The organism is Streptomyces siamensis, from assembly GCF_039543605.1.
Classification (GTDB): Bacteria; Actinomycetota; Actinomycetes; order Streptomycetales; family Streptomycetaceae; genus Streptomyces; species Streptomyces siamensis.
On record NZ_BAABKB010000039.1, the window covers coordinates 1 to 55,865 of the forward strand.

General features: G+C 68.2%; 55 protein-coding genes and 5 pseudogenes (1 of these 60 running past the window's edge). 27 read left to right on the forward strand and 33 right to left on the reverse strand.

The window, feature by feature from the left end; all coding sequences use genetic code 11:
* Window positions 1–375: 375 nt before the first annotated feature.
* Together ABEB03_RS36885 and ABEB03_RS36890 are read right to left on the reverse strand one after the other, a co-directional pair.
* Window positions 376–855, reverse strand: a complete 480-nt coding sequence (locus ABEB03_RS36885) for a MarR family winged helix-turn-helix transcriptional regulator (RefSeq protein WP_345657353.1) — start codon at window positions 853–855, stop codon at window positions 376–378.
* A gap of 896 nt (window positions 856–1,751) precedes the next feature.
* A complete protein-coding gene (locus tag ABEB03_RS36890) occupies window positions 1,752–2,405 on the reverse strand; it encodes a hypothetical protein (RefSeq protein ID WP_345657279.1) in 654 nt (217 codons plus the stop codon).
* A gap of 533 nt (window positions 2,406–2,938) precedes the next feature.
* Here ABEB03_RS36890 and ABEB03_RS36895 point away from each other — a divergent pair.
* From ABEB03_RS36895 to ABEB03_RS36905, 3 genes are all read left to right on the forward strand, one after another.
* Complete coding sequence (locus tag ABEB03_RS36895; protein ID WP_345657280.1) at window positions 2,939–3,736, forward strand: hypothetical protein; 798 nt, start codon at window positions 2,939–2,941, stop codon at window positions 3,734–3,736.
* A 20-nt stretch (window positions 3,737–3,756) separates the two neighbouring features.
* On the forward strand, window positions 3,757–3,972 hold the full coding sequence (locus ABEB03_RS36900) for a hypothetical protein (protein WP_345657281.1): 216 nt from the start codon (window positions 3,757–3,759) through the stop codon (window positions 3,970–3,972).
* 122 nt (window positions 3,973–4,094) lie between these two features.
* Complete coding sequence (locus ABEB03_RS36905) at window positions 4,095–4,445, forward strand: hypothetical protein (protein ID WP_345657282.1); 351 nt, start codon at window positions 4,095–4,097, stop codon at window positions 4,443–4,445.
* A gap of 128 nt (window positions 4,446–4,573) precedes the next feature.
* On the opposite strand, the gene ABEB03_RS36910 is transcribed toward ABEB03_RS36905, so the two are convergent.
* Both ABEB03_RS36910 and ABEB03_RS36915 read right to left on the reverse strand, forming a co-directional pair.
* On the reverse strand, window positions 4,574–4,927 hold the full coding sequence (locus ABEB03_RS36910) for a hypothetical protein (RefSeq protein ID WP_345657283.1): 354 nt from the start codon (window positions 4,925–4,927) through the stop codon (window positions 4,574–4,576).
* A gap of 1,010 nt (window positions 4,928–5,937) precedes the next feature.
* Window positions 5,938–6,132: pseudogene (locus tag ABEB03_RS36915) on the reverse strand (cold-shock protein); the annotation flags it as partial.
* 659 nt (window positions 6,133–6,791) lie between these two features.
* Here ABEB03_RS36915 and ABEB03_RS36920 point away from each other — a divergent pair.
* Window positions 6,792–7,664 carry a hypothetical protein gene (locus ABEB03_RS36920; protein ID WP_345657284.1) on the forward strand — a complete coding sequence of 291 codons (873 nt, stop codon included), beginning with the start codon at window positions 6,792–6,794 and terminating at the stop codon, window positions 7,662–7,664.
* A 558-nt stretch (window positions 7,665–8,222) separates the two neighbouring features.
* Here ABEB03_RS36920 and ABEB03_RS36925 read toward each other — a convergent pair.
* The gene (locus tag ABEB03_RS36925) at window positions 8,223–8,717 is read right to left on the reverse strand and encodes a DUF6415 family natural product biosynthesis protein (protein ID WP_345657285.1); all 495 of its coding nucleotides are present in this window, start codon (window positions 8,715–8,717) and stop codon (window positions 8,223–8,225) included.
* 376 nt (window positions 8,718–9,093) lie between these two features.
* On the opposite strand from ABEB03_RS36925, the gene ABEB03_RS36930 reads away from it, so the two are divergent.
* On the forward strand, window positions 9,094–10,317 hold the full coding sequence (locus tag ABEB03_RS36930; protein ID WP_345657354.1) for a helix-turn-helix transcriptional regulator: 1,224 nt from the start codon (window positions 9,094–9,096) through the stop codon (window positions 10,315–10,317).
* On the opposite strand, the gene ABEB03_RS36935 is transcribed toward ABEB03_RS36930, so the two are convergent.
* The 5 genes from ABEB03_RS36935 to ABEB03_RS36955 all read right to left on the reverse strand — a co-directional run bounded on the left by ABEB03_RS36935 (window position 10,298) and on the right by ABEB03_RS36955 (window position 13,615).
* Complete coding sequence (locus ABEB03_RS36935) at window positions 10,298–10,960, reverse strand: HAD family hydrolase (protein WP_345657355.1); 663 nt, start codon at window positions 10,958–10,960, stop codon at window positions 10,298–10,300. The two genes, ABEB03_RS36930 and ABEB03_RS36935, sit on opposite strands and share 20 nt — an antisense overlap.
* A 69-nt stretch (window positions 10,961–11,029) precedes the next feature.
* Window positions 11,030–11,254 (reverse strand): hypothetical protein, encoded by a 225-nt coding sequence (locus tag ABEB03_RS36940; protein WP_345657359.1) that lies wholly within the window; start codon window positions 11,252–11,254, stop codon window positions 11,030–11,032.
* A gap of 38 nt (window positions 11,255–11,292) precedes the next feature.
* The gene (locus tag ABEB03_RS36945) at window positions 11,293–11,601 is read right to left on the reverse strand and encodes a hypothetical protein (RefSeq protein WP_345657286.1); all 309 of its coding nucleotides are present in this window, start codon (window positions 11,599–11,601) and stop codon (window positions 11,293–11,295) included.
* A gap of 452 nt (window positions 11,602–12,053) precedes the next feature.
* A complete protein-coding gene (locus tag ABEB03_RS36950) occupies window positions 12,054–12,983 on the reverse strand; it encodes a metallophosphoesterase family protein (protein WP_345657287.1) in 930 nt (309 codons plus the stop codon).
* A gap of 71 nt (window positions 12,984–13,054) precedes the next feature.
* Window positions 13,055–13,615, reverse strand: coding sequence for a plastocyanin/azurin family copper-binding protein (locus ABEB03_RS36955; protein ID WP_345657288.1), 561 nt, complete (start codon window positions 13,613–13,615; stop codon window positions 13,055–13,057).
* Window positions 13,616–14,393: 778 nt separating this feature from the next.
* Here ABEB03_RS36955 and ABEB03_RS36960 point away from each other — a divergent pair.
* From ABEB03_RS36960 to ABEB03_RS36990, 7 genes are all read left to right on the forward strand, one after another.
* Window positions 14,394–14,996 carry a sigma-70 family RNA polymerase sigma factor gene (locus ABEB03_RS36960; protein WP_345657289.1) on the forward strand — a complete coding sequence of 201 codons (603 nt, stop codon included), beginning with the start codon at window positions 14,394–14,396 and terminating at the stop codon, window positions 14,994–14,996.
* Between the two features lie 25 nt (window positions 14,997–15,021).
* Window positions 15,022–15,819 carry an anti-sigma factor family protein gene (locus ABEB03_RS36965; RefSeq protein ID WP_345657290.1) on the forward strand — a complete coding sequence of 266 codons (798 nt, stop codon included), beginning with the start codon at window positions 15,022–15,024 and terminating at the stop codon, window positions 15,817–15,819.
* A gap of 935 nt (window positions 15,820–16,754) precedes the next feature.
* On the forward strand, window positions 16,755–17,183 hold the full coding sequence (locus ABEB03_RS36970; RefSeq protein WP_345657292.1) for an ATP-binding protein: 429 nt from the start codon (window positions 16,755–16,757) through the stop codon (window positions 17,181–17,183).
* Between the two features lie 7 nt (window positions 17,184–17,190).
* A complete protein-coding gene (locus ABEB03_RS36975) occupies window positions 17,191–17,496 on the forward strand; it encodes an HAD family hydrolase (protein ID WP_345657293.1) in 306 nt (101 codons plus the stop codon).
* A gap of 2,333 nt (window positions 17,497–19,829) precedes the next feature.
* On the forward strand, window positions 19,830–20,411 hold the full coding sequence (locus ABEB03_RS36980; protein ID WP_345657294.1) for a class I SAM-dependent methyltransferase: 582 nt from the start codon (window positions 19,830–19,832) through the stop codon (window positions 20,409–20,411).
* Complete coding sequence (locus ABEB03_RS36985; RefSeq protein ID WP_345657296.1) at window positions 20,396–21,604, forward strand: RNA-guided endonuclease InsQ/TnpB family protein; 1,209 nt, start codon at window positions 20,396–20,398, stop codon at window positions 21,602–21,604. Before ABEB03_RS36980 ends, ABEB03_RS36985 begins: the two co-directional genes overlap by 16 nt.
* A 78-nt stretch (window positions 21,605–21,682) precedes the next feature.
* Entirely contained in the window at window positions 21,683–21,838 is a 156-nt protein-coding gene (locus ABEB03_RS36990) for a hypothetical protein (protein WP_345657297.1), read from the forward strand.
* Window positions 21,839–22,305: 467 nt separating this feature from the next.
* Here ABEB03_RS36990 and ABEB03_RS36995 read toward each other — a convergent pair whose 3' ends face one another.
* The gene (locus tag ABEB03_RS36995) at window positions 22,306–23,295 is read right to left on the reverse strand and encodes a replication-relaxation family protein (RefSeq protein WP_345657298.1); all 990 of its coding nucleotides are present in this window, start codon (window positions 23,293–23,295) and stop codon (window positions 22,306–22,308) included.
* A gap of 438 nt (window positions 23,296–23,733) precedes the next feature.
* The gene (locus tag ABEB03_RS37000) at window positions 23,734–23,955 is read right to left on the reverse strand and encodes a hypothetical protein (RefSeq protein WP_345657300.1); all 222 of its coding nucleotides are present in this window, start codon (window positions 23,953–23,955) and stop codon (window positions 23,734–23,736) included.
* 180 nt (window positions 23,956–24,135) lie between these two features.
* On the opposite strand from ABEB03_RS37000, the gene ABEB03_RS37005 reads away from it, so the two are divergent.
* Entirely contained in the window at window positions 24,136–24,477 is a 342-nt protein-coding gene (locus tag ABEB03_RS37005) for an effector-associated constant component EACC1 (protein WP_345657301.1), read from the forward strand.
* Complete coding sequence (locus tag ABEB03_RS37010; RefSeq protein ID WP_345657302.1) at window positions 24,474–26,819, forward strand: caspase family protein; 2,346 nt, start codon at window positions 24,474–24,476, stop codon at window positions 26,817–26,819. The genes ABEB03_RS37005 and ABEB03_RS37010 overlap by 4 nt, the downstream gene beginning before the upstream one ends.
* Before the next feature lie 56 nt (window positions 26,820–26,875).
* Here the strand turns inward: ABEB03_RS37010 and ABEB03_RS37015 are convergent.
* A pseudogene (locus ABEB03_RS37015) lies at window positions 26,876–27,061 on the reverse strand (transcriptional regulator); the annotation flags it as partial.
* Between the two features lie 245 nt (window positions 27,062–27,306).
* Between ABEB03_RS37015 and ABEB03_RS37020 the strand changes: the two are divergent.
* Entirely contained in the window at window positions 27,307–27,702 is a 396-nt protein-coding gene (locus ABEB03_RS37020) for a hypothetical protein (RefSeq protein WP_345657303.1), read from the forward strand.
* Between the two features lie 688 nt (window positions 27,703–28,390).
* Here ABEB03_RS37020 and ABEB03_RS37025 read toward each other — a convergent pair.
* Together ABEB03_RS37025 and ABEB03_RS37030 are read right to left on the reverse strand one after the other, a co-directional pair.
* Window positions 28,391–28,936 (reverse strand): hypothetical protein, encoded by a 546-nt coding sequence (locus tag ABEB03_RS37025; RefSeq protein WP_345657304.1) that lies wholly within the window; start codon window positions 28,934–28,936, stop codon window positions 28,391–28,393.
* Between the two features lie 170 nt (window positions 28,937–29,106).
* On the reverse strand, window positions 29,107–29,301 hold the full coding sequence (locus ABEB03_RS37030) for a hypothetical protein (protein WP_345657305.1): 195 nt from the start codon (window positions 29,299–29,301) through the stop codon (window positions 29,107–29,109).
* A gap of 369 nt (window positions 29,302–29,670) precedes the next feature.
* Between ABEB03_RS37030 and ABEB03_RS37035 the strand changes: the two genes are divergently transcribed.
* Window positions 29,671–30,123: a DUF1062 domain-containing protein gene (locus tag ABEB03_RS37035; RefSeq protein ID WP_345657306.1), complete on the forward strand. Its 453-nt coding sequence runs from the start codon at window positions 29,671–29,673 to the stop codon at window positions 30,121–30,123.
* 154 nt (window positions 30,124–30,277) lie between these two features.
* On the opposite strand, the pseudogene ABEB03_RS37040 reads toward ABEB03_RS37035, so the two are convergent.
* Together ABEB03_RS37040 and ABEB03_RS37045 are read right to left on the reverse strand one after the other, a co-directional pair.
* Window positions 30,278–30,490: pseudogene (locus tag ABEB03_RS37040) on the reverse strand (replication-relaxation family protein); the annotation flags it as partial.
* A 322-nt stretch (window positions 30,491–30,812) separates the two neighbouring features.
* Complete coding sequence (locus ABEB03_RS37045) at window positions 30,813–30,983, reverse strand: hypothetical protein (RefSeq protein WP_345657307.1); 171 nt, start codon at window positions 30,981–30,983, stop codon at window positions 30,813–30,815.
* Between the two features lie 156 nt (window positions 30,984–31,139).
* On the opposite strand from ABEB03_RS37045, the gene ABEB03_RS37050 reads away from it, so the two are divergent.
* A complete protein-coding gene (locus tag ABEB03_RS37050; RefSeq protein WP_425589355.1) occupies window positions 31,140–32,693 on the forward strand; it encodes an alpha/beta hydrolase in 1,554 nt (517 codons plus the stop codon).
* Here ABEB03_RS37050 and ABEB03_RS45495 read toward each other — a convergent pair.
* On the reverse strand, window positions 32,614–33,111 hold the full coding sequence (locus tag ABEB03_RS45495) for a DUF6207 family protein (protein WP_425589356.1): 498 nt from the start codon (window positions 33,109–33,111) through the stop codon (window positions 32,614–32,616). The two genes, ABEB03_RS37050 and ABEB03_RS45495, sit on opposite strands and share 80 nt — an antisense overlap.
* 49 nt (window positions 33,112–33,160) lie before the next feature.
* Between ABEB03_RS45495 and ABEB03_RS37055 the strand changes: the two genes are divergently transcribed.
* Both ABEB03_RS37055 and ABEB03_RS37060 read left to right on the forward strand, forming a co-directional pair.
* Window positions 33,161–33,478: a hypothetical protein gene (locus ABEB03_RS37055; RefSeq protein WP_345657308.1), complete on the forward strand. Its 318-nt coding sequence runs from the start codon at window positions 33,161–33,163 to the stop codon at window positions 33,476–33,478.
* 2 nt (window positions 33,479–33,480) lie between these two features.
* On the forward strand, window positions 33,481–33,948 hold the full coding sequence (locus tag ABEB03_RS37060) for a hypothetical protein (RefSeq protein WP_345657309.1): 468 nt from the start codon (window positions 33,481–33,483) through the stop codon (window positions 33,946–33,948).
* 7 nt (window positions 33,949–33,955) lie between these two features.
* On the opposite strand, the pseudogene ABEB03_RS37065 reads toward ABEB03_RS37060, so the two are convergent.
* The 7 genes and pseudogenes from ABEB03_RS37065 to ABEB03_RS37095 all read right to left on the reverse strand — a co-directional run.
* Window positions 33,956–34,339: pseudogene (locus tag ABEB03_RS37065) on the reverse strand (transposase); the annotation flags it as partial.
* Between the two features lie 575 nt (window positions 34,340–34,914).
* The gene (locus ABEB03_RS37070; RefSeq protein WP_345657310.1) at window positions 34,915–36,279 is read right to left on the reverse strand and encodes a hypothetical protein; all 1,365 of its coding nucleotides are present in this window, start codon (window positions 36,277–36,279) and stop codon (window positions 34,915–34,917) included.
* A 16-nt stretch (window positions 36,280–36,295) separates the two neighbouring features.
* A complete protein-coding gene (locus tag ABEB03_RS37075; protein WP_345657311.1) occupies window positions 36,296–37,891 on the reverse strand; it encodes a S8 family peptidase in 1,596 nt (531 codons plus the stop codon).
* 156 nt (window positions 37,892–38,047) lie between these two features.
* Window positions 38,048–39,130, reverse strand: a complete 1,083-nt coding sequence (locus tag ABEB03_RS37080; RefSeq protein ID WP_345657312.1) for a M14 family metallopeptidase — start codon at window positions 39,128–39,130, stop codon at window positions 38,048–38,050.
* A gap of 2 nt (window positions 39,131–39,132) precedes the next feature.
* A complete protein-coding gene (locus ABEB03_RS37085; protein WP_345657313.1) occupies window positions 39,133–39,453 on the reverse strand; it encodes a hypothetical protein in 321 nt (106 codons plus the stop codon).
* Window positions 39,450–40,994 (reverse strand): S8 family serine peptidase, encoded by a 1,545-nt coding sequence (locus ABEB03_RS37090; RefSeq protein WP_345657314.1) that lies wholly within the window; start codon window positions 40,992–40,994, stop codon window positions 39,450–39,452. Before ABEB03_RS37090 ends, ABEB03_RS37085 begins: the two co-directional genes overlap by 4 nt.
* 380 nt (window positions 40,995–41,374) lie before the next feature.
* Complete coding sequence (locus ABEB03_RS37095; protein WP_345657315.1) at window positions 41,375–41,797, reverse strand: PLP-dependent aminotransferase family protein; 423 nt, start codon at window positions 41,795–41,797, stop codon at window positions 41,375–41,377.
* 639 nt (window positions 41,798–42,436) lie between these two features.
* Between ABEB03_RS37095 and ABEB03_RS37100 the strand changes: the two genes are divergently transcribed.
* On the forward strand, window positions 42,437–43,036 hold the full coding sequence (locus tag ABEB03_RS37100) for an AfsR/SARP family transcriptional regulator (RefSeq protein WP_345657316.1): 600 nt from the start codon (window positions 42,437–42,439) through the stop codon (window positions 43,034–43,036).
* Between the two features lie 1,294 nt (window positions 43,037–44,330).
* Here the strand turns inward: ABEB03_RS37100 and ABEB03_RS37105 are convergent.
* The 4 genes from ABEB03_RS37105 to ABEB03_RS37120 all read right to left on the reverse strand — a co-directional run bounded on the left by ABEB03_RS37105 (window position 44,331) and on the right by ABEB03_RS37120 (window position 46,960).
* Window positions 44,331–44,555, reverse strand: coding sequence for a hypothetical protein (locus ABEB03_RS37105; protein ID WP_345657317.1), 225 nt, complete (start codon window positions 44,553–44,555; stop codon window positions 44,331–44,333).
* Window positions 44,556–45,467: 912 nt separating this feature from the next.
* Window positions 45,468–46,211, reverse strand: a complete 744-nt coding sequence (locus ABEB03_RS37110; RefSeq protein ID WP_345657318.1) for a vWA domain-containing protein — start codon at window positions 46,209–46,211, stop codon at window positions 45,468–45,470.
* Between the two features lie 339 nt (window positions 46,212–46,550).
* Window positions 46,551–46,766, reverse strand: a complete 216-nt coding sequence (locus tag ABEB03_RS37115) for a hypothetical protein (RefSeq protein WP_345657319.1) — start codon at window positions 46,764–46,766, stop codon at window positions 46,551–46,553.
* Complete coding sequence (locus ABEB03_RS37120; protein ID WP_345657320.1) at window positions 46,763–46,960, reverse strand: hypothetical protein; 198 nt, start codon at window positions 46,958–46,960, stop codon at window positions 46,763–46,765. Before ABEB03_RS37120 ends, ABEB03_RS37115 begins: the two co-directional genes overlap by 4 nt.
* Window positions 46,961–47,205: 245 nt before the next feature.
* On the opposite strand from ABEB03_RS37120, the gene ABEB03_RS37125 reads away from it, so the two are divergent.
* The 5 genes from ABEB03_RS37125 to ABEB03_RS37145 all read left to right on the forward strand — a co-directional run bounded on the left by ABEB03_RS37125 (window position 47,206) and on the right by ABEB03_RS37145 (window position 52,089).
* Entirely contained in the window at window positions 47,206–47,457 is a 252-nt protein-coding gene (locus tag ABEB03_RS37125; RefSeq protein WP_345657321.1) for a hypothetical protein, read from the forward strand.
* Entirely contained in the window at window positions 47,432–47,947 is a 516-nt protein-coding gene (locus ABEB03_RS37130) for a DUF6879 family protein (RefSeq protein ID WP_345657322.1), read from the forward strand. The genes ABEB03_RS37125 and ABEB03_RS37130 overlap by 26 nt, the downstream gene beginning before the upstream one ends.
* Before the next feature lie 6 nt (window positions 47,948–47,953).
* Window positions 47,954–48,808: a helix-turn-helix domain-containing protein gene (locus tag ABEB03_RS37135; RefSeq protein WP_345657324.1), complete on the forward strand. Its 855-nt coding sequence runs from the start codon at window positions 47,954–47,956 to the stop codon at window positions 48,806–48,808.
* 120 nt (window positions 48,809–48,928) lie between these two features.
* Complete coding sequence (locus tag ABEB03_RS37140) at window positions 48,929–50,845, forward strand: serine/threonine-protein kinase (protein WP_345657325.1); 1,917 nt, start codon at window positions 48,929–48,931, stop codon at window positions 50,843–50,845.
* 461 nt (window positions 50,846–51,306) lie between these two features.
* Window positions 51,307–52,089: a hypothetical protein gene (locus ABEB03_RS37145; RefSeq protein WP_345657326.1), complete on the forward strand. Its 783-nt coding sequence runs from the start codon at window positions 51,307–51,309 to the stop codon at window positions 52,087–52,089.
* Window positions 52,090–52,174: 85 nt separating this feature from the next.
* Here ABEB03_RS37145 and ABEB03_RS37150 read toward each other — a convergent pair whose 3' ends face one another.
* On the reverse strand, window positions 52,175–52,600 hold the full coding sequence (locus tag ABEB03_RS37150) for a helicase associated domain-containing protein (RefSeq protein ID WP_345657327.1): 426 nt from the start codon (window positions 52,598–52,600) through the stop codon (window positions 52,175–52,177).
* Between the two features lie 265 nt (window positions 52,601–52,865).
* On the opposite strand from ABEB03_RS37150, the gene ABEB03_RS37155 reads away from it, so the two are divergent.
* Window positions 52,866–53,780 (forward strand): tyrosine-type recombinase/integrase, encoded by a 915-nt coding sequence (locus ABEB03_RS37155; protein ID WP_345657328.1) that lies wholly within the window; start codon window positions 52,866–52,868, stop codon window positions 53,778–53,780.
* The gene (locus tag ABEB03_RS37160) at window positions 53,771–53,929 is read left to right on the forward strand and encodes a hypothetical protein (protein WP_345657329.1); all 159 of its coding nucleotides are present in this window, start codon (window positions 53,771–53,773) and stop codon (window positions 53,927–53,929) included. Before ABEB03_RS37155 ends, ABEB03_RS37160 begins: the two co-directional genes overlap by 10 nt.
* A gap of 714 nt (window positions 53,930–54,643) precedes the next feature.
* Here the strand turns inward: ABEB03_RS37160 and ABEB03_RS37170 are convergent.
* The 3 genes and pseudogenes from ABEB03_RS37170 to ABEB03_RS37180 all read right to left on the reverse strand — a co-directional run.
* Window positions 54,644–55,219: an IS630 family transposase gene (locus ABEB03_RS37170; RefSeq protein ID WP_345657357.1), complete on the reverse strand. Its 576-nt coding sequence runs from the start codon at window positions 55,217–55,219 to the stop codon at window positions 54,644–54,646.
* A complete protein-coding gene (locus ABEB03_RS37175; protein ID WP_345657330.1) occupies window positions 55,153–55,542 on the reverse strand; it encodes a helix-turn-helix domain-containing protein in 390 nt (129 codons plus the stop codon). The genes ABEB03_RS37170 and ABEB03_RS37175 overlap by 67 nt, the downstream gene beginning before the upstream one ends.
* A 136-nt stretch (window positions 55,543–55,678) precedes the next feature.
* Window positions 55,679–55,865 (reverse strand): annotated as a pseudogene (locus ABEB03_RS37180) (maleylpyruvate isomerase N-terminal domain-containing protein) (its annotated part continues 69 nt past the right edge of the window); the annotation flags it as partial.

Consider the following 55,865-nt stretch of genomic DNA (forward strand, 5'->3'; position numbering starts at 1 on the left):
TTGTGCTGAGCCGCGGGCAGGGTGGCTGCCGAGGCGGTGCCGGTGACGGCGACGCCGGTCATGGTCACGGTGGCGGCTGCGAGAGCGACGCGGGTCATCAGCTTCTTCATGGTTCTGTCTCCTTGCTTCGCCCGCTCTGTGGTGCGGGCGGTGAACGATCGACGCGTCGGGCCGAGGGGCTCGTGGCCGGTACGGCCGACCAACGTCATGCATTGACGCTAACAGATCGTTGAGTGGCGTCAATGAATGAGCGGGTGTGACTGTCGACTCACCGAAACGAAGCTGCCCGGGCTGCCGCAGATCCCCGCAAGGGGGTGGGCACGGCAAAGGGCCACGGGAATGCCCGTGGCCCCGAGTTGCCTGGTGGCGGGTCGGTCAGGTGCAGACGGAGTCGCTCTTGGACGTCCTGACCCGGACGAGGAGGTTGCTCAGGGTCGAGAGCTCCTCGGGGGTGAAGTCGGCGAAGAGCTCCTTCTCCACGGCGGTGATGGCGTCCTGGGCCTCGTCCAGGACGCGGCTGCCCTCGTCGGTGAGCGCCACGATGTGGCGGCGCCGGTCGGCCGGATCACGCCGGCGCTCGACGAGGTGGGTGTTCTCGAGGTCGTTGAGGATCCCGCACAGAATGCTGGGATCCACCTCCAGGACCTCGGCCATGCCCTTCTGGCTCAGGTGTCCCGACTTGCCCAGCAGGACCAGCGTCGCGCCCTGGCGGGGGGTCAGTCCGCACAGCTTGAAGGCGTGCTCAATCCGGGTGAAGGCGATGGCGCCGTGCCGGGCGAGCAGGAAGCCGAGCCGGTCGAGGGGTTCTGCCTCGACGTGGTCGGCCTCGAGGGTGTCGGTCAGGTCCGCACTCATGGTCACCCCACTTACCGTATCAGTCCGTAAACCGTTACTCGATTATGATCATTTATTTCTTTCAATGATAGCGGAGAATCAATGATGGGGGAGGGTTCGGCGCGAACCCGCTTCCCCACCGCAGTCCAGTGCAAGACCGTCCGCGCGGTGGCCTACGCGGTCGCCGGCCACCGCTGTACCCGGCCGCCCGGACTGGACTGCCGTTCGGGCCGCTCGCCGGCTGAGCCGCTTGATTCGGCTGCGGTACCGCGGCGGGCAGGGCGCCTGGGTTGCCGGTGCCGCGTGGGCCCGGGTCCGCTGTAGAGGCCGACGAGCGTGGTGGGTGTTGTCTGGGAGTGGTTGAAGCGGGCGAGGTGGCGCAGGATGCAGCGCTCGGTGGAGCGGTGGCGGGCGGTGCCGTCGCTGATGCGCAGGATGGAGCAGGTCGCGGGCGCCGTCTTGTATGTCCTTGGCGATCTCGGCGCAGAACTCATCGCCGACCGACTGCCGCAGACGGGGAGGCAGGGCCGGCCCGGGGTGCGAGCCGCGTTTGCGTCGCGGCCTCGGCCAGGTCGGAACTGGCAGCAGGCGGCACGGTGAGGGCTTCGTGCTGGCGGCGCAGGGGGGCCGCCTGACGGGGCCGCCGGAGTACTTCCCTGGATTGCGGAGGTCAGTGGCGTGCCAGTCGCTGTGCCTGTCGCGTCGCTGGCGGCAGTGGTCCTTGGCTCTGGGCGACGCGGTCAGTGCGGCGAAGGCACAGAGACACCAGCGTGGTTGAGGCGGTCGTTCTTCACACGTCGGCGGTCAGGTGGCGGGCCGTGGTGATCAGGCCGTGTCACCTTCGTTGTGCAGGATGCGTGTTGAGTGATTGTTGCTCTGTCGTGGTGGGAGTTTGTCTGGACGCCCTGACGCTCTGGCTATGGAGTCTTGCTGTACCGGGCGAGGGCGGTGCCCAGCAGCTTCCTTGCTTGGGGCAGAAGGTCTGAGGTGTTCGGCAGGGAGTGTCGGACGACCTGCACCGTGAGCAGCCAGGAGTCTTCTGTGTAGACGACGGTCTCCAGGTTCAAAGTGTCGTTGGCTGTGAGCATGGCACCAGTGGGCGGTCCGAGGCTCTCTACCTTCAGCGCCCGGTCCCCGGCGGCGGTCGTCCGTGGCTCATACAACGACTGAAACTCGGAAGAGGTGGGGGTGTGCGCCGTGTCCTGGTCTACGGCGACCTCGACGAGGTCGTCCCCGTGCCTGAAGTCGCAGTGATTGACGTGCCCGTAGCCGCTGACGTCCTTTTGGAACCGGGATGCTTTGTCCGGACTGCTGCCCAGGAGCGATTGCACGTCCGCCTGCTTCACGAGCGCGCACGGGTTGACGGCGGCTGGGTCCGCCGGCCACTCGTACTGTTTCTGCGGGGTGGGCGTCGTGCGGTGTGCCGGGCTCGCGGCCTTGGCACCCGCCTCATCTCGGTTCGTCCGGTCGTGGGTTTCGCTGGCGCAGGCCGCCAGCAGTGCAGCCGCGCCCGCCGCGGCCACCAGGGCGCGGATGTTTCTGCGCAGGATCGGCCACGACGCTCTACTCACGGCTACCCCCCCCGTTCCCGCCACGTCCGTTGTAGCACCCGGGCCCGGGGGCGTCAGGCGTTCGGCCTCACATCTCTCGAGCCCTGGTCGCGAGTGCTGCTGGTGGCGTCGTCCGACCGTCATTGCCTTCCCCCTGGGCGCTGTTGTCCTGGCCGTGATCACCAATCGGACGGGCACGCCCGATCAACTGGCCGACCCATCAAAGAGACACGCACTACGGGTTGTGGGCTGACCATGCATGCTTCCGACACCGGCGGTCGTGAACCAGGGAGCCCGTCATCATGGTGGTAAGAGGCGAACCGCCCGACCCAGATGAGAAGCCACGGCCGTTCTCTCAATGCCTCATGACCCTGATGTCTGCCTCGCCGAGCCACGCACTTTCGTCGTCGCTGCTGCCGAGGTTGTGGCGGCCAGCCTCCCAAGGCGGCCTTGGGAGGAAGACATGGACAGGAAAGTCTCCAAGATTTATTGCCGGTGACCCCAAAGCCCGGGACCGAGAGGTGAACGTCCCACTTCGCTAAGGGAGCAACGCTGTGTTCGACGCCTACACGATCCCGGAGCCCACCGACCCGGTCGGAGACTTCGGCCTCGAAATCAACGTCACCAAGGACGGAGTCCAGGCAGTCGACAGGCTCGCCCGCCCACCGATGCACGGAACCCGATTTCCCCGGCCAGAGCTCGTCGAAGCACTGCTCTGCCGCGGGAGCACGCACTGGCCGAACGAGACCATCGATACCTTCGGCTGCAAGGTACTGACGGTTCCTCGCAGCACACGGTGGCGCGAAGCCGTCTCCACGGCCCTGGACGGCGATTGGTGCGCCCCCCTTGTGCAGACCGGTTACCTGCCCTCCACTGCCCTCGGAGCCCTACGGGCAGAAGCCCGGACCCTGCACCGGCAGCTGGTACCGCTGTGGCGCCGCCGAACCCGCCATGGCCGACTCCTCTCCCTGGATGCCGCACTGGGCGACGGGCTTTCACTGCACGACCTGGTCGCCGCCGACGTCGACCTACTGCACAGGGAGCCGGACGGAGTCTACGAGGACGAGCGGCTCAACGCAGTCCTGCGTGCTCTGAGGCCGACCGAGCGGCAGGTTGTGTTCGCCTACGCCGAGGGCGAGGGCACCACCTGGACGGAGGCTGCGGCCGCCGTCGGTGCCACCGACCCGAACGCGTTTGGTGAACGTGTCCGCCGCAAGACGAAACGCCTCGCGGCTGAACAAGTCCGCCGAACCATTCAACAACGCAACAGGCACCGCGGCCCTGCGCCGGCCGTACCTGCCCCCACCGCCACGGCGGGTACGCACAGGGCGACGGGGGAGTGCCCGGAGTGACGGTGAGGGGGTATTCGACAATGATTTTGGAACTCGGCCTGATGGTGGCGATCGTCACCAAAACCGACGACGGCATTCGACTGGGGCACGACGGGCCGGAGGGCCTGTATGTCAACTTCGCGGACCGGTCCTCGCAGCCCGACTTGGTGAAAGCGATGTCGGGCGGCGTCTGGGCAGCTCGCCATGCCGGACGGCGTAGGAGACGCCGGTCTGCTGGGGATGAAGCCCTTTGCTGACGTCACCCGTGACGTCCTCGCGCTGCCGCTCAGCGTGCGATGGGCAGAGGCAACGGCGACAGAGCTTCTGGGGGACTGGTGAGACCCGCTGCTTCGCACTGGGCGCCTGTCTCCACCATGCCTTGGGCGCTTTGCGGGCGAAGGCCCGCACGCTGCACCGGCAGCTTGTGCCGGTGTGGCGGCGGCGCACGCGCCACGGCCGCGTGCTGTCCCTGGACGCCCAGCTGGGCGAGGAGCTGTCGCTGTACGACCTGATCGCCGCCGACGTCGACCTGCTCGCCCACACCACGGGCGGAGTTTTCGAGGACGAGGGTCTCAACACCGTGCTGCGAGGCCTGAATCCGGCCGAGCGGGAAGTCGTGTTCGCCTACGCCGAAGGCGACAGGGGCGCGACCTCCCGTACGAGACCAGGCAGCACTGCAGGCCACCACCCTGATCACCCCGACCACCCCCGCTGCGCACGGAAACCGTGAGGGCCCGAGCCGGGCAGGCGGCTCGGGCCCTCAAGACCGCGCAACTGCCGGGGGATGCTGTGCGCGCCGCCCCTTCAACGACGCCCGCGGCGGAGGGACACGCCGTACCGTCCAACCGGGGGCTGCCTTCACCGCCTACGTCGCGCAGATGCGGGCCGCTTGCCGGTGACGAAGATCGCGGCGGTCGAGACCATCCCGGCTCCGGCGAACGATGCTCCCGCGACGGGTTCCCCCACATCCGCGTAATGCCAGGCGACAACGACCATCGCGATCACCGTCCCGAAGCCGAGCAGCACGCTGACCACCTGGCGTGCCATCTCGATCCTGGCGATGCGGTGCCGGTGCAACTGCTCGTTGTTCACGAGCTGGATGATGCCTTTGGCGGTCTCGGGCGCCGCCTGCTCCCACTGGGCGGCGCGTTCCCAAGGAGCCATGGATTCGTAGACACCGATCCGGGCGGCGGCGGTCTCGTCCGTGGTCACAGCTCTGCCCCACTGGCCGGTGTCGCGGGCGGTGGCCCCATGCGCAGGAGCACCTTGTCCAGGTCGCGCTCCACCGCTTCCCAGTCCGTTTCCACTGTCTGCTCAGGGCCGGGGCCGTCGTCCCGCAACGGCTCCAGGCCCAGGACATGACCGAGCCAGCGCCTGAACGTGGCAATGGGCCGCCGTCCTTCCGCATGAGTAGGTGGCGTGGGCGTCGTGACGTCGGGTGGAGGATCACGATCCGGGAGTCGACGGAGCACGTCCTCCAGCGCGCTCGCGCGGCCGCGTTCGTCGGCGATGGCGCCCGCGGCCAACACGGCGTCGTGCAGCACTGAAGGGCGGTGTGTCTCAGGGGCTTTGTCGTGGAGCTGGAGCAGCATGCTGAAGCGGCTCGCGGGATCGTGGACGGTGCCCGCCGCGGCAGCGATGTCGTCGTAGAGGTCACCCCGTGGGACCGCCGGCATGACGGGCTTGGGCCGGTACTGCCCCGGCTGATGGGTCTGTTGACCGCGAACGGGAAGGGCGACGCCTTCGCCTGCCGTGGCCTGGACAGCGACGTGCAGCCAGTCGCCGTCCCCGACTCCCTGTTCGCCCAGCGACAGTTCGGGATCGAGCCGTCTCACTATGCCCTCGGGCCCGACATGGTCCACGACAGCAGGCCTGTCGGAGGGGGTGGAGTCGGTCGTTATGAGGTCCGCGATGCGTCCGACAGCCAGATCGGCCGAAAGATCGTTGATCTGGAGGACCAAGCCATCCGGCAGCCTGACGTACAGGTCGTGCAGCAGCCGTCCGGGCGCTTCGGACGGGACGCCGAGTTCGGTGTGTTCGAGCACGGTGGGGGAGCCACCTGCCGGATCCTGGACGTCGGATGGCCTGGATGCCGACTCGGCTGCACCAGCGCGGCGGCCGCCCAGGGATTCATCAGCGGATAACGGACGCCCCCGACGTGCATCACGCCCTGCCGGGCGGGATCGCGGCTCCAGTCTGGACGTCGTCGCCATGGAATCCACGAGGGCCAGCGACCGTGCCTGCGGCCCCTTCTGGCCTTGCGAGATCTCGAACTCAACCCGCTGGCCTTCCTCCAGGGCGGAGAAGCCCTCCATCTGAATCGCGCTGTAGTGCACGAAGACGTCGGGGCCGTCGTCGACGGCGATGAAGCCGAAGCCCTTTTCGGCGTTGAACCACTTGACCGTGCCGGTCGGCATCCAAGAGCCCCCTCCCCAGCTCGGATCTGTGCCGTGCATGCCCGGAAAGCTGGCACCGCAACCGCAGGCGGCCGCCTCCGCGAGCCGGGTCGTCGCCCCTGCGAACGACATCTCGTCGATCGGGGCGATGCGAAGCGGAGTGCCCAGGCGGGATTCCTGACCGCGGCGATCGTAGGACCGGCCCCGCGCGCGCACCGCAACGCTGCCGGCCCGGCCCCTGCACCGGGCGGCAGAGAGCAGGAACACATACAAGATCACCAGCCGTGCGTGACGATGACGACCCCGTGAGCCCGAGTGGCCGTACCGCAGACAGACTGTCGGGGCGCCCCGTTCGGCTGCACGGGCCGTTCCGTCGACCCCCATACCGGGTGCCTGCGACACCTCACCGACCAGCAGCTCGACGCCTATCGGGCCTCCCTGACCGCCGGCAGCGCAGTGGACCACCGCGGCACCACGCTGGACCAGCCGCTCCTGGAACAGCTCCTCCATGCACTGCGCGATCCGACCGCCGAGTTGGGTCTTCGGCAGGCCGCGCGGCTGCGGCTGGATTTCGGTCCTGCCGGGGTGGTCTGTCTGATTGTCCGCGGGCGGTGGTCGTTTTTTGGGGATGTTGGAGCTGTGGGGGGTTGGGGAGTGTCTGCGCAGGGGGAGGGGGATGCATGGCTGATGATCCAGAGCGTCGGGTGGTGCGGTTGCGGCTGGCGCGGCGGCGCACTGCGCCGGTGCGGGTGAGGGCGCGGGTTCGGGAGGAGGATGAGTCACCCGAGCCCGACGCGTCCGCGGACGCGGACCCGGAGCCGGACGCGGACGCGGATTTTGATTCGGGGGAGTCTTCGAGGCTGCGCAGGGGTTGGCTTCGGCTGCGAAGGGCCAAGTGGGCGCACATCATCACGGTCGTTGGTACGGCGCTTGGCGCTCTGGCGGCGGTGGGAGGCTTGTGGGCTCAGGCAGTTGCGACGTACTGGAGTCAGCAGGCCGCGAAGGATCAGCTTCAGCAGTCGCGAGAGGACGGTGAGAGAGAGAAGCGTGCGCAGGCGACGGCTGTGTCGTATTGGCCCGAGTACGACGGAGACCATTGGAAGCTGCATGTCCAGAACCGTTCTGCTGACCCAGCGCCGAACTTGCAGTTGGCGTTCGTCCACGTAGTGGTGGTGCGACGGTTCGCGGTTCCGCCGGGGCCCACTCGCATCTTGAATCCGGAGCCGGTCGTGTTCTTGCTGAATACACATCGACTTGGGCCGTGCACGGAACTCATCTACTCGTCGAAGCAGATTGAGAAGGATATTTTCCCTAAAGGAGATCTGGAGAACCAGCCTTCGTGGATATTTCAGCGATCCACGCGGTTCATCTATGTCATAGGTGCGGAGTTCTCTGATCGCGACGGTCAGTTCTGGTTGCGTACGCCCACGAAGCTTGAACTCTCGACGAGGCGCGGGATACCGATACCTGTGCGATATCGGCAGGACGCTGTGGGTGGTCTGGTGGACGAGCCGGAGGTGAAGAAGGTGGCACTGTGCGGGGACGGAGCCTGAGCCGGGGTCTGCTGCTGAAGACCTCGGTGCAGTGACAGGGTCCGGGAATGGGTGGTGGTCGATGGCACGGATTGTCGCGGGGGACAGCCTCGGGCAGCGGGGCGGGGTATCGGCCACCCGGGCTGCTGCATCGACGTTCCCGGACCAGCGGGCCACGGTGAGCCGAGTCCTCACCCGCAGGCGGGCGTTGGGACCCGCATGCGCACTCGCTGTGAGCCTGGTGCCCCACGTGTACCGAGGCTCATCGTCCAGTTGCGCGGCCAGGACAGGCACGGCGCCTCGGACCTGCTGCTCCTCGTCCTGTTGAGGTGGGAGGGCCACGGTCGTGCCGACAGGGTGCCCGTCGCCTAAGAACTCGTCGGGAGTGCCATCGGGGGGAACAGCCTTGCGTTTTGCTGCCGGGTTCACGGGAGAATCCCTGGTTCCTGTGCTCGGTTGTGCGCTTTCAAGTGGGGACCATTCAGCCGACGTCATCCAGGACACTGGCTGGACGGGAATGGGGGGCGAACGTGCCCCTGTTGCCTGTGTGAGGCCCGTGCGCCAGGGGCGGCCGTCCGGTCAACGGCGGGGGCGTGGCGCGTTGACGCAGTCGCTGTGCACGCGGCCGGTGAGTCCTCCGCCGGAGTTGCTCACCTGGTCGTAGGAGACGGCGCCGTCGGTGGTGTGGATCTCGCGGTCGCAGGCAAGGCACATCGCCTGCCCGGTGAGAGCGGCATAGTGATCGCACAGCGCGATCAGGGAACGAGCAAGCCTGCGCGCGTGTGCCGCGTCCCGGCCCGGGCCCGTGCCTGGCTGTGCGCGCAGTTTGCCCCGTGCTTCACCGACGCAGGCGAGAGCGCAGTACCGCGGCACATCGTCGCGGGGCAAGCCGGCGGCTGCTCGCTCGACCTCCGGGGCGAGGACCTCCATGTATGTGCGCAGCTGCAGGATCAGTTCGGCCGGGCTTTCGATACCGAGGGGGAGCTGTCCGCGCAGGGTGCCGGCGGCAGCCCGACGCATTGCGGTGATGTCGACAGCCTGTACGGCTCCCTCAGATGGAAGCAGTTCACTCACCGCTCCTCCCGCAACCGGTTCAAGGAGTCGCCGTAAGACACCAGTTGCACGTCCACCTTGGGCTCAGGTCCGTCATCGCCCCGTCGCAAGCCGTACTGCAGGGCACGGCGGATGGCATCCCGCCTCTGGCCGGATCCTCGGAGGCGGCGTCCTGCGCTGATCGGTAAGCGTGTCGGCGGCATCGTGTCCCCTTGGCATCGGTCGTGGAGTGATCAGGCGCCTACAAGAATGGGCCCTTGAAACCCTGTCAGCCGAGGACTTCAAGAGGTCTTCTTATGGACGCTAAGAGGACTTCTGTTGGCTTTTCCGGGTGATGTATGGCAAACATCAGGGCCTAAGTGTCACTGTTGGTAGCAGTCGATGCGGAGGTGTGGAAGTGGTACGGACCGCGGGTAACATCCGCCTCAAGTCCGCCCGGCTCGCAGCCGGTTACAACTCGCAACAGGCGCTTGCAGACGCGCTCGGCGTGGGCGTCAGGCAAGTACGGCGCTGGGAATCCGAGGCGCCCCCGTCGCCACAGCCCGAGGTGGCACAGACACTCATGCGCCTTCTCGGCCAGGATCTCGAATCACTCGGCTTCACACCGGCCGGCGGAGCATCCGACCGCGGACGGCGCAGCGTGCTCCCGGCTACCGCCGCCGTCGGCCTGTCCACCGTTCCCACGCAGGCTGCTGGTGCGATGCAACCGCCCAGCGTGGCCGAGGACTTCGAGGCGGTCACCCGCTCGCACCGGCGCCTGTACTGGTCCGTCGCTCCATCCACGCTGCACCCCTCGGCGCTCGCGCACGCCACACTCGGCTGTGCCCTCATGTCTGAGACGGTCGGCCAGACCAGGGCCCGCACCGCTGCCGCGCTCGCCGAGACATGGCTCCTCGCCGGGCGGATCGAGTTCTTCGACCTGCGGGAGGCAGACCGTGCCCAACAGACGCTGCTTCGCGCACTCCAGGCCGCGGGGGAGGCCGACGATGCGCTGCTCGGATCGGCGATTCTTGCCCATACGGCGTTCATCCCCGGATGGGCAGGGGACCGCGAGGCAGCTCTTGAGCGGATGGTCGCCGCCCGTACCTATGCGCGCCGTGGCCCGGCGTCGGCGCCGATGCTGGCATGGCTGGACGCGGTCGAGGCCGAATGCGAGACCCGGTGCGGCCAGACACGGACGGCACTGCATCTGATCGGACACGCGGAAGACTTGCTTGCAGCAGGCAGCGAGCACGGGACGCCACCGTGGTTCGACTGGTTCAGCAGTGTGCGACTCGCTGCGTTCAAGGGCAACACTCAGTTGACGGCGGGCCACCTGCCACAGGCTCGGGCAACTCTCCTCGGTGTGCTCGACGCCCTCGATGCGAGCGAGGAGAAGCAGTCCACCGTCCTCCTCGGCGATCTCGCCGCCATCGAGGCCAAGGCCGGTGACCCGGACGCCGCGTGCGGGTACGCGGTCCGTGCCCTCGATCAGCTTGAGCGGACCTGGTACGCCATGGGCATGGACCGCGTGCGAGAAGTGCGGCGGGCGCTGGCACCACACCAGCACGAGCGGTGTGTGCGCGAGCTCGACGACCGGCTGTACGGATGGTCGACGACGGTCAGTGCTCTCGCTCGTTGAACTGTGCAATAAGCGGTGACAGTTCGATGAGGCTCTCGATCCTGAACGTGGGGAGCTTCTCCGCTTCCTCGCTGGCCCACTGGATCGTGGCCCACGGGCCGCGGCGCACGAGCGCGGTGGGCATCCCAGCGGCGACTGCCGGGCGCAGGTCGTTGTCGACGCGGTCCCCGACATACAGGATCTCCTCGACGCCGAAGGGCACCGCCTGCGCCACCCGGTCGAAGAACTGACGGTCCGGCTTGCTCGCGCCCCAGTCGTCAGAGGTACCGATCAGATCCACCTCCGATGCGAACAGCTCGCGCAGGATCCGGCCGGCCCGAACCGTCTGGTTCCCCGCGATGCCCAGCCACAGGCCGTCCGCCCGCAGCTGGGCGAGCGCCGGACGCACGTCCGGGTACAGATCGTCCTCACCGAACGTCTCAGCCTTTCCCACCTTGGCCCGCCGCTCCCGCTCCTTGTAGAGGTCAAAGCCTGGCCTGAATTCCTGGAAGACGTCCCGGTAGTCCCGCCCCTGGGCGATGACAGCACCGAACATGGCATGGAAGGTATGACGGGGCACTCCGAGCCAGTCGGCCCATGCGCCGTACTCAGTGCTCTCATCGACCAGACACTCGCCGACGTCGAAGACCACTGCACGAATCATCATGGCGGGCAGGCTACCCAAGACACTGATCACCGCACCGATGCAGGCCCGCAGTCCGTGACTCGCAGCTCAGTGCCGCCTGTGCTGCGTCAGGTTGGTCCGGGCGGTGTTGCGGATGCGTGTGGTGCGACCGCCGTCGGCGAGGATTTCAAGGGCGGTAGTGTTCGAGGCTGTTTCGGCGAGGGGGACGCCGTAGCGGGCGAGGCGCAGGGGCATCAGGGATTCGACGGGTGCCTTGCGGCGCCAGGCGCGGCCGAAGCGGGAAGCCGTCCCAGCCGAACAGGGCACCGTCATGGTCGGTGATGCAGGCCTCGCCCGCGGAGCCCGGGCGATCAGCGCGGGAAGAGAGTCACGACGATGCTGCCGAGGGCTTCGCCGAGGCCTACCAGGCCTGGCTTGCCAGCTTCCGCACCGCGCCCACCGCCGCAGAATGCGGCCGCTGACTCAGCGACGAGTTCGGTATCTCCACCACGGCGAGCGGACCGCTCGCCGGGCTTGCTGACTTCCTGTGCCGGCAGGGGTTGGGTTGCTGCGACGAACCGGTACGGCCCTTCGCTGCGGGCGGAGACGTTGGCCGGCTTGGCCATCAGGGCACTACGGGTGTCCGTGTCGGGGATCTCGTCGAGTCCGTCGACCAGCACTTCAGTCGGCTGGTGTGCGGGTGGTGGCCCGGTTTTGGTTGGGGGGCCTGAGGGGTGGTCGGGCGGTGCGGTGTTGTCTGATCAGGGTCATCTGCCAGATCGCGAGGAGCAGCACCGTGCCGGTTTCGGCGAGGAGGCTGAGGAGGGCTTGTGGGGCAGGTTGCAGACCGTGCTCGGCGATTCCGAACACGCCTACGGTGCGCGAGGCGGTGAAGTCGCCGAGGGCGCCGAGCGCGATGCCTGCCGCGGCGGCCGTCAGTAGCAGGGGTGGTGTCCCCGTCAGCAGCAGGGTGGCGAGGGCGAAGGAAGCGGCGGCCTGGAGGAGGAACGGGGGGCCGATGATGTGGACGAAGCGGTACTCGTCGACGTAGAGCTGGGCGTGGATGTATTCGCCGGTGGCGAGGGTTGCGGCGGTCGCCGGCCGCAGGGCGGGGCGAGGAGTCTTCGGGCGTTCATGCCAGCCTCTGATCCGTGATGGCCAGTTCGCGGTCGCCTTGGCGGTAGCCGACGCTGCGGATGCCGAGTGCGCCTTTGAGCTGCCGGGCGGGGACGACCTGCGGGGTGGGGGCGGGGGCACGGCCCGGTTTGGGCAGGGGGTAGGCGGTGGTGGTGGCGGAGTGGAAGGTGATGTTGCCCTCTGTCTTGGTGAACAGCTGGTGGACGTGCCCGTTGAGGCAGGTGACGGAGGAAAAACGGCGCAGGAGGGCGATGACCTTGAGGGCGTCGTCGGTGCTCCAGCCCCACTGCGGATACATGGCGAACAGCGGGATGTGGCTGAAGACCACGATGGGGGTGTCCGACGACAGTGGGGCGATGTCCTTGCGAACGAAGTCGATCTGGTCGCCTCCGAGGTGGCCGAGCTTTTCCAGGCTCAGGGTGTTGACCAGGGCGATGAAGTGCACGCCGTGGGTGTCGAAGCTGTACCAGCCGTCGCCGAGCGTGCCCATGCCGAAGGTCCGCCGGTAGGCACGGCCCGCATCGCCGATGGAGTCGTGCTCGCCGGGGACGGTGAAGACTCGGTCCGTCTTCATTGCGGCCATCATCTGCTTGACCTGGTCGAACTGCCCGGGTGTGGACAGGTGGGTGAGGTCCCCGCTGTGCATGACGAAGTCCGGTCTGAATCCGAGTGAGTTGACCTGGTTGATCGCTTCGGTGAAGGAGCCGGCCACGTCCATGTTCGCCGGGCCCTGGAACCCGATATGGCTGTCGGAGACCTGCACGAACCGCAGCGCGCCGCTTCCCGCTGCGCCGGCCTGGGCGGTGGTTTCGGCATGGGTGTCCCGGGAGTCCGCGATGTGGCTGATCACCTCTCCGCTGGCCACGGTCAGCACCACCGCGCCGCCGAACCACCCTGCGTGCCGCAGCAGTTGACGCCTCGTCATGCCGTGTTCCGTAGGGGGCCGACCGGTGTCGTCGGCCGGTGCTGCGTCGTGACTGTCGTAGCAGTCGGTCATCAGGTCACCTCCACAGTGGCGGTCATGAACGGATGGATGGTGCAGAGGTAGGCGTAGGTGCCCGGCTTGGTGAACGTGTAGCGGTAGGTGGCATGGAGGGCCAGGGCGGCGGAATGCAGCGGGCCGCCCGATTTGGCACTGGTGACGGTGTGAGCGTCCGTGTCCTGATTGGTCCAGGTCACCGTCGTGCCCGCTTTGACCTTCAGCGTGGCCGGGGAGAATGCGAAGTTCCTGATCGCTACGGCGTTCTCGGCCACCGCGGAGGCCGGCGCGCCGGTGGCCGAGGGACTCATGGGCATGCTCATGCTGGGCATCGGCGAGGCGCCCGGAGCGGAGCCCGCCGTGTTCCCCGGCCCTGTGGCACCGGGCATCCCGGCCGTCCGGTGCTGACCCGGACCGGGTGTGATGACGGCGGCTGCGGTGGACGAGGAATGCGAGGAGGGGCCGGATGAGCTGACGAGGCCCAGCGCGCCGGCGGTGGCGGCGGTGGCGACGGTGGCGACGGCCAGCCCGGCCGTGGCCCGTGATCGCCGGCCGGCGGTACGAAAGTTCAGGTACATGGTTGTCCGTTCCTCACTGATCAGGCGGAGGCGGGGACTGCGCCGGGCAGGCGTAGGCAACCGCAGGGATGTGTGGTGGATGCCGTGTTCATGGCCGCAGGCCCCTCGCGGCCCCGGCGAACGGGCAGTGATACTGCATGCCGGCCGCTCGCCTCGACGTGCCCCGCGCTGCGCATCCGCCCTTGCGTGCCGCGAAGGTGCAGGCGGCGTACGGCAGTTCCCCATGCGGGGGAGGGGGCGCGAGTGACTCGTCCAAGGCCAGGCTGTGCCCGTACGGGTCGTGCGCACCCTGGGCCGGGTGGAGTTCTGCCCTGGTGGTTGCGCGGCTCTCGGCCGCTGTACACGTCGAGCGCTGCGCAGAGCGGTCGCCGTGGTGTGCGCTGGGCACGGGCCGGGGCTGCGCGGTGGCGCCGGCTTCGATGCGCGGGGGTGGGGCGAGCGTGGCCGGCGCCAGGAGCGCGTGCGTCGCGTGGTGTATCTCCGTCACCTCTGATCCGTCCTTTGTCGCGTGGGGAATCGATGCGCAAGTGCGCGTAGGTTGGCTCTCGTCTGGCTCCACGGGCGACAGGGCCCCCACGGTTCGACCTATATGCACTTTTTATGGGAGTTCTTGGCATCGCCCCCGGATCGCCCCGTCTCCCCCGGGCGCCGAGCGCGCACGATCCTGGCGGTGCCGTGAGGCCTGGCACGGAGTGCCGCCCGCGGCGCTCGCGGAGCGTCACCCGCATCGCGCCGTGCGTTAGAGGACAAAGCAGTACATATGCGCGATGATCGTCTTATGTCCTGGAGTCCCCGAAAACGTGGTCCAAGGACCGATCCGGATCGCTCCGCGCACCGTGTCTCTGGTAAAGGGACCCTTTCGACCGCGGATGAGGAGCTGCTGCGGACCCTTTACGCCGAGCACGCAGGGCCCCTGTTCCACTACGTGCTGCGACTGACCTCAGGAGATCGGCAATGGGCGGAGGATGTGGTGCAGGAGACGCTGCTGAGAGCGTGGCAGCATCCCGCCGCGTTCGACCCCGCACGCGGCCCGGCCCGGGCATGGCTGTGTACGGTCGCCCGGCATCTGGTCATCGACGCCCACCGGGCCCGGCAGGCCAGGCCGGCCGAGGTCGGCGGCGACGTGCTGGAGCGAGCCGCCGAGCAGACACCGGGCGAGGACGAGATCGAGCAGGCACTGCAGAGCTGGGCGGTTGCCGACGCCGTCCGGACACTGTCCCCGGACCACCGCGCGGTGCTGCTGGAGACCTACTACAGGGGCCGGACCATGGTGGAGGCCGCACAGGTGCTGGGCATCCCGCTGGGCACCGTGAAGTCACGCACGTACTACGCCCTCCACGCCCTGCGACTGGCGCTGCAGGAACGGGGAATCGAGCCATGACCGCGGCGTGCAGGAGGTGGCGACCATGAGTGCGGAGCACGACGCCCTCAGGCTGGCGCTGGGAGGATACGTCCTGGGGACGCTGCCCTCGGCGGAAATGGAACAGGTGCGCGTCCACCTCGCAAAATGCGATGAGTGCCGAGCCGAACACTCCCGGCTGGCGGGACTGCCCGCATTGCTGGCGACGGTGACCGCTGCCGAAGTCGCGGGCCGGACGGCGCCGACGGCGGACGGGGACCTGGCCGACCGGCTGGTGGCACGGGCAGCCGAGAGCGCGCAAGGCTCCTCGCCCCCACGGCCCGCCGTGCCTGTGGTACCGCAGGCACCACAGGCATCACGGGCCGGTGTGCTGGAGAGGCTGCTGCAGCAGGCCGCGGCCCGGCGCCGAAGGACCTGGCGTCTGCAACTGGCCGGTGCCGCCGCCTCCCTGACGTTCATCGCGGCAGCGGTCGGCGGCACATGGCTGGCGGCTGTCGGAACCGTGGGCAGTCAGGCGACGCCGCCCGGGCCGACCGCGCCGACCGCCTGGCGCACCTTCTCCGGAAGCGACCCCACCACCGGCGTCTCCGCCTCGGTGAAGGTCTCCCCCTCTGTCTGGGGCAGTGTCCTGCAGGTCTCCGCCAAGGGCGCGCCCGCTGGAATCACCTGCCGGCTGCAGGCGGTCGGGCCCGGCGGCGCCAGGACGGACGTCGCCACCTGGCGGGCAGGCGAGTACCCTCCCGGCACCACGATCCCAGGGGCGGTTGCCATGTCCCCGGGAGCCATCGAGCACTTTGAGATCCACGCAGGCGACGGTCAGAAGCTGGTCACCATCCGGGCGTAAGGCGTAACCGGCCGACGTCACCACGCCGTACGGCTCCGGGATCCGCGAGACCGCCCGACAAGAGCGCCCGGCAGACGAGGGCGGCGGCCCCGGAGGCCGACACCGGCGCCTCTGCGGCCGAGGGGCTGATCGACACCCCGTCCGCGCAGACGGCGGCTGGTCGCAGCGGCTGCCACCGGCCGGAAGGGCACCATCGCGGCCGGGCTGATCGAGGTGAAGGCCGTCCGGGTGTACGACCAGCGGTTCGAGGGGCGGGGGCAAGGGGCCATCCGCGCGATCCGGCCGCTGTGGAACCGCACGTCCCCGGGCCGGTCGAGTGCTGCGGCTGCTTCGTTAGAACAGCCTGTCATCAGGGGACCGGGTCGGCGCCGGGGCAGTTCTGCGGCTCGGTCGCGGGGCTGCCGCTCCCATCACGCGGCCTCGGCAGTGTCAGGCCGGCCACCCGGCGCCGGGATCCCTCGGGCGCCGACTGCGGACATGGGCGGGCGCGGCCATGCGGGGGCCGACGGTATCCACCTCAGCCTCCGCCTGGAGGAGCCCCAAGCCGGCGCCCAGGTCCTTATCGCGGCGCGCCGACGGTTTTGGGAGCTGGTCACCCTCGCCGCCGGCTCCCATGAACCGGCCTGTTCCTCAGCCGACTTGATGCGTGAGTGCGCCGACGATCGGGCGAGGGGACCGAGCTGCCGGCGCCCTGCCCGGCCGAGTACGGCATCGATCGAGCTCTGGCAGAGGCGAGTGGGCTGAGCCCGGCCGTCGGTATCGACGTGAGCCGAAAAAAGTCGGGCAAAAGGTGTGAATAACTCGAACCGTTCGGTATCCGTCGCCCGTGGAACTGAATGAGCGCGCCCACGCAGGATCCGGCCCACCAACCTCCCCGAGGTTGTTCGCGGCCCCCCGTTCCGGCCTCCGCACCTCCACAGAAGAGACAGAAGACCATGTTTGTGACCGATTCCCTCCGCCCGAGTTCACTGCTCGGCCAGTCCTGCCGCCACCAGGCGCTGCTCACCCTGCCCGCGCAGGAGGCGCACGTCTCCGCCGCCCGCCACTTCGCGGCCGATCTGCTGGAGACCTGGAACGTGCCCGCAAGCGAGCGGGACTCCGCCGTGCTCATCGTCGACGAACTCGCCGCCAACGCGGCCCAGTACGGGCGCGAGCGCATGACCCTGCTGCTCGTCCTCGACCACGGCACTCTGCACATCGTGGTCACTGACTCCGGCATGGCCGTGGAGCGCCGTCGCCCCGACATCGCCCCCGACGAACACGGCCGCGGCACCACCATCGTCCAGTACCTCGCCCAGTCGACCGAGGTCCACCAGACGCGCAGCGGCCGCGAAGTCCGCGCCTGCCTGAGGTGTTCGGCATGAGTGGAGCGTGGCGGAAGAATCCGGTGGGCAACCCGTCGAGCAGCCCGTCTTGCTGAAAGAAGGCGCCTACGCGGAAGACGGGGAGACACGGCCGGAACTCCTGCGCGCCGCCCTGACGCGCGCCGGCGCAGACCCGAAGAGCGTGGTCTTCATCGGGGACACGCCGGCCGATGTCGCTGGCGGTCTGGAGACAGGCGTTCGGGTGGTCGCCGTCGCGACGGGCCGCACCGCGGCCGACGAACTGCGGGACGCCGACGATGTACTGGCAGACCTGTCAGAAACAGACCGCGTGCTTGAGGCCCTCGGCACCTGACACCCAACACGAGCTGCTTGTTCCGCGGCCGGGCAACCATCGCTCCCTGAGGGGAATACCGCGCGCCCGGCCGGTGTCGGGGGCGATGGCACGGCCGCAGCCGGCGGTGCACGGCGGGGCACAATTCGATGGTGCGGTCCGTCTTCCGCCCGGCCGGCGCCTGACCCCGCGTGGAAGGCAGATGCGCACCGGGACGATCCGGTATGCGCAGGCTGCGCAGTGCGGCGGGTGCAGCCGGCTTCAGCCGGTGCGCAAGAGCCGTGCCGTTGTGCATGCTTCGGCCTGGTGAGATGCGCAATGCCGTGACCAGCAGTGGTGGGGGTCTTGGTGGTTGTGGTCCGGGGGGTGGTGGGGGCCGTGGTCCGGGGGGTGGTGGGGGCTGTGGTGCGTCGCGGCGCGCGCGATGGAGTCGGCTACACGAAGAGCGCGGTGCCTGGGCCACCCCTCGGAGCAGGGGTGTTGCAGCCCTGGCCACCAGCCGTACCACGAGCCGGACCACAGGCCGGACCATGCAGGTCACAGCATTGCGCAGGTCGCGGCATGGGCGATTCTGCAGGGCTTGAACCTGCGCAATGGGTTCTCTGGGCCCCACACCACTCACCGACCACGCCAAGGCTGCACGGCACCGGTGCCTGCACCGGCCGGGACCGGACCATGGTGGATGCGGCCCGAACCGCGATCCTTTGAGAGGCCCGACCACAGCAGGTCACAGCGGTGCGCAGCCGGGCTGGGGGAGGGGGACCATGCGGTCAGTCAGACGTTTGCGCACTGATCGCTGTCTGCCGCCAAAACCCACTGAGCAGACCTGCGCACCATCCCCTGACCAGGAGCGACCAGGGCGACCATGATGGATCGCAGGAGTGCGCAGGTGGTGGTTGGGCTGGCGGATAGAGGCTGGTCGCAGCCGACTGCGCATGCGCGCCCTGGGCTCATTGCGCATACCCATCGGGAAGTCTGTGGCTGTGCGCAATGGCGCGGGGATGCGCAGGGGGACCCAGTGGTCGGCTGCGCATGATGCGCAGTCAGCTCTCGCCGGTTGCGCAGGTTTCGGCCGGGTGGCTGCGCAATCCTGTGACCTGCTGCGGTGGGGGGGTGTGGTCGGGGCTCGGCCACCCGTGGTGCGGGTACACCAGGCTGTGGTCCGGTCCACCGATTGAGGCTGAGTTCCCTGGCAAAGGCCGTGGTCCGGTCCACCGGTTGAGGCTGAGTTTTCTGGCAGCCTTGAAGCGTCGACGCGGGAATGCGGGCTGTGGTCCGAGTGCCGCCGGCGCTCGGACCATCGCCGTGGGCGGAGCCGAGGCTGTCATCGGGCCGGCCCCCACCATTTTGTGCAGGGGGTGAGCGGTGGCCGTCCGGCGACCGCGCCGTCGTAGGCCGGCCAACCAGGCGTGGCGGCTGCCGGTTGCTCAACTTGGGCCACGGCGCAGTCATTTGTTCCCTGAACTGGGTGGCGAACCAGGCCAGGGTCCGCCCGGCCTGCGGCAGCGCGATCCGGTCTACCAGGCAGGCCCTCCTTCCGCGCCACGGCCGGCCTGCGCCGGGTGGGCTGGGTGCGCGTCTTGGGTGCGGTCACGGTATGCGTCTGCCCTGTCGTTGCCATCGCGCCCCGCCCCAGCCGGTGCCTGCTCCGCGCTGTCTGCATCGGCTGTCACCACGTTGGCCTTCCCATACGGGCAGGCCGGCCGGCACCCCCGAACTGTTCTGTCGGTCACCAGGCCGGACGGGCTCGCACAGCGGTAACCCGGCTCCGGACCGGGCCGGTACTCCCGCCGTAAACCCCTCCCACATCCCCGCCGGCATCTGTTCGCCCTCACCAGGCGTCCGTCCGCATGTCTGCAGCTCACCAGGCCTTCTCCGGGTGGCCGCGGTGCCCGACATCCCCCTCAGCACACCCCCGCACCCTGCTCCAGAAAGAGAAAGAGAAAGAGAAAGAAGAGAAAAGAAAGGGCAGGGCGGGGCGGGCGGGTGGTGGGTGCGCTGAGGGGGAGCGGCCGGCGTCGTCTCCCGTTGCGCGTCGGCGCCGCCTCCGCGCTCGAGCGCCGGGCAGGGCCGGCGCGCAACCGGGAACGCAGGGCGCCACGGCGCCGGGCCAGGGACGGCAGCTGTACGCCACCTTCGGCCCCCACCGCTGCCACGGGCCGGTCTGGCACCGCAGAGCGTGCCGTGCAGCGCCCCGCTCGCCGGGCCGGCGGCTGTGCGGGGCCTGCTCCGCTACCCGACAGGGCTTGTGGTGGGCGGTCAGGCGCCGGTTGGGGCAATGGGTCGGCCCGGTGGCGTATCCGGGCCGTGCGGCAGGGGCAGTACGCGTGCATGACCTGTCCAGGGAATGCAGCGTGAGCGTCGTCGGCACCACGACTGGCGCCACCACTGAAACGGATGACACGTCACCGGTGCCGGTGGCTCATTGGGAAGAGCTGTTTGCCGAGGGCCGTGGTTTCCGTCGTGCCGATGCCAGGGAGCTGACCCTGCTGGCCGGGCACGTCCGCCCCGTGTCGAGACAGCGAGCGCTGGACGTGGGGTGCGGTCTGGGCGGTTACGCGGCCGGCCTGGCTGGTCTGGGGTATCGGACGGTGGCCGTGGACTGGGCGCAGTCGTCCGTCGCCGCGGTCCGCGACCGCTACAGCGGCCTCGAGCCAGGCCTTACGGCTCATTGCGTGGACTTCGAGGACGACGAGGCCGTGCAGCGCACCCTGGCGCCCGGCTCGTTCGACTTGATCACGATGCGTCTGGTCCTGGCGTTCATCCGGATTCCTCTGTGGATACCCGGCCTTCAGGCCGGGGAGGAAACGGACTCCTGCGGAGCAGGACAGGGAAAGCCGAGTCGCCGGCAGGGCGATTCGGCGTTTGAAGCCGCCGATCAACACCCGCCGCTCACAACTGAATTGATAGATTGTGTGGCGTGGCGCAGCAGGTGAGGCGGGCGTTCAAGTACCGCTTCTATCCGACGGATGGGCAGGCGGCGGAGCTGTCGCGGACGTTCGGCTGTGTCCGTCTGGTCTACAACCGGGCGCTGGAGGAGCGCAGCCGTGCCTGGAACGTCGAGCAGCGCCGCATCTCCTACGTCCAGTCCTCTGCCGCGCTCACTGAGTGGAAGAAGAGCGAGGAGCTCGCTTTCCTGAACGAGGTGTCCTGCGTCCCGCTGCAGCAAGCGCTGCGTCACCTTCAGGCGGCGTTCGGGAACTTCTTCGCCAAACGGGCCCAGTACCCGCGGTTCAAGAGCCGGAAGAAGTCCCGGGCGAGCGCGGAGTACACCCGCTCCGCCTTCGCGTGGCGTGACGGGCGCCTGACGCTCGCGAAGATGACGGCGCCGCTGGACATCCGCTGGTCGCGCCCGCTCCCGATGGGGGCGGTGCCGAGCACGGTGACCGTCTCCCGAGACAGCGCTGGGCGCTGGTTCGTGTCGCTGCTGTGCGAGGACACCATCGCTCCCGCGTCGGCCACGGATGAGGCGGTCGGTATCGATGCCGGGATCACGTCGCTGGTGACCCTGTCCACCGGGGAGAAGGTCACCAATCCGCGGCATGAGCGCCGTGACCGGGCCCGGCTCGCCAAGGCTCAGCGGGCGCTGTCCCGCAAAACCAAGGGCTCGAACAACCGGGACAAGGCCCGCCGAAAGGTCGCCAAGGTCCACGCCCGGATCGCCGACCGCCGCCGGGACTTCCTCCACAAACTGTCGACTCGTCTCGTCCGTGAGAATCAAACGGTCGTGATCGAGGACCTCACCGTCCGCAACCTGCTCAAGAACCGCAAGCTCGCACGCGCCATCTCGGACGCCTCGTGGACGCAATTGCGCTCCATGCTGGAGTACAAGTGCGCCTGGTACGGTCGTCAACTCGTGGTGAGCGACCGCTGGTTCCCGTCCAGCAAGTTGTGCGGGGCTTGCGGCACGGTCCGTGAAAGGCTGCCGCTGAACGTCCGCGAGTGGCGTTGCGAGTGCGGCACCGTGCATGACCGCGACGTGAACGCGGCACGCAATATCCTGGCCGCCGGGCTGGCGGCGTCTGCCTGTGGAGACGGTGTAAGACCTCAACGGGACTCCTCCCGGACGGGGCGGTCGTCTGTGAAGCAGGAACCCCAACGGGCAACCGCTGGAACCCCGCACCTTTAGGTGGGGGAGGAAGTCAAGACGGACAAGGCTGCGGTTGCTCGGCGGGTGCGGCGCTTGCTGGTGCCGGGAGGAGTCTGGGTGGTGACGACACCGTTGGCGCAGCGTCAGTCGGCCGGCCACCGCAGTATCGCCGTGACGGCTGAGGACCTCGCGGTGGTCACCGGCCTTTTTGGGCGGGGCGGTTGGTACGACCTGGAGCAGCAAGGCCTGCGTTGCATCATCATGCGCAGCTGAGGCTTGTGGACTGCGGCTGCTGAGGCCGGACACGAGAAGCGGGACAACTTCCATCCGGCATGCACCGGAACCGGTGACTGCGCTCGGGACTTGCTCGAACCAGCAGCGCGCGTGATCCCTCTGGCCGGCCGTCATGGCCCCGCGTTGCGCGATACCGCCAGTTGTGGCGTCCTGCCGGCGGGGAGATGCGCTGAGCGGGTCTGGAGTCACCGCCAGGCAGGAGAGGACCGCTTGCGCAGATCGCCTTCACTGCCCGTGACTGCGGCCTCCACCTGAGCCTCTACCTGGCAGGCCCAGCAGCACGCGGCCGCCGACACGGGCAGCGGACCGAGGCGCGCCCCAGCGGCCGGAGCCAGTGCTGTCGGCGAAGGCCAGACCGTCAACTGCCCTGGATCCACCGCGCCCACCGTGCTGGCGGGGCGGTGAGCCGCGCGTTTGCGCACTGCTGTGACCTGTCGTGGTCGCGCTCACGCGCCGGATGGTGCCCCCCAACCTCTGGCACCGGCCGGTGCCGTGGGTGTTTCGGCCTCCTCGGCCTCCTCGGGGGCCGTTGGCGGGCGGTAGGAGTCCATCCAGCTCACCCGCCGGCCGGGGTCCTGCACGGGCCGCCACACGGGCGCGGACGGCCCGTGCTCGAGCAGGTCGGTCAGCGGGACGGCCAGGATGGTGACGTCCCGTATGAAGCCGGGCTGCGTCAGTTCCCCGTAGGCGGCACGTAAGGCGCGGATGCGGTTGTCGAGCCCGGCGGGTCCGGTGCCGTCCAGGACGAACAGCAGCCGCGGGAAGAGCGGGTAGCGGTCCCGCCAGTTCTCCCGCGCCGGTTCCTGGCCCAGGCCCTGCCGGGCCCGGCCGAACGGCACCGGCGTGTACTGGTAGAGCCGTTCATACGCACCGATCTTCGCACTCAGCCGTTCCGGGCCCATGGTCGCCCGGTCGACCTCGATGAAGGCCCGCATCATCGAACCGCGCCCACCGTTGCGGCTCCCGCCCTGGTAGTACAGCAACGCGTCGGGGATGACGGCCTCACCGCCGCCGAGAAAGTGGTGGACCTCGGGGATCCAGTCCAGCGGCCGGCACACCTCGCCGCGGCGCCGCGTGTCCCGCACGAACGCGAGCCCGGTCTCGGTCACCGTCAACGCGTGCCCCACCTTCAACCGTGCGGCCGTCGGGTCCGACACCGTCCTCGACGGCTGCCGGCCCCGCAACTCCGGCCACTCGGACGCGATCTGCGCCCCGTACTGGGTCACGAACCACACCCTGGTCCGCCCGGCCTGCGGCAGTGTGATCCGCTCGACCAGCCCCTCATCGCGCAGTTTGGCGAGCCTGCGCCGTGTCTGCTCGATGCGCACCCCGGGTGCGATCACCGTATGCATCTGCTCCGTCGTCGCCATCCGGTACTGCGCCAGCACCGCCAGCGCCAGCCGGTCCGCGCCACCTGCATCCGCATGCACCGTCACCGCATCGCTCCTTCCGTGCATCGCGGCGCCGGCCTTTCCGCGGCGCCACACGTACGGCCACACCAGCAGCCACCCCGTACCAAACGGCCGACCACGAAGGCCGTACCAGCATCACGATCCGATAACCCTGCCCCGGACCACGGCGCAAACCCCCACCACAGACACCGCCGACATCCCGCCGACAACTGTCCGCGCCCACCGGTCATCTGACGGCATCGGTGCGGCTCAGCCCCCCCCCGGATCGGGCCGCGGCTGCCAGCCGGCGATCAGCCTCTGCGCGCCGCCGCCCCGCCCTGACGCCTTTCCACGTGAGGGCGGGGCGACGGCGCGCCTCGAGGGATCACCGGCCGATGTCCTGCGCTGCGCGTCGGCGCCGCCGGCGCGCTGTGCGCTGTGCTCCGGGAAACGCCCGGCGCACCGGCTGTCCCGCCCGGGCGGTCATGTCCGGTCGCGGTCCAGGATTGTCGGCTGCGTGCGCATCGCGTTCGAGTCGACCGCCACGTGCCGTCCGGCCGTGGCAGACCACAGGCTGGGCCCCACCGCTGTCCCGGAACCGTGGGGATTCAGGGAGACGGGCGGGAGGTCCTCGAAGGACACCGTCAGCACCGCAGCCGTCCACCGCTGCTGGACGGCCTGCCCGGCGGGGCCGAGGAAAACCATGCTGCTCCCCGCTCGCGCGGGGCGTCTGCTTCGCCGCGTGACCTCGCTGCCTGTCAGGGGCGTCGGGGCTCGTGCGCTGCCGCACGACGAATGGACGGCTGAATAGGGAACGGGCCTACACGGCCGACGAAGAAGCCATACTGATCACACGTCAATGGAGCGGGAGGGACGATGCCTGCCATGTGGCTGGTGGTCGAGTCAGAGGAGCCGGACGAAGGGCTTGCGGAGCTGTCCGACTGGCTCGGTCACGAGCCCGAGCTCAGAGGTCTGGTCAGCGGAAACACGGCACCGGCGCCGGGCGAACTCGGCTCGATGGCCAATGCTTTGGTGGTCGCTGTGGGCAGTGGCGGAGTGTTGAGCGTGCTGGCCGCATCACTCAAGGCGTTTCTCGCACTGCCACGCCGCTCAGACGTACGGATCAAGGTCGACGGCAGACCCGATGGGCGGACGGTTGAAATCGATGCCAAACGCGTGAGTGACGTCGAGGCGCTGCTGCGAGAGGCACTCGGGAAGGAGGAATGAGCCAGCGAGCGGTCGAACCCGCCCGCTCGAGGATCGTGTTGGTCGGGCCCTCCCACTACGACGACCCTCGTCTGCCGGACGTACCGGTGATCGCCAACAACATCAGCGATCTGGCTCGGGTACTCACCGATGAAAAGCTCGGTGGCTTCAGTCCCTTCCACTGCGTACCGGTTCCTCCAGCAGCCGGCGTGGCGCAGGTCGGCGACGTGCTGGTGCGTGCCGCCGAAGAGGCCGAGGACCTGCTGCTGTTCTACTACAGCGGACACGGGCTGCTCAGCCCCAGGCGCCGGGAGTTGTATTTGAGCCTGGCCGCAACCCGACCGGACCAGTTGGCCTTCACCGCGCTGCCGTTCGAGGCGATACGCGATGCGTGTCTGGAAAGCAGGGCCACGAATCGAGTGGTGATCCTCGACAGCTGCTTCAGCGGGCGAGCGATCGGAGACACGCTTGCCGATGAGGACGAGACGGTGCTCGGCGAGCTCGAGGTCTCGGGGGCTTACACGTTGACTTCGGCCCCAGGCAATCGAACGGCGTTGATCCTGCCCGGAGAGCGGCACACCGCGTTCACCGAGCGGCTGCTGGCCCTGCTGAACGCCGGCAGCCCGGCGGCCGGGGCGATGATCAGTCTCCGAGACATCTACCGGCACCTGCACACCCAACTGCGTGCCGAGGGCCTGCCGGTACCGCAGCGATGCGGCGTGAACAACGCCGACCTGCTCGGGCTGGTGCGCAACGTCCACTCAGCACCCTTGTCGCACGACACACCGGCGGTGGCCGGCACCGCAGAGCCTGAAGGTCTGTCCGGCACGGATATGGCCGAGCGCCTGGTACACGCCAAAGGCATCGCCAACACCATCAGCGACGGAATGTGGAGAGCCCGGTCGCTGACACGGGTGGCGCTGGTAGCGGCAGCCGGCAATGACGGATCCGAGCGCACAGGACGCCTGATCGACCAGGCAGAGCAGGCCGCGAGCACGGCTGATGAGAATCCGGGGAAGGCACTGACCGCCGTGGCAACCGCGGTAGCCCCTTTTGACCCCGACCGAGCCGAACGTATCGCCCGCAGGGCAGATGGCACGACCAACGAGGGATACGCCCTGACTGCTCTGGCCAAGGTGGTGGCCGCCTCTGACCCCGACCGAGCCGAACGCATCGCCAACACCATCACGGAGAAGCACTACAGATGGCCGGCGCTCAGCGCCGTGGCCGCGGCGGTGGCGGCCTCTGACCCCGATCGGGCCGAACACCTCGCGACCATCATCGCCGACAAGCACTACAGATGGCCGGCGCTCAGCGCCGTGGCCGCGGCGGTGGCCGCCTCTGACCCCGACCGAGCCGAACGCATCGCCAACACCATCACGGACAAGCACTACAGATGGCCGGCGCTCAGCGCCGTGGCCGCGGCGGTGGCCGCCACTGACCCCGACCGAGCCGAACGCATCGCCAACACCATCACCGACAAGCACTACAGATGGCCGGCGCTCAGCGCCGTGGCCGCAGCGCTGAGCGCCTCTGACCTCGACCGAGCCGAACGCATCGCCACCGACATGATCCGCACATACACCAGGTGGCCGACGGTCCTGTCCATGGAGATCGTGGCGGCCGCAAACCTGGCCGGATCTCTCAGCACCGTGGTAGCCGCGCTGGCCGCCAAGGATCCCCACCGAGCCGAACGCATCGCCCACGCGACACCGCACAAGCCCTCCCGTGAAGGCGTACTGGCCGCGGCGGCAAAAGCCGTGGCCGCCACCGACCCCGACCGAGCCGAACGCATCGCCAACACCATCACGGACAAGCACTACAGATGGCCGGCGCTCAGCGCCGCGGCCGCGGCGGTGGCCGCCACTGACCCCGACCGAGCCGAACGCATCGCCAACACCATCACCGACAAGCACGTGCAAGTGACGGCGCTGACCGCCGTGGCCTCAGCGGTTGCCGCCGAAGATCCCGAACGTGCCGGCAATCTGATCGACCAGGCGGAACAGACCGCGACCAGGGCCAGGATTCCCCGGGCGCTGATCGCAGTGGTCACCGCGGCATACACCTTCGCCCCCGACCGAGCCGAACGCATCGCCTACGCGATATCCGACAAGTCCGTCAAAGAGAGCGTGCTGGTTGCCTTGGGGAAAGCGGTGGCCGCCACTGACCCCGACCGAGCGGAACGCATCGCGAACGCCCTTACCGACAGGTATGCCGTGGTGAGAGTACGGGCCGCTGTCGCCAGGTCAGTCGCAGTGGCTGATCCAGATCGCGCACGGCTTATCACCCAACAGATCCAAAGTCCCGACAAGGCCGAGATCCTGCACTCAATCGTGCTTGTGCTGACAGACAACACGAGGTGACCCCTGCGCCTGCGCTCCGAGTACGTCACCAACATCGGCGTCGCCGCTGTAGAAGCGAACCAGTCGAGCCAGTCCGGGTGTTCCTCCGCCGCGCCGCGCTCCCAGAGGAACGCGGCACGGTTGAGAGCCGTTCCGGCCGTTGGGTGGTCACCGTCGCGCGACAGTGCCTCGGCTTTGCGGTGGTAGAGGAGGGACTGGGTGTATGGCGACAGTGCTTGAGGAGCGTTGTCGATCGACACCGAGGCGGGACGGAGGTTGCTTTTCACCGTCGGCGTCGGTGTTCTGCGAGCCGTTCTTGCCACCGTCCGGCAGACCGTCTTCGGGCTTCTGTTCGCCCGTGGTGCGGTTGTTGTGCGGGCGGGGGTCGGTGGGGGTTTTGACCGTGCCGGGCCGGAGGTGAGGGTGGGATGATCCTGTCCTGCCCGGTACGTCTGGCGTCGCCACGTGTACCGGATCGCCGGTGGCCGATGAGGAAGACGAAGGATCGATGACGCTGAACGTGGGCCAACGGGTGCGGCTGGCGGCGGATCTTCGGCTGGCCGGGTCGGTGAGCCCAGCCGGTGAGCCCCTGGAGGAGACGGGTGCCTTCGCCGCCTCTGTGGCCCTGGCAGCGGGCATCGAGGGCATCGTCGAGCGTGTGGACGAGCATCACCGGCAGCAGAGCCACGAGGTTCGTGAGTACCTGCGCCTCAAGTCGCTCCTCGACGACTTCGGCCACCAGATGCCGCCGGCGAGCAGAAAGCAGCTGGAGGAGCAGGTGGGGGCCTTGGAAGAGCAGTGGGTCGCCTACCAGCGGCGGATGCTCCATGCCACGGTCCGCGTCCGGCTCGACAACGGATTCGTCCTCGACGATGTCCCCGAGGAGGCTTTCGCCTCCGCCTGATCAGGCACCCGGGGGCTCGCTTTCCGCGGACCGGCCTGTCAGGCGAGCAGGACATCCGGGTGGGGATGTGATGCGGGCCGGGGCTGTTGTTGGCGGCTCGCAGCGCCAGTGCGAAGGGTTCGCAGTGCTGGAGGGCGTAGGCGGGGCGGTGGTCGCGGCCCACGGTGTGATCGTGGCGCGGTGGCGGTGCAGGACGTCGTTCGCGGCGGCTTTGTTGCCGTCCCAGACCTGGACGTCGTCGCCGGGGCGGCCGGCCACGGCCACGGTGAAGTAGCGGGCGGCGCAGTCGGGGCAGACGTGGGTCAGACGGCAGTTTGACGGTTGCCCCGTGCCCCGTGCCCGGTGCCCGGTGTCCGGTGGCCTCCAGGGCGGCGGCGCCGGCCTCGGTGCGTACAGCGTCGATGAGTACGGGGATCCGGTCCCAGGTGGCGGCGGTCTCGAAGGTGTCGGCGACCGCGCCCGTGCGGGCCAGCCCGTCACGCAGGCAGGGCATGTGAAGGAACGCCGAGCGCTATGCGCTGACGGTCTGGCGGAGCCCGGATCGATGCGGGGGTGTGCTCGATGTTCTGCAGCTGGTGACCGGCAACGGCTGGAGTGCTGCTTCGTTCGTGCTCTCGGTGGCCGCAGGGCGGGCAGCTTATTTTTACTGCGCGGACGAGTGCACCACCCCTCCCGCCGCGGGAGGCCGTCAGAACTCCTCGTCCTGGTCCTCGTCTTCGTCGGGTTCGGGTTCGGGCTCGCGGGTGTACGCGAGGTCGAGGACGTAGCGTTCGTCGGCGGGGCACTGCTCGAAGTACTGCCGGATCTTGTCGGTGCTCCAGTCCTCGGTGTCCTGGGCGAGGAAGGTGTCGTAGTAGTCGGCGGCCCCTTGGCGGCCGGCCCACCAGGCGTGGCCTTCGTAGACGCCGGGGCGGGGCAGGGGCATTTCACCGGCGGGACCGCGCTCGAGCTGGTTGACGACGAGGACGCCGGTCTCGGATTCGAGCGTGATGGGGGTGTGGCCTTCGGCGTCGGCGGGCGGGGCGGGCGGGGTACCCCAGATGCGGATGGCCACCTGGACGGTGATGTCGGGCTGAAGGCTCATCAGGTACAGGTGGTAGCCGTTGCCGGCCACCACCTGCGACTCCGCGGCGTCCATGGCGGCTTCGTCGCCGAGGCAGGCGTCGGTGTCGTAGACCTCGACGATACGGCGGCCGGGAGTGGCGCAGACGCTGTACTGGGCAAGAAGCGCCATGGCAAGAGGCCTTTCTGCTGGGCTAGTTGGTGATCTTCACATAGAAGGGGTGACCGTCGAGCACGCGGCTGAGGGTGTACATGTCGTCGATGCGCAGGCCGCCCTTGCGGTTGTCCTTGCGGTCCTGCCGGGGAAGGAGGGGAAGGTGCGCTCGGGTGCTTCTGGGCGTCTCAGATGTGCAGGGTGCTCTCGTTGACCTCGGGGTCCTTCTGGCTCATCACGAGCCCGACGCGGCCTTGGGTGAACACGGTGCCCTGGTGTTTGCCCGCCACAGGGCCGGCGTAGCCGAAACGCACGTTGGAGTAGAAGGCATCGACCTCGGAGTACTTGATGTTGATGTTGGGGGAGCCGGCAGTGACATCCATGCCGATGGTCGCCTTGAGCTTCTGCTGGTTGCCGTTGGCGTACTGGGGACGGCGCAGAGCTCAACGACAGTCGGGCAGAACACCAGCCGGCAATCCGCCACCCTGGCCAGTCCGGCCTCCGCCTGTCCGCCAGCCGCACCGGGCAGTGCCGGGACGACGCGCTCGCCGAGCCGCTGTTCGTCACCCGCCCGAAAACCCGTGGAACCGAACCCTCGTGTGCCGCTACCGTTCTCCCGCCCGCAGTCACCCACTCAAGGACGTGCCGTTGTACACCAAGTGAGATCCCTCGAGCGCTGATCCGTCGTGCGACGCACGTGTGCGCCGCACTCCTTTTCGCTGCGGTCTTCTCACTGGAACCGGTGTATCTCTGTGTCCAAAATCTGGGCGGTCGCGCCCACCTGCCTGCCGACAGTTCTCCGCCCTTGCCACAGGCGCGCCCCCGGCCGCTTCCGGGCGAACGGCAAACTCCGCGCCACCGCGCACCACAAGTTCCCCGACGCCTGGCTCCTCGCGCTGCGCACCGGGTCCGGGGACCCCACCAAGGTCACTGTCCCGGAGCGGATGAACGTGCGTTCCGTACCACCCGAGCTCCACAGCCTGCTGCACGACAACGACCCCGGCCTGGCAGCCGACCTGCTCCATGGCCCGGCCGTACGGCGCCGAAGCGTGGGCCGTTCGGGCCGGACCGAGCGGCCGGCCTGGCAGTCGCCGTACGGTCCGCCGCCGCACCGGGCGCACCGCGGCCGGTGGGCGCCTGTGCCGGGGGTGGCGTGGTCTCGGTCCGCTCTGCGGCGCGAAACCCTGTGTGACCGGTGCGTCTGAGCGCCCAAGGATTCGGCTCTTCGCGAGCCAGCGGAAAGAGGTTGTGACACAGCCTCCCAAAGCGTCGAGCACAACGAGAGTCGGTCACACAGCGCGGCGCCCCAGCCATCGCCTGGGGCGCCGCGTTCTTCTTGCTATCGCTCGCGCACAAGACTCACAAGTCCGTCCACGGGCGATGTTTCCCGCCGGTCAGAGGCACCCACGTCGCCTGCAGATCGCTCATCCGAATGCCCAACCTGGCTCGGGAGGCAACAGTGAGCACGAAGAGTGCGCGGGGAAAGACCGGATACCAGCGGAGCCAGGCAGGACCCGTGGCGGCCTGCCTACCGCGGCCTACGGGTGGGGCTTCGTACTGGAACAGACGGGCGCTGCTTCCCGGCAGCGCCCTTCGGCGTTCTCACGGGTCCTTCTGGCTGCGGCGCGCTGGTTCTTGGCCCAGGTCCCGATAACCAGACCGCCACCGCCCCCGGCACCCCGGACGGCGTTCGTAGGCGGGAGGAAGTGGCCCTGGACGGCGGCGCAGTCCTTCGCGACGGCAAGGCCGTCAGCCCAGGCGGTGCCCCAGGCGGACCTGGCCATCCCGAGCGCCTCGAGCTCCACCAGGCGCCGGGCTCCAAGGGTGTTGGCGCCGTAGGAGCGCCGAACTCCGCCAGCCACCGCCCCAGCGGATACCCGCAGACGGCGCCCCCTCAGGGGCCGTGAAACACGTACGGCACCCGCAGCTCAGTGTTGCCCGTCTCGCGCAGCCACCTGGTGGCAGCCTCGATGCCGCGGCGCCCGTACGCGCCTTCAGGGGCGATCCGCAGCGAGATGAACTGGGCCGGCGCGAACGGATCCCGTTCCTCACTGAACCGCAACACCCCTGCCGCCCCGGACATCGCACGCCGGGTGTCCGGCCGTGCTGGCGGAACCGGCTTGTATCCTGCACGCATTCGACGCTCGGACGATCACGGATACGGGCATACGGGAGTGCGGGCACGGGGCGGGCGTCCAGGGGTGGGAGCGCGGGGATTTCGGTGAGTGACGCACATCCGATACGAAGCCGCAGACCGGGCCTCTTGGCCGGCGTGTGCATCATCGCCGGAGTCGTCCTCACCGTGATCGGGGCGGTCGGCGCCTGGCTCCAGCATGACGCTCCCGGCCAAAGGGCGCAGTCGCGTACGGAGTTCACCGCGGACAACCCGCCCGCCGGTCTGCCCACCGCGCTCACCACCGGCCAGCACCTTGACTGGTCCAGCTGCGCCTCGCCGCCCACCGCGCGCGCGGGCTACGACTGCGCCACCATGAAGGCCCCCCTCGACTACCGGAAACCGGACGGCCAGACGATCGACGTCGCCCTGATCCGCCGCAAGGCCACCGGCCCGAACGCCCGGCGCATCGGCTCGCTCGTCCTCAACTTCGGCGGCCCCGGCGTGTCCGGCGTGAGCGGACTGCCCGAATTCCTCAACCAGTACAAGCCGCTCCTGGACCGCTACGACCTGGTCTCCTTCGACCCGCGCGGCGTCGGCGCGACCATCCCCGTGCGCTGCGGGAAGACCGCGGACGACACCGGCTACGACGGGGCCGACGCCTGCGCCGAGCACTCCGGGCCGCTCCTGCCGTACGTCGGCACCTTGCACACCGCGCGCGACCTCGACCTGATGCGCTACCTCCTGGGCGACGAGCGGCTGCACTACTTCGGCGTCTCGTACGGAACGGCGCTCGGCGCGGTCTACGCCCACCTGTATCCCTCGCACGTCGGACGGCTCGTCCTCGAAGCGCCCGTCGATCCGACCGAGGACCTCGACGAGAAGCAGGTGTCGCAGGTCAAGGCGGTCCAGGCGGCGTTCGACCGGTTCGCCGCGCACTGCGCGGCCCGTATCCGCCACTGCCCGACCGGCGACGGGCCCGAGGAGGCCGCGCGGCGCATGGCGCGCCTCGCGGACCGCCTGGAGAAGAAGCCCGCCCCGGCAGGCGCCGGAAAAAACCTCGACGCCGACGACCTCGCGTACGCCGTCAGCGACCATCTCGACCTCGGCACGGACGGCTGGGGGCCGCTCGCCAAGGCCCTCACCGCGCTGATCGACCACAACGACGGCCGTTTGCTGAGCAAGGGCGCGGACGGCATCGGCTCCGCCGACCGCGCGGCGACCCCGCCCGACAACAGCCGCGCCGCCCAGACCGCGATCACCTGCGCGGACTCCAGCCTGCGCCCCGGTTTCGAACGCCTCGACCGGGACGAGGCCCGCATCAAGGCCGCCTCACCCGTCTTCGGCGCGGCCTGGTCCACCGGCGTGTACCTCTGCTACGACTGGCCGTTCGACGGCGAGCGCGCCACGCTCCAGGTGAACGCCGACGGCGCGGCCCCCGTCCTGGTGGTCGGCGGCACCGGCGACCCGACCACCCCCTATTCCGGCGCCCGCCGCATGGCCGGCGCCCTGGGCGACGGCGTCGGCGTCCTCCTGACGGCCCAGGAGGAGGGCCACGGCACATATCCGCAGAACCGCTGCGTCACGGAGACGGTCGACCAATACCTCCGCACGGGCCGCACCCCGGCCCCCGGGACGATGTGCCGGGGCAGTCTGTCCTGAGGCTCCTACGGATCCGCCGGGCGGCCGGCAGCACACGGTTCGCCCGCATCTGGAGGGTGAACGCGGTCGCGTCGTCGGCAGCGGCGATCTCCACCACTGCCAGGCCCGGCGTTGTGTCCCGGCCAGGACACCTCGACGAGATCGTGTGACGGGCTTTGAGGAAGGTGTGGGTGAGCGTGGACAGGGTGATGTGCCGGATCCGGGCGGCTTCCTGCTCGCCTTCTCTCCCACCTCCGTACCGGCAGCCGCGTCCTGCGGCGACGATGTGCGATTGATGCATGGGCAACCCTTGCGCGACGCCTGTTTCATGCAAGGCCCACGTCGCCGGAACGGGGGCTGTGAATGCTCGGGGAAGACGGCTTGAGGCCGCTGCCCGGAGAGCTTGGAGGCACGGCGGAGGGTAGCGCAGGCACGTCATGGCCGCGCACGTGCTCGGCTTTCAATCCATTTCTTCAGGGAGAGAAACGATGAGCGAGGTTCCCCGGGTGAGCGTGGATGAGTTGACGCAGGCGGCACTTGCCGGCGTCATCAGGGCTTTGGACGAACGCGATTCGGACCCCAGCAGAACGATGAGCGAGGTTCCCCGGGTGAGCGTGGATGAGTTGACGCAGGCGGCACTTGCCGGCGTCATCAGGGCTCTGGATGAACGCGCTTCGGACCCCAATAGATCGCTTTCGATCCCTGGCCTTGGCCTCACCACAGTCGGCATCGCATTCAATTGGGGTGAACCCTGGCGTGAATCGCAGAGCGAGGGAAGTGCCCCGCCCCCTGCTGATGGAGGATAGACATGCCTTCTGAGGAGCATGCCGCGGAAGACCGCAACAAGGACCAGGATCTTTACTGCCCCAGCGCGCAGCCGGACATGTCCGGGGCCGTGGTGTTCGGCGTGGTGGCTGGAACGGCCCATGAGCCGCATGTGCGCTATCTGGACCAGATGGTCCCCGTGACCCCAGAGGTAACGGATCTGGCCCAGCCGGTCGAGCCCGCTGAGGTCTTCCGTATCGGCGCCCCTTGCGCAGGAAGCAGTTGTCGTCACTTCGACGGTGCCCGATGCAGCCTGGCCCAGAGGATCACACGTATTTTGCCGCCGGATGCCGGTGGCTTGCCGGCTTGTCGACTGCGGCCTCGTTGCCGCTGGTGGCAGGAGCAGGGCGAAGATGCCTGCCACCGCTGCCCGCTGATTGTGACCCTTCAGCATCATGCGTCTCCTGACGTCGTTGAGGTTGCGAGACCGCCCGACGAATCTCCGTTTTGAGGTGCAGCTACGCGGACCAGGCGCCGGGGCAGCGCCGTGGGCTGGTCGTTACGGCTCGGCGTCGGGCCCGGATCAGGACGGCCGCCAGGTGCAGGGCCGCCTGGTGGGCAAGGGCGAGCTTGTCGGTGCCCATCGTCAAACCACGCCATTGCTTGGGGCGGTTGATGCACCGCTCAACAGCGTTGCGCTGCTTGTACGTCTTGGCATCGAGACCCGGTGGGCGGCCTCCTGCATGGCCTCGCCGCAGGCGGTGTCCGACCTGGTCGGCGGGTTGCGGGATGACGGCACGGATGCCGGGCCGGCGGAGATGCCTGCGGATTGCACGGGAGGAATACGCACGATCCGTCAGGACGGCCGCCGGCCGGGTCCTGGATCTGTCGAGTCGGCTTCGCCGTTTCGGGCCACGCCACGCGCGGGCCCCCCGGCGCGGTGTGTGAAGGTGTCCACGACGAAGGCGAGGTGGACGACGCCGACGAGCGGGGTGACGTGGGTGAAGTCGGTGACCCGGCACCGGTTCGGGGCCGGGGGCTACGACGTCGCGGTCCCGAAGGCCGCTTCGTGGTGACCACCTCTTTTGCCGCAGACCGCTCTGGTGCGTCCGAGTTCGCGCATGACGCGTTCGAGCGGTGCAGCGGGCCACCACACCCTGGCGGTTCGGGTGGAGGGGGAGAAGCGGTCGATCGCGATCACGTGGCTTGCTCAGGTCCTCGATCACGAGCGTTCTCGCGCACGTCGGTGATCCGGGCATGGATCCCGGGCGACCTTGCGCCGGGCTGTGGCCCGGTTGGATCCGTCGTCTTTCGCCTCGACGGCCTGATCCGCTGCCGGGAGCGGCTTCGTGGTGGGGTCGTCGCACAGCGGGGAGACCAACCAGCGGCCGGCCGCGTCCTGCTGTACGGTCACCGTCGACGGGGCCGAGCCGTCCGGCAGGGGACGCGACCGCACGATGTCCTGCGGCTTGGACATCTATGCGTGTGCTGCGGCGACTTCTGCAGCGAGCGCCGCTACCGGGATCTTGCGAATGTCTGAGTGCGCGCCGGAGAAGGGCTCTCCTTGTACGTGGTTGATGACGCTGGCGGCGTTGACCCGGTAGAAGGTTCCGGGAGTGAATTGGACGTTCATGTTGCCGTTGGCCGGCATCACCAGGTCTTCCGATGGGTGCACTGCCTGGTATCCGTCGGAGCCCATGCCGCCCCAGCGTCCCGCCGTCTTGGCCTGCGCGTCCTCCTGGGCCAGGAAGGAAGCCTTCGGGTACCACACGCCTACGGCCCAGTCGAAGACGCTGAAGGTGGCCACCAGGGGGCCGTGTACCCGGTCCGCGAAGGCGTTGAGGGCGCCGGCGCTGCCGAAGGGGTTGTCCTTCTTCTGCGCGAACGACCAGTGGGAGAAGGCACCTTGGAGGAGCAGCAGTGACGCGACCGGGCTGCTTGCGGCTGAGCTGATGCCGGACAGGGCGAAGGAGACCAGCCGGGCGCCGAAGCTGTGGCCGATCAGGTGGACCCGCACCAAGGATGACCGGCTGTGCAGGGCCTCGAGCAGTGGTCCCAGCCCGCTGCGGCCGATGTCGCCGGCGCGAGCCTTCATGACCGTGTATGACAGGACGCGCATGGCGTCCTTCGCGCCGTTGAGGGCGTGGCTGAACCAGTCGCCGATGCCTTGCGTCGCGGAGCCCGGTGGTGCGCTGCCAAATGCCTCGGCGGCAGCTTGGTATGCCGTCTTGGGGTCGGTTGTCAGGAGCAGAGCGGTCTCGCCCGAGTCCTCGAACTCGCCATCGGGTGATGGCGGTACGAGAGACGTCAGCAGTTGGTGGATCTGTCGCAGCCGTTCCTCTTTGTGCGCGTCGGGCTCGTTCGAGCCGACTGCGTTTTCCCCCTGGTCGATGAGCCGGCCGATCTCCGTCACTGTCTGCTGCTGCGTGGGGTCGGCGAAGCCCGGCTGGAGGGACTTGGCGATCTCGGTCCCGGAGAGTGCTGCTGTACCGGCGCTGAGATCCACCACAGCGCCGTTCTCGGCCTGCGTCGCGGCATCCGCCGGCGGAGGGGTTGCCTGTGTGGGCGGGAACCACAGGGAAGGCCAGTAGATGCCGGCGAACCCGATCCTGCCGATGCCTGCCGTGCCGGTCGCAGCATCCCGGATCATCGGGAACATCGTGTTGTACAGCGTGCGGGCGCTGTCCTTCGATGTTCCCCATCCGTGGCTGAACAGGAAGAGGTCGTCGACGCCTTCGGCGATCACCTGATCGAGGAAGTCTCGTGCGGCAGGTGCCGTCAGCCGGCCGTTCTCTTCGAATTCGAGGTCCCACGCCGGCTCGTTCGTCGCCAGTCGTGTCATGTCCGCTTCCCTTTCGTCAGACATTCGCGAGCATGCGCATCAGGTCGACCAGGCCTGCCCCTTGTGCATACCGTTCCCGGCCGAGGTCGGTGGCGCTGTCGGTGAGCAGGCGCTTGACCTGTCGGGGCCGGCCGATGAATTCCGGGCGGGCGGAGAGGAAGGCTGCGATGATGCCGGAGACGTGTGGCGCCGCCATCGAGGTGCCGGACTGCTCGGCGTAGGTCAGCGAGCTGGCTGGGCTAGACGCTCCGGTGGCCGGGTCCAGTCCGGCCGCCGCCCGGATCGTGCCGCTGGCGGCAGAGGCGATCCACTCGCCGGGCGCCACGACGTCCGGTTTCATTCGCCCATCGAGCGTTGGCCCCTTGCCCGATGTCCAGGTGACGCCGAAGGCATGAGGCGCGTCCCGGTGCGTGGATCCGACCGCGATGCAGTCTTCGGCATGTGCTGGTTCGGTGATCGAGCCCATGACGGCGGAGGTGTTGGACGAGTCTCCTGCGGTACGGGCACCGAAATTGCCGGCGGAGACGACCACCACCACGCCGGAGGCGACAAGCTGATTCACCGCCTGGCACAGCGGTGACTGGCCTGCGGCGTACTGGTCGGGTTTCCACTCGGAGCCCAGGCTCATGTTGACCCCGTGTACGCGCAGAACCCCAGGGTCCACGTTGACTTCGGTTCGCAGGTACGTAAGAGCGCGGATGACCGCGCTGGACGACGTGATCCACGTGCCCTGCCGGCTGAGCCGCATGACCTTGATGCTCACCAACTCGCATGCGGGCGCCATCCCGGACAGCTTGCCCACATGGGCCCGTTGAACATATCCGCCGTTCACCGGCTCCTTCGACTCCGCGACACGCGGCGTCATGCCCTCGGGCGTGCAACCCGAAATGATGCCGGCGACGTGTGTACCGTGCCCGCTGGCGTCCACCAGGGGCTGCAGTTGAGCCTGGGCGTCAGGCTGCGCCGGGTCTGCGGGGTTCACGAGGAAGCTGAAGTCGCGGTGCAGTTGGCTGGCCGGCCCTTGCAGTGGATCCTCCCCTCGGCCGGCGGAGGCGAGTTCCAGCCGGGAGAAGTGCGGGTGGCTGGCATCGATTCCGCTGTCGATGACGGCCCAGACGATTCCGCGGCCGCGTGCGTCGTAGGAGTGCCAGGCGGCGTTGGCCTTCACGGTGGGAGCGGAACGATCGATCTGCGGATGAAGTACGTAGTCCGGCCATACCCGGAAGATGGTCGGCGGCCGGTGGCTGTGCTCGGCAAGTTCCTGGTCTGTTGTCACCATGTCGCGCAGGACGGCGCGGGAGATGACGCACTGGTACAGCTTCGGCGCGATGAGTGCGAGACCCCTGGGAACGGGGGGCTGGACGGGGCTCGTCGAGGTGGCTTCCTCGGGCCACCATCCGCCGGCCTGCGTCGCGTACTGCTCCCACAGGCGGTAGAAGGCCTCGCGGACCGCCAGCAGGCCCCCGGGATAGAGCACATTCAGCTCGATCAGCATCGGGAGGCGCTGCTGCGGGTCGGTCGGGGTGGGGCCCTCGGTGGCCCCACCGTCCGGCGGCAGGTTGAGGTCACCCACGATGGGGGACCGGAACGGCACCTGCGGCTCATGCGTCATGAGCGTGCCCTTTCCCTGAAGCCGCTACGGAGTTCCGGCAGACCCCGGCCTGACGCCTTGTCAGCGGCAGCCGCCGGCCGAACCTGTACGGAGCTGCCGGCGGTTCCCTGGGGGGTGAACAACTCTGGCAAACCAGACAGGTGCGTTCTGGGCAGGCTACACGCTGTGAGTGACCTCGGGAGCCTTCAGCGCGAGTGCCACCAACGCGGCCGAGACCTCCTGGATGACCTGTTCGGCTTCGCCGAAGTCCGGCTGGAAGGTGTCACCGCACTCGATGGTGAAGCCGAACACCTTCGTGGCGGCCGGGTCGGTCAGGTGCCGGCTGTACGCGTAGTCGTCGCTCGTCCCCGAGGTGGGGTACAGGCCGTACGCTGCATCAACCCCGTAGTCGACCCCACGTACTGCACGGACCGCGTCGTTCATCTGCTCCGCCAGTTCGACCCCGATCTGCAGGTCCTGCTCGGGAATGAACTCGCCGATGCCGTCGTCCGGCCGCCCCCGCACTGCATCGAGATCGGGGTTACGGAAGTTGTCGGCCGGGGTGACGGACTGGTTCTGGTCGCAGCCCCAGTTGTGCAGGATCACCGGAACCGCGCTGTGGACGTCGACCAGCCACTCGATTTGTGGATGGTTGTCGAGAGCCCAGACCACGTTGCGGGTCTCGGGCTCCGACGCTGCCGCCGGCCCTCGGTAGACCTGTACATCGCACGGTTTGTCTGACGTGTGGACATGCGCGTTCGGGGCGAACTTCGCGGTGTGATCCCAAAGGAAATCGAAATTCCGGTTCAGGTCCACCCCCACGCATGAGGGACCCGTGGACCCGGCAGGCGCCGGCCGGCGGTTCTTGCGCCACGTCGCGGAAGTGGTCTGGCTGAAGGCCCGGCCGTCAGGGTTGACGCAGGGGAAGAAGAACAGATTGAGGCTGTCCAGGACCTGCGTCACCTGGGGCGCCGTGAACGCCGATGCTCCATAGCCGAGTCCGGTGGCCAGGCTGTGTGCCTCGAGCAGGTCCGCTGCCAGCGAGATCAGTGCGTCGGGTGGCACCCACTCCCGGGCGTGCATCCCGCCCAGCAGCAGGATTGCGGGCACCTCGTCGACCGGTCGTGTCCCCACCCGCAAGAGCCTTGCTGTCCGGCCCTCGTGCGTGGGGTGGGGCGGAGTGATGATCTCTGTCGCCCCGGGGTGGGCGTCGTGCAAGTTGGTGATCGCCGATTCGATCTCGGTCACGTTGAGATACATGCTCACTCCTTCCTGCCCAGACCGTGGGGGACGGCGTCCCGGTCTGCGAAGCGGTCACCGCCGCCGACCTCTTCCTGCCGGGTACGCCAGCTCTCGGTGATGTTCTCCACTTCGGTGATGTCCACCAGCGATGCCGAACCGGACGCTCTGGCCTCGCCCAGTTGGTCCTGGCGGAAGTAGAGGTCCAGTTCGACACCGGCCGGGGTGCGGTGCGCGATGGCGCGGCAGCCGACATCAGGCTGTGTCTCCTTGAGGAACTCCCTGAGCGCTCCGGCGTTCTCGGCGACGACGTGACAGCGGATGACCGCGGGTTCCTCGCTCATGGGTTCAGTCCTTCGGCGAGCGCGACGGCCCGGGCGGCGTTCACCCGGCCGAAGCCGTAGTCGTCATTGTGACCGGCCTCGTTGTACTGGACCCCCGGTCCTCCGATGTGGTCGGCAGACTTGTGCATCACCTCGCGCAGTTCATCGCGCGTGAGGTGAGGGTTCGCCGACAGCGCCAGTGCCGCGCATCCGGCCGCGCACGGAGCAGCGAAGCTGGTGCCGGTCTTGGTTCCGTAACCGCCACCGGACGTGGTGCTGAGAACTTTGACGCCCGGGGCGATCAGCTCGACCTCCGAGCCGCGTGCCGCGTTGTCCTCCAGGTCCTGGTTGGTCGACCGCACCACGGCGATCACGTCCGCATGGGAGACCACTTCGTCCTTGGCGATGTCGACGTTTGTGCCATTGCTCGCCGCCCAGAAGATCGCCAGTCCCTTGCCCTGACGTCCCTTCGTGGCGGCGAACTTGAGAGCAAGGTCCAAAGCGCTGGTCAGATCCCACTCCGCGACGTTCGGGCCCAGGCTGCTGACCAGGATGTCCGCCCCGTTCCCCGGGGCGATTGCGGGGACCTCCACCGACGGGTCGGTCGCGTATGCCACGGCGCGGGCGAGGGTCGCCTGCGTGCCGACCTGGTCCGGCAGACACGCCAGCAGCATCAGGCTGCACTCGGGGGCCGCTCCCGAACCACCCTCCCCGTTGTTGTGCCGGGCCCCGACCATGCCGACGCAGAAGGTGCCATGACCGCTGTCGGGCATCCCGGCAGTGCCTTGGACGAAGACTGCCCCTCCCACATGATCGGCGAGGAAACCTGACAACGGATCCACCCCGGGAGCGAGGTCAGGGTGCTCCACGTCGAAGCCGTTGTCGATGACGGCGACCCGGACCCCGGCTCCGAAGGTACGGTCCCACGCCGACTCGATATGAACGTCGGCATCCGGCGTACCACCGTTCGTGCCGACGTTCCTCCATTGCCATTGCTGCGCGTACTGGGCACCGGCAGGCCTGAACCGGCCGGGGACATGCTCGATGAGCGAAGGCTCGGCGAAGACGAAGCGGTCGTTGCCCTGGAGTTCGACGGAGGCGGCGAGGGCGTCCTGCCACGCCGTGGCTCGCACCTCATACAGGTTCTTGGCGAAGCGGAGTCTGTTGACCACCGTCAGACCGGCCGCCTCGAGCTCGAGTTCGGCCTCGTCCTTCGAGAGCGCCGGTTGCAGCTGGACAGTCAGAGCGTCGGTCGCAATACCGATTCTGCCGTTGGACCGCAGGATGACCGTGCCGGTCGCTTCCGCCCCGGGGATCTCCTCGCCTGTGGTGAGCGCTTCGCGGGTTTGCTGATTCGGTCTGACGAATATCCAGCTGGCCCGGGCGAAGGCGTCGGCCGTCTCGTCGTCGACGCCGGCGTCGCGAACCTGCCCGCGGGCACTGCTTCCCAGTTCTGACTCCACATCGGCAGCAGATCTGCCGAGGCTGTCCTTGACCGCAATCACATCGTCGAGTTCTTCAGCCTCGACGAGACGGCCGCGCTGGAAAAACTGACGTGACATGGCACTCGCCTCTTCATGTCGGGTGAAAACCCTGGCCGGTGACGGTTCGGCCCACGGATCCGCAGCACGAGGTCCGCATCCCCCGCTGCGGGACCGGGGTCCGGCCGGCGGCCACCCGTGCCCGAACTACGACAGTGGGGCCCCACCACCTGCCGTGGTCCCGGGACCTGCCGGCAATCCTTCGACCCTCATGCGGAGTACACGTGGATCTATGCCGTATACCGGAACCGAGCTTTCCGAGACCTCGGAAAGCTCGGTGCCATCCCGGAACAGATTTCCCGTCTCGATGATTCAGTCTGCCGCTGGACAGATAATCCCAGAGCCTGATAATGAGCCTGGGATTTCCCTCATGCAACAACGGGAGCGAAGGTGTCTGCTTCTTACCAGCTGACCCCGATGCCGACGCCGAAGGCGCTGACTCCGATGGAGAACCTTGCCTGGCCATTGGACCGGGAAACAGGCGGCTGGGTGGGTTCCAGAGAATCGGCGATCACGGCAGAGCGGACCGGGACTCCGGAACTGCTCTTCCAGGACAGATCCAGGTCGACGCCGTTGGCCAGCGTCCAGAACCGGTTGAAGAGTTCCTCGCTCTCGCGCACGGCGTCCGGGTCGATTCCTTGAGCGGTCGCCGCATCCCTGACGTGCGCAGTGAAGGTCTGTGGGTCCTTGAGCTGCCTGAGGGAATCGAGGATCGAATCCGACATTGCCTTGCTCATGATCTGAACGACGGTCTGATACGCGTCGTAGTCGGTGTCCGCTTCATTTGCTCGTGTTGCTACTGCCTGGCTGGTGGCGACCATCATTTTTCCCTTTCTGAGGCTGCTCCCATTTGCCGTGCTTTCAGGCGATGCCGCAGAGAGTGCGGACGTGATGCCTGCCTTGGCGATATCAAGCCGTGAGCCCACGGGCCCCTGCACGGACGGGAGATCCTGAATTCCTCTACCCGTGAGCATCCCCCGCCTCTGTTCGGGCGACGTGGGGCGGATGGTGCAGTGGCGTGGCTCAAGCGTTTTTGATGCATCGACGACGCGTCGTCGACGCAGGAGGCAGCGACTGCTGCAGCCGCCGGAAGGTGACAGCGGCAGGCTTGCCCCGCCGTCATCTGCGCCAAAGAGCGGACTGACCGGATGCGCGTGGCACATGACGGCGGCACAGTGGTGAACGTGTCTGGAATCGAAACCTCGAACGAGGTATCGCTCGAACTCCTGGGTGTCTTCGAGCTCACTTGCTGCGGCAGCAGGGTGCCCCTACCCCTTGGGACACAGCGACTACTGGCTCTTTTGGGCCTCAAGCCCGAGGGCGTCCACCGGGGCGTGGCAGCGGAGCAACTATGGCCCGACTACCCGTGCCACCGAGCCGCGGCCAACCTGCGCTCGGCACTGTGCCAAGGGCGGCGCCCCTGTTGCGTCACTCTGATTGACTGCATAGGCCAGCGCCTGCGGATGTCGCCACTGGTCCAGGTCGACGTGCTCCAGATCCGCGACTCGGCCCGGCAAAGTGTCGACACGCCGACACCGCTGCCCACAGACAGCGAGACGCTCATAGAAGCCTTCACCCGGGATCTCCTACCGGGCTGGCCTGACGAGTGGCTGCAAGCGGACCGCGAACGCTGGGACCAAATGCGCCTGTACTCCCTGGAGGGCCTGGCCCAGCAGATGTTGACCGCTCAGCAGTACCTGCACGCCCTCCAAGCAGCGTTGGCTGCAACCGCGATCGATCCGATCCGGGAGACCGCCCACCGCATCGTCATCGAAATTCACATCGCCGAAGGCAATGTCGCGAACGCGGTGCAGTGTTACCACCAATACAAGGCCTACCTTCAGCGCGAACTCAAAGTCAGCCCGTCTCCGCAGATGACCGATCTGTTGCAGGGACTGCCATGCCTTCAACATGACCAGTACAGGCAGCACAGTGCGCCGACGCAAGCGCCGATGCCTGCACCCGACCGGCTGCGCGGACAGGCCAACGCCTCACATGCCCGAGAAGCGACAGCGATGTCTGTGCACACCACCGTCAACGTCGGTAAGGCCAAGAGCTCCTGACGGAACGAGGCGGCCCGCGCCACGCTCCCGCCGTCATGAGCCAAAGCGGTGCGCAGACAGCGGCCTTCCTCCGACTCGTTCGTCAGGCGCAGACGGTCTCGTATGTCCAAGACGGCGACGGTAGCCCTGGGCACTGATGACCGGCGCAGCACGCCTTCTGGCCGTCCACCGCCCGCACCGCTGGAGCGGTCGAAATCCGGGTGCCAGGCATGCGGGCGGAGCCGACGCCCATGGACTCCTGGCGTGCCGATGCCGGCCGCAAGCCGCGATGGCCTGCTCATCGGTGTCAACTGCTCCGCGCTCGCGCCCCGGCGACCAGCTGACCCCAGCCAGAAGAGCGCACATGAACAGACTCTCGTGGTTGCCGGCCCTGCCTCCCTGGCGGATGCGCAGGTACCGAAACCCGTGCAGCCAGGCGAACACAGGCCGCCGCCCTGGCCGCACACGCCGCCCCCGACAGCCCGCACGCGCTGGCCAACCTGCTGGACAGCCTGCCAGAGACCGGGGCGGACAAGCAGACCGCCACCCTGGCCGCACGGCTTCCAGCGGGATGCTTCGCTCAGTCCATCGGCATCAGCGACCACCAAGAACGTATCCGATCTGGACGCGAGCCCGACGGGAGTGCGGCCCCTGTGCGGACGGGGAAGCACCCGGAGCGAGCCGGGAACCAGCCACCGTGTCAGCACGGCCCGGGGCAGGACCGCGTGGATGACGGCGAAGTCCAGGCCGGCGAAGAAGTACCCGGCGAGCACGGCCATCTCGTTGCCGACCTCGCCCATGAGGTGGATGTCCTGTCCGGCCAGGGCGACGACCTGCCACCGGGTGCCGCGGAAACGGACCTGTGCCCCGAGCACCACCACCAGCCGCCCGCCCCTCACGACACCGCCCCGTGCCGGCCGCCGGCGGTGCCCCGGTCCGCGTCCGGTACCGCACCCGGCCCCGGGTCCACGGGGGCTGCGCCGGCGGCCCGGCCTTCTTCGCCACGCCCGTCGCCCGTGTCCGGGTTGCTGCCGGGTCCGCGAACGCCTGGTCGCCTACCTCCAGCACCGCACCGACTGCCGGCCGACCACCGGCAACCCGCACCTGTTCGTCCACGTCCGCACCGCAGTCACCACCACCTGCATCGGTCCGGGCCGGGTTCGGCGGCATCCGGGCCCGCACCTGACCACCCGCAACCTACGCAGCGCCCGCGGATGGTGCGGGTGGTCGTCGTCTTGCCCGCGGCCGGCGGGCACTGCGACCGGGCCTGCTGTCACGGCCCCATCGAGGTGGCTGTCCGGCCGCGGGGCTGGGTTCACTGGCGGGTGAGGATGGCGACCGCGGCGGTGAGACCCGAGCTTGCGATGACTCCGGCCGCGGCGGCCGCGGCGGGCTGCTCGGGGGCGAAGACCACGGTCAGGACGGCACTGGTGAGCGCGCCGACGACGATGGTCAGGACCACGATGAACGTGGTCCGGGAGGGACGGTTCTCCGCATTCCGGCGCGGGCGGGCGGTGGAATGCGTGCGAGGAGTGCCCATGGGCACCTCCAGAAGGGTAGGAGGAAAGGGAAGTCCGGTGCCAGCCGGTTCTGCATTCCTCCCCCCATATCTTCTGACGAAATCCTGCGACAGGCTGCAGAATTTTCCGGTGAATTCACTTGGGTTCCACGGGTGTTGGCGTGTATTCGGCTGAACCGTGAGGGCTTTTCAGGCGCCCTGATCCCGCGCGTCACTTTCGGTGTCACCCGCCCTGCGGGCGGCTTTCAGCAGCTCGCGTGCGCTGTGGGAACGTCAGGCATCCGAAGACGCAGCCCCCTCACGGCCTCAAAGGGGACTGAGCCCGGCCCCTCGTTCCGGCGGCCGCGCGGACCTGTTCTCCCTTGCCCGGGGCGGGTGTTCTCCCGGACGGCTCCCGGTGCGGCGAGGGAACGGTGTGCCGGCTGTTCCGGGAACCCGCCGAACGGCTTCCTCGCAGTCTGCTACATGGCAGACGGGCATCGTCCGAATGCTGGATTTCATGGTGAGGTTTTCCTCTTCGGGGGCTCGGGTAGGAGTGCTGCAGTGAATTCGGACCCCCGAAAAGTGGGATGGTGATTCACTCGTTCCCCGGCGGCAGAATGCGTTGGGGGAGAGGGAAGTCCTGGCGGGTCACCTGTGCCAGCAGGCCGCCACAACCGCACACGCGCTGTGACCCCGTCCTCGGCCGACGGGGTCACCGTCATGCGGCCTGCGCAAGGACACCGGTCACAGCCGCACACTCCCGCCGCCGTGACCTGCCACCGGGCCACCTCGCGCCGGTGGCCCGGCCGGGACGCCACCTTCCCGCTCGCCATGTCGCAGAAACCGCAAGGCAGTTCGGTGCCCACGACGCCTGTTGAGGAGCCTCACCGGCCGGCCGTCGTCACCGCAGTGCGCCCTGCCGACCCCGCCGGGAACCGGCCGGGGGTGTTGCTAGATGATGCCTGCGCTGCGGGCGGCCGTGAGCCAGGTGGGAAATTCCTGCAGGAGCCGGTCGTAGAGGAGGTCGTCGCTGACGGTCTGGGGGGTGCGTCCGGCGTGGAAGAAGCCGGCGTTGTCGACGACACGCCGCTCGGGCACGGCGAGAGTGTCGAGCTTGCGCAGGAACGCGAACTCGTTGTCGGCCGGGTCGCCGAAGCCGATGAACTGCCAGAACAACGGCAGGCGGGCGGCTTTGCACAGGTAGCGTTCGGCGGCGGGTCTGCTGGTGGGGCCTCCGTCCGTCTGGAAGATCACCAGAGCGGGCTCGTCGCTGCCGGAGTCGAGGTAGTGGTCGATGACCTCGTCCATCGCCCAGTGATAGTTGGTGCGCCCCATGTGCCCGAGGTTCTGGTGCAGCTTGTCGATGCGGCCGCGGTGCCTGCCGAGATTGAGGTCGGTGGATCCGTCGACGTCGGTGGAGAAGAAGACCACCGGGACGGTCCCGTCGTCGTCCAGGTGCGCGGACAACGTCAGCACCTGCTCCGCGAGATGCTGCATGGTGCCGTCGGCGTAGTAGGGCCGCATGGAGCGTGAGCGGTCCAGCACGAGATACACAGCCGCCCGTACTCCTTCCAGTCCGTGATTGCGGACGCTGGTGCCTGCCGTCTTGTAGAGGCTGACCAGGTCCGGGGCCCATTCCAGCACCTTGGACAGGCTGATGGCAGAGGAGTACTCACCGCGGTTCGTCTCGATCACCCTTACAGAGTGGTCTCAAGGAACGGGCCAGATCCCGGCTTTACCGACTTCGCTTGCCTCTCGGCACTTTCTGGTGCCCCGGTAGGCCGACAGGGCCGATCCGTAGATGGGACCGGGTACAGAGCAGCTCTCTCCACTGGTCGACCGGCGCGCATGTCGCCCAGGGCCACCGTACTGTCCAACGCTGCCGGGTGCTCGGTACGCGGCTCACCCCGTCCACCCGCCAGCCGCGGTAGGCCGGATCCGACGATGCGGCCGGTCCGTTGGCGGGCGTCGAGCAGATGTGGAAACCGGAGCAGGGTCTCTACGGAAATCTCCAGGAGGTGCTGGCGACGATCCTCAGTGCTGGGTGCGTGCGGCGCGGTACGTCCTCCGCAACTGGTCCGCCTCCGCGCACCGGACCGCTCCGTGTCCGCAGTCGTCGCAGGTGGTGGCATGGTCGATGTAGGCGCGGTACGCAGTCTGGATGCGGTTGAACGTGCCGCTGTCGGCGACCTGCTGCACGTGACCGGAGGCGCTTCCCGCATCGCGCCATTGCCATCGGGTGCCGCTCACGACCTGCCTCCACGGCGCTGCGGGTGGGGGTGGTTGCGGATTTCGACGCTGCAGTCCGTCGCGCGGGACAGATCGGCCTCGTCGACGGCCTGGGCCCGCTGCCGGGCAAGGGCACCGCAGACGCCGCAGCCCGGAGCAGGCGCCGGCGGAGCCAGAGGCAGTTCGAGTGTGACGGGTGGATCCATGGTCGTCATCCAGTGCCTCCACTGGCACAGGTCTGCCCCGGCGCCGGCAATGCGGTGCGCGGGAGCAGAGGGGTGGGCCTGTCGCTGTGGACGACGCTAGGAACCCGAGCAGCGCACCCGCTACGAAGTTGCACCAAATTACACATGAGTTGAAGGGCCCAGGTCGTGGCCGGTACGCACTCTTGACTGCGTCATCCGGGGGCGTGACGGTGGTGCAAATCGCTGCAACCCACTAGCACGGGAGGCACGCCAGTATGAACATTCAGTTCGTCGGGATCGACCCCGACACGGATGACGATGGATGCCCGACGGTATGGGTCGACACGGACACATCGGATCTGCTGATCCAGAGCTACAAAGCCGACGACGCGGCCACCGCACGCTGCGACGCATTATCTCCGGCCCGTGCTCCGATCCCGCCTGCAGAGACGGTCATCAGGATCCCCCGACGGATGATTCCGATCATCAGGAAGGCGTGCGATGAGCTCGATCCCGGAGTTCGGTGAACTCCTCGCCGGCGCCGAGCGGTCGGCGGTCCATCTGGAGATGCGGGACAGCTACTTCAGCAACCCGCGCTTCGAGGCGTGGAAGCAGGGACATCGCGCCGACTGGGACGACCGACCCTCCTGGTGGCGGTCCTTCCACCAGCAGATCGCCGACGCCGTCGAGCGGGGCGTACGCATCCGCCGGGCCCGGATCATCTCCGAGCCCGTCAGTGAGTACATCCGCTGGGAGCACTACGTCACCCGCGCCAACGTGGAGGCCGGCGAACTGGTGCGATGGCTGCCCCGGCACCGCACAGCAGATCTCCTCGTGCCCGGCTGCGACTTCTGGATCTTCGACGACCGCCTGATCCGCGTGCACCACTTCTCCGGCGACGGCGACTGGGAGAGCAAAGAACTACGCGAGGACCCCAGCATCGTGCAGATGTCCTCCGCCGCGTTCGAGACGATCTGGGAACGCGCCACCCCGCACGACGAGTACGAGGTCAAGTAACCCGACATGCCCCCCTTCCCCACGTCCAGCCTCCAGCAGGCACGCACAGCACTCGCCGCACGCCTGCGGGAGATACGCCTGGACGCAGGCATCACCAGCAAGGAACTCGCCCAGCGCTGCCACTGGTCCGTCGCCAAGTCCTCCCGCATCGAAAACGCCCGCACCGCACCGTCCGACGCGGACATCCGGGCCTGGTGCACGGCCTGCGACGCGGACACACAGGCGGCCGACCTGATCGCGGCCAACCGGCAGGCCGACTCCCTGTACGTCCACTGGAGACGACTGCAACGCACCGGACTGAAACAGCTTCAGGAGTCGTCCACACCCCTGTACGAACGCACCCGCCACTTCCGCGTCTACGCCTCCCACGTCATCCCGGGCTACCTGCAGACACCCGGCTACGCCACGGCTCTCATGGGCACCATCGCGACTTTCCGCACAACCCCCGACGACGTGAACCAGGCCGTCCAGGCACGCATGCAGCGCTCACGTGTCATCCACGAAGGCGACCACCGATTCGCCACACTCATCGAGGAGAACGTCCTCCGCCACCGCATCGGCGACACGGAGGTAATGGCCGGCCAACTGGGCCATCTCCTCTCCTCCATGGCACTGCCCTCCATGTCCCTGGGGATCATCCCCGCCCAGGCGCCACGGGAACAGATCATGTGGCCGCTGGAACAATTCACCGTCTTCGACGACGCACGAGTCAACGTGGAACTGCTCGCCGCAAAAGTGACCGTCACCGCCCCGGGCGAACTGGACATCTACCTACGCGCGTTCACCAGACTCACGGAGCTCGCCGTCCACGGCGCCGACGCTCGCGCCTTGATCGTGAAGGCGATCGATGCCCTGCACTGATCCTGACACGACGACGAGGCGGCGCAGGCGGTCGTCGGACGTGACTGCCTCGTATCCGACATACCGCTTCTTTCCCTGAGCTATCGTGCGTGGCAGAAGCAGGACGGGGGCCTGGAAGCGGTGCAGGATCTCAGGGCTGGCGATCCACGAGAGATCGGCGGATACGTGCTGCAGGCCCGGCTCGGGGCAGGGGGCATGGGCGAGGTTTTCCTCGGCAGGTCGCGTGGTGGTCGCCGTATCGCGGTGAAGGTCGTGCGGCAGCACATCGCCGCCGAGCGGGGTTTCCGTGCGCGCTTGCGACGCGAGGTCGAAGCCGCACGGCGGGTAGGTGGGTTTTGGACGGCCCATGTACTGGACGCGGACCCAGATGCGGTGACGCCGTGGATCGCAAGCCAGTACATACCGGCGCCCGACCTCGGCGTACTCATGACCCGGGAAGGCAGACTCGCCGACGCGGCGGTGCGAGACCTGGGTGCCGGCCTCGCAGAGGCACTGGCCTGCATCCATGACGTCGGCCTGGTCCACCGCGACCTGAAACCGTCGAACGTCCTGGTCACGGACGACGGCCCGCGTGTCATCGACTTCGGCATCGCCAAGGCCCTGCAGGGCTCGACCATCCTGACGGGTCCGGGAGTTGTGATCGGAACTCCGAGCTACATGTCCCCTGAGCAGGCCACTGCCGCACCGGTGGGTACGGCGAGCGACGTCTTTTCGCTGGGCGCGGTGCTGTACTTCTCGGCAACTGGAGCCAGTCCCTTCGGGGAAGGAAATGCTGCGGCACTCCTGTACCGCGTGGTCCACGATGATCCTGACCTCACCCCCCTACCAGCATGGCTGCGGCCCGTCGTTGCCGCCTGTCTGGACAAACAGCCAGAACGCCGGCCAAGCCCCCAGGCCCTGCTGCACATTCTCGCCCCACGCGGCAGCGACAAAACTCCCACGCTGCGCACGGTGGTGGACACCCCCTCCGCTCGCGCGTCGGCACCGCGCAGCGAGGTCCCGCACAAGACCGCACCGCCGACAGCTCCCTTCACCCACAGCAGGTCACGGAACTCGGCTTCTGCCACAGCCCCCACGCAGCCGCTCACAGGCGCCGCGGACACCGAAGGGACCGCGGGCTGGGTGCTGTGGAGCAAGCCGCCGGACGGCGCAGACGGCTACCGCATTCTGAAGTGCTGGCCTCCGGAACACGAGGACATCTACCAAGGCCAGATGCATCACTGGCTGCCAGGATGGCCCAGCCCGCATGACAAGCTGCCCTGGTTCCAGGTGGCCCCCGCGATGGCCGCCACCGGCGGCCGCTTGGCGCTCGGAGTTTCTGTCCTGGACACAGCGGGCTGGATCGACGCGTACAACAGACCCGTCTATGCCGGCGTACACGTTCGTGTTCCATGGAGCGTTGTAGCCGGCAGATCCATCGGCTGGACCGCACTGTGCCGTGCTGCACTGACGGCCCGAAGAGGCCTCGTCCTTCCCGACGGCCGTCCCGACCCAGCAACCATCCAAGGACCTGCTGCTCCCCTCCATCTGCGGATCAGCCCCAACGAGAATCTTGCGAGCAACTTTCATGAGGAGCTTCCTCGCCGGATCACCAATGGGACACTCTGGATTGCCGCCGCCGCTGCCCACCTCCTCGACGGCCCTCTCGTGGTGACCAGCGCCCAGACGTACGAGACATTGGAATTGATGCGGGTCATGGACCTGGTTGCAGCCATGCTGCCGTACGGCGCGCGAAGTTCACTCGGTGCCGGTACAGCTTCCACGCCTGTCCATGGCCACCGGCTCCGCATCACCTGGGGGCATCACGACTCCACGCGGACCAATATCGAATGGGGCCGCCTGCCAACCGACCTCAGCACGATGTCCTCGGTCGCCCGCGCATACCACGATCAACTCATCAACGCCTGGGACGCTCACGGCGGCGAGTACGTGGTGCGCCGTCTCGCCGAGGCCGACATTGCGCGTGAGCCCTGGGACATCGACGCCCCCGGTTCTGGACGGAGCGCCCTTCGCCTGTTGCGTGACTCGATGTACTAGGCAATGCCCTTCCGGGGCCAGCGGTCCATCGGCTCTCACGGGCGCCATGCCCGTTCTGCGCAAGGCCATCGACGCGGGTGAGCTTGATGATGATCTCCGGATCCTCCCGAACATGGTCCGTCGGCCGTGCGTAGTACGAGAGTTGACGCGTGATGAAGTACATTCCTGTGTCCCAATGACGCGACAGGCTGACGCGGCTGCGAGGAGCAGGAACGATGACGAACCCGGCAGCGCCAGACCCAGCTGCGGGAAATGGGCAGGCCCCCAGCGAGGGCAGCAACGCCAGCCCAGATGCTGCCGGTTCCGACAGTGATTCCCCGAACGAACCGGCAGCGTCTGCCCCACCGACGCCGGCCTCGCCAACGTGGCGCGATGAAGTGCTGCAGCAGCTATCGGGACAGGATCCGGCTCGCGGCCGAATGCGTGCCTTCCGAGCGATCGCCGTCACCTGCGTCGTGGCATTGATCAGCATCGTCGGCGGCTTCGAGGTGTCGCACCGGCTGGAGGACAGGCATTCTCAGGGAGACGCCGAGCGCGACGACCGCAACGCGGATGTGATCGAGGATGCCAAGAAGCCGTTCGACTGGAAGATGAACCCGGGGCTCAGCGACGAGGATCCGTGGGAGAGCTGGGTGCTTGATCGGCGGCTCACTCCCGAGGAGCAGGCGGAGCTTAAGGGGCTGAGGGACCAAAAGGCTATCTGGGCTTTCGTGAAGAAGCGCGGTGGGTGGCGTGTTGGCATGGAAGCTGGTTCGTACAAGTTGCAGCTGACCAGCGAGAGGCAGAAGGCAGTAGTCGTTACGCAGTTGGCGGCACAGGCGGTCAACTGCCGGCCGTCGCCAGTGAAAACCCACATCTCGATCGGGAGTGGGGGGACCGAGACTTGGGATGATGCGCACTTCAACCTCACCGCCGATGGCTCGTCCGTGCCCGCGCTCGTCTTCAAGCAGAAGGAGCCGACGGACAGCCCGTCGGAAGCGCCCTTCGACAAGGTGGTCTCTCTGGGCGGGACCCAGTCCCCGGGCTTCTTGGTCCTGACCCCGTTCTTGAGGGCTCCGAAGCTGTGTGATTGGTCGGTGTCCTTGAAGTACAACGTGAACTCGGGAAAGACTCAGTCCCAGACGATCAACAAGGATGATGACGGTCGTCCTTTGGGGGTCACCGGACTGTACGACTTGGGCGGCGTCGACTCCTGGCAGTGGTCGGATGACGATGTCTGGGTGCACTCCCCGCCAGTGTCTTAGTCGCCACGTACGCCGATGACGACGCCCCCCCCGAAGACCGGCCATCCTCCGATCACGGCCGCCATACACGCATGGTGGCCGCCCTTTACCCAACTCGTGATTCGTCAGGACCAAGCACGCACGAAATGGCGTCAGCAGCCAAGCGCGCGATGGCTCCCGTGTCGCCCGCTACCAGCGCACTCAACTCATCGAGTGCCGCCCGGCGCTGGTTGCTCAGCTTCGAAGCCCGCCTACGGCTGTTGTCCACGAAGGCCCCTAGCTTTACGGCCTCCTGGCCCCCGTCGGCGTCCACGGTGATCGTTTCGACGTGCTTGCGGGGCACGATCAGATGGCCTTCGCGGCCGTGGAACTGGCGGGCCGCCGCGAGGTTGACGGCCCACCGCTCGTCCTGTGACCGCCGCGCCGGCACTACCGTCTCGCCTTCCGCGGGGGTTCGACTCCGATCGTCTCCAGCAAATACTGCTGCGCTGGGACCAGCTGCTCCCAGCCTGCGCGCTGCGCGGTGATCCACGTTCCGAGGTCTTCGCCCTGCACGATCACCTCGCCCGCGCGGCTCGGCAGGCTGCCACCGGCCCGCGTGTGGGAGAGGGCTGTGGGGAAGAGCTCATGTTTGTCGGGCTGGTAGCAGATGCTGATCTGGGGGCTGGCCTGGGGTGTTGGGGTTTCACTCGGTCGGTTGATCTGTCTTGGGATCCTTCAGGATTCGTGAGGGCTGGGCGGTATCCAGGAAAGAGGGAGAGCAGGCCGGGCAAGGGGCGGTGGGGGTGGTGCGTTCCTTGTCCGATCCGGATGCCGGCCTGGCTACGGGTCGGCTGAGGGCTCTGGAGGGGGAGCTGGTGGACCGGTTCGTGCTCGCGGGGATGGGGGCGGGGTTCACGGACGGTTCGCTCGCGGATGACCGTACGACGCTCATACAGTTCGCTGCTTTTCTCGGGCGCGGGCTGTGGGCGGTGCAGCCGACAGATGCGGATGCGTGGCTGGCCGATTTGCGGGGGCAGGGGCTGGCGCGGTCGACGGTGTATGACCGGGCGAACACCCTGGCCCGCTTCTACACCTTCGTCATCACCCGCTATCAGCAGGAGGTGCAGGCGCGGACGGGCTGGACGGTGGTGCAGCCGGTCGATGAGTTCAACCGGCCCCGGCGCCCCCACGACGGCCGGGTAAGGGTGCCGCCCACGATCGAGGAGGTGACTTGCCTGTTCGACGGCTGGCGCGACCAGACGGTCCAGGCACGTAAGTACGTGCCAGCGGTCCGCAATTATGTGATGGCGTCGTTGTGGCGGCGGGCGGGTTTGCGGATCAACGAGTCGGTGATGCTGGACGTCGCCGACTGGCACCCGGACCTGGGAGGCTTCGGCAAGCTCCATGTCCGCTTCGGTAAGGGCAGCATGGGCCGCGGACCCAAAGCCCGCCTGGTCCCGGGTATCGACGGCGTCGACGTGCTGCTGGGCTGGTGGCTTGCACAGATCCGTCCTCGTTTCGACGATGACCTGCACACGCCCGGCGTGCCGATGTTTCCCAGCGAACGCCGGATGCCGGACGGCCGGCCGGGCCGGGTGAGCGCATCACGTCTGCGGGCCGCCCTCGCCCAAGCGGTCACGGCGCATCTGCCTTTATGGGCAGGCCGGTTGACCCGCACGGCCTGCGGCACTTCTGCGCCTCGTCCCTGTACGAACGGGGCGTGGACCTGAAAGCGATCCAGCAGCTGCTCGGGCACGAGTGGCTGACCACCACGAGCGGCTACATCCACGTACGCAAGGAACACGTCGAGCAGGCATGGGTGCGGGCGAACACCCGGGTCGCCGACCGCCTCGGTGTGGGCGTGGGGGAGAGGTTGTGATGCGCTGGGAATTGAAGAGCCGCGCCCTGGAACGCGGCATCACCACCTCCGCGGCCCTGCGCCGCAGCCTGGCCTCCCACGGCCTTGTCATCAGTGCGGGGAAGATGTCCGGCCCCGCCAGAGCGTTACGGGACCGGGCTATGACCGAGAACCCTAGCCGGGCAGGGGAAGCCGGGCCCTCAGCGATCACGGAACTCGGCCCGCGTGCAGGCTGCTCCTGAACCCTTAAATCCACAGCTCACCGCAACCGGTGACAGCCGGGGGCCTCTACATCCTGGAACGTGCTCGGCAGATGCCGGTGCGGGCGATCGTGAGAAAGCTGGGACACGCGGAACGCCGCAAACGCCCTCCCGCGGATCCAGCTTAATCAGGAGCCGGGCAGGGTCCGGAGAGGCCAGTGCGGAGCACAAGAGCAGGTCTGGGGACGGCATTCAAGGGTTGATCGGTGTGCCAACGCTTGTCCTCCCTGAAGTCCCCGAGCAAGTTGGCTACTTGCTGTCAGAGCGCGAGCGACGCAGGCCTGCTGGTACGTGCGTCACGATCGTCGGCGTACGTCATCGAATGATGTACGCCGACGGTCAACGTCCCGTGGCTCGTCGTCCGCCGGGTCAGGGCGAAGCATTCCGTGAGGGTGAGGCTTTCCCAGTCGACGCAGGCAAAGTGCTTGCAGGAGACGGAGCGCTTGCCATCGGTGCGGCAGACGCCCTCTCTGGGCTAGTGTCCCGGTCCGGAGATCCTGTCGCAGTAGCGGCAGATGCGGTTGATGCAGCGTCGTTCCAGCTCCGCGAACCACCGCTCGACCTGGTTGATCCAGGACGAGTCGGTCGGGGTGAAGTGCAGCTGGAAGCGGGGATGCGCAAGCAGCCACTTGTGCACCGTCGGCGCCTTGTGGGCGGAGAGGTTGCCGCAGATCACGTGGACCGCCAGGCCGGGATCGGTCTGGCGGTCGATCTCGTCGAGGAAGTCACGGAAGTCGACTGCGCGCTGCTGTGCGGACAGCTTCCCGATCACCTTGCCGGTGGCGGTGTTCAGGGCGGCGAACAGGTCCACGGTGCTGTGCCGGACGTAGTCGAAGCTGCGGCGCTCAGGGGTGCCGGGCACCATCGGCAGCACCGGCGCTGTCCGTTCCCGGGCCTGGATCTGCGGTTTCTCGTCGACCGCGAAGACGGCCGTGTTCGCCGGCGGGGCGAGATACAGTCCGACCACGTCACGGATCTTGTCGATCAGCAGCGGGTCCGGAGAGATCTTGAAAGTTTCCGTGCGCCAGGGCTGCAGCCCGAAGGCCGCCAGATCCGCAGCACGCTCGTCGGTGAGATCCCCACTTGGCGGGCCAGCTCCCGTTTCGACCAGTGGGTGGCACCCTCGGGCACCTCTTCGAGCGTGCGCACCACCACCTCTTCCACCTGGGCATCGGTGATAGTGCGCGGGACCCCGGGGCGCGGTTCGTCGGACAGCCCGTCCAGCCGGTCGCGTAGGAACCTGGTACGCCACCGCGCCACCGTCTTGCGGTCCATCCCCAGCCGCGCGGCAACGGCCGTGTTGTTCCCGCCCGCGGCACAGGCGAGCACCTTCCGCGCCCGATTCGCCAACCCCTGAGCCGTCGAACGCCGCATGGCCCAGTTCTGCAACGTCAGCCGCTCAGTGGTTGCAGGTCAGGAACGCCTTCGGGTTTTCGTAGACCTGGAGGCGAGAGTTGGCGACCAGCGCGCGTAGTTCGCGTTTGCCGAGGTAGGTCCCGGCGTAGCGGTCCTCCTCGGCACCGTCGTCGACGAAGGAGCCCGGCGACACCAGCGCTCTCCACCAGGATGTGGAAGGCGTCCGTGTCGGTCGCGGCCAGCAGCGCCGAATGGTCCGTCCAGGCGAGATGCGCGATCTGGTGGGCGACGCTCCAGCCGGGCGCCGGGGTGGCGAGCGCCCACTGCTCGGCGCTCAACTC

Excerpts from the sequence above, each read along its gene's own strand:
- ABEB03_RS37005 (WP_345657301.1), top strand. The coding sequence starts at position 24,136 with ATGTGGCTGGTGGTCGAGTCAGAGGAGCCGGACGAAGGGCTTGCGGAG.
- ABEB03_RS37075 (WP_345657311.1), bottom strand. The coding sequence starts at position 37,891 with ATGACGCATGAGCCGCAGGTGCCGTTCCGGTCCCCCATCGTGGGTGAC.
- ABEB03_RS36920 (WP_345657284.1), top strand. The coding sequence starts at position 6,792 with ATGGCTGATGATCCAGAGCGTCGGGTGGTGCGGTTGCGGCTGGCGCGG.
- ABEB03_RS45495 (WP_425589356.1), bottom strand. The coding sequence starts at position 33,111 with ATGACGTGCCTGCGCTACCCTCCGCCGTGCCTCCAAGCTCTCCGGGCA.
- ABEB03_RS37025 (WP_345657304.1), bottom strand. The coding sequence starts at position 28,936 with ATGGCGCTTCTTGCCCAGTACAGCGTCTGCGCCACTCCCGGCCGCCGT.
- ABEB03_RS37000 (WP_345657300.1), bottom strand. The coding sequence starts at position 23,955 with ATGGTTTTCCTCGGCCCCGCCGGGCAGGCCGTCCAGCAGCGGTGGACG.
- ABEB03_RS37095 (WP_345657315.1), bottom strand. The coding sequence starts at position 41,797 with ATGATGGTCGCCACCAGCCAGGCAGTAGCAACACGAGCAAATGAAGCG.
- ABEB03_RS37130 (WP_345657322.1), top strand. The coding sequence starts at position 47,432 with ATGAGCTCGATCCCGGAGTTCGGTGAACTCCTCGCCGGCGCCGAGCGG.
- ABEB03_RS36950 (WP_345657287.1), bottom strand. The coding sequence starts at position 12,983 with ATGACGAGGCGTCAACTGCTGCGGCACGCAGGGTGGTTCGGCGGCGCG.
- ABEB03_RS37055 (WP_345657308.1), top strand. The coding sequence starts at position 33,161 with ATGAGCGAGGTTCCCCGGGTGAGCGTGGATGAGTTGACGCAGGCGGCA.
- ABEB03_RS37135 (WP_345657324.1), top strand. The coding sequence starts at position 47,954 with ATGCCCCCCTTCCCCACGTCCAGCCTCCAGCAGGCACGCACAGCACTC.
- ABEB03_RS36885 (WP_345657353.1), bottom strand. The coding sequence starts at position 855 with ATGAGTGCGGACCTGACCGACACCCTCGAGGCCGACCACGTCGAGGCA.
- ABEB03_RS37010 (WP_345657302.1), top strand. The coding sequence starts at position 24,474 with ATGAGCCAGCGAGCGGTCGAACCCGCCCGCTCGAGGATCGTGTTGGTC.
- ABEB03_RS37120 (WP_345657320.1), bottom strand. The coding sequence starts at position 46,960 with ATGACGACCATGGATCCACCCGTCACACTCGAACTGCCTCTGGCTCCG.
- ABEB03_RS36970 (WP_345657292.1), top strand. The coding sequence starts at position 16,755 with ATGTTTGTGACCGATTCCCTCCGCCCGAGTTCACTGCTCGGCCAGTCC.
- ABEB03_RS37105 (WP_345657317.1), bottom strand. The coding sequence starts at position 44,555 with ATGGGCACTCCTCGCACGCATTCCACCGCCCGCCCGCGCCGGAATGCG.
- ABEB03_RS36900 (WP_345657281.1), top strand. The coding sequence starts at position 3,757 with ATGATTTTGGAACTCGGCCTGATGGTGGCGATCGTCACCAAAACCGAC.
- ABEB03_RS37060 (WP_345657309.1), top strand. The coding sequence starts at position 33,481 with ATGCCTTCTGAGGAGCATGCCGCGGAAGACCGCAACAAGGACCAGGAT.
- ABEB03_RS37020 (WP_345657303.1), top strand. The coding sequence starts at position 27,307 with ATGACGCTGAACGTGGGCCAACGGGTGCGGCTGGCGGCGGATCTTCGG.
- ABEB03_RS37030 (WP_345657305.1), bottom strand. The coding sequence starts at position 29,301 with ATGGATGTCACTGCCGGCTCCCCCAACATCAACATCAAGTACTCCGAG.
- ABEB03_RS36965 (WP_345657290.1), top strand. The coding sequence starts at position 15,022 with ATGAGTGCGGAGCACGACGCCCTCAGGCTGGCGCTGGGAGGATACGTC.
- ABEB03_RS36955 (WP_345657288.1), bottom strand. The coding sequence starts at position 13,615 with ATGTACCTGAACTTTCGTACCGCCGGCCGGCGATCACGGGCCACGGCC.
- ABEB03_RS37085 (WP_345657313.1), bottom strand. The coding sequence starts at position 39,453 with ATGAGCGAGGAACCCGCGGTCATCCGCTGTCACGTCGTCGCCGAGAAC.
- ABEB03_RS36960 (WP_345657289.1), top strand. The coding sequence starts at position 14,394 with ATGTCCTGGAGTCCCCGAAAACGTGGTCCAAGGACCGATCCGGATCGC.
- ABEB03_RS36935 (WP_345657355.1), bottom strand. The coding sequence starts at position 10,960 with ATGATTCGTGCAGTGGTCTTCGACGTCGGCGAGTGTCTGGTCGATGAG.
- ABEB03_RS36940 (WP_345657359.1), bottom strand. The coding sequence starts at position 11,254 with ATGACGGTGCCCTGTTCGGCTGGGACGGCTTCCCGCTTCGGCCGCGCC.
- ABEB03_RS37175 (WP_345657330.1), bottom strand. The coding sequence starts at position 55,542 with ATGCGGCGTTCGACGGCTCAGGGGTTGGCGAATCGGGCGCGGAAGGTG.
- ABEB03_RS37070 (WP_345657310.1), bottom strand. The coding sequence starts at position 36,279 with ATGACACGACTGGCGACGAACGAGCCGGCGTGGGACCTCGAATTCGAA.
- ABEB03_RS37100 (WP_345657316.1), top strand. The coding sequence starts at position 42,437 with ATGTCGCCACTGGTCCAGGTCGACGTGCTCCAGATCCGCGACTCGGCC.
- ABEB03_RS37080 (WP_345657312.1), bottom strand. The coding sequence starts at position 39,130 with ATGTATCTCAACGTGACCGAGATCGAATCGGCGATCACCAACTTGCAC.
- ABEB03_RS37125 (WP_345657321.1), top strand. The coding sequence starts at position 47,206 with ATGAACATTCAGTTCGTCGGGATCGACCCCGACACGGATGACGATGGA.
- ABEB03_RS37090 (WP_345657314.1), bottom strand. The coding sequence starts at position 40,994 with ATGTCACGTCAGTTTTTCCAGCGCGGCCGTCTCGTCGAGGCTGAAGAA.